Genomic DNA, 48555 nt, shown 5'->3' with positions numbered 1-48555 from the left:
ATAGTCGGCTGTCTTCGACGCCGGTGTTTATCCTCACAACGTCTGATCATCCAGATGATATCGTTAACGCCCATAATTTCAATGTGGCCGGCTATTGTCGCACTTGATCATCCAGCTTGGCGGCGGGTGGCACTTTGCCACTCGTTTGATAGGCGGCATGGGCCAAAGTTTGGGATATCTCGCAGCGCCCGAAGATTAGTTTATTAGGAACATTTCATCATGTTCCTAATCGTCTGTTTTGCATTGCAGTTGACAAGTTGTTTAGCATGTTTGACATGATGTCTTCATGAGTATGGTTCGATTGGACAGAATAGATATTGCGTTGCTGGCGCACCTCGCCAAAAATGGGCGGGTAAGCAAAAGTGAGCTGGCACGTCGCCTTGACCTGCGCCCAACTGCATGCTGGGATCGTATGCAAAGGTTGGAAAAAGCCGGAGTGATAACTGGCTACCGAACAGAATTTGCACTTCGCGCCATTGGCCCAAATGTCACGGTTTTTGTGATGATCGAGCTTGGTGAGCATAAGGCTCAGAATTTCGACCGATTTGAACGAGAAATTGCGCGTCACGACGAAATTACCGGCTGTTGGGCACTCGGAGGGGGCTATGATTATCTGTTGCAGGTCATCACCCGCGATATCGATAGCTATCAAGAAATGATTGATGTCGTTTTAGAGCAGCGTGCAGGTGTGTCACGATACTTCAGCTACATTGTGACAAAATCCATTAAGAACGGACCGCCCCCTTTCGACGTGCTCTCGCAAATCTAAAGTCTGCGCCGACGATAATTCGGCTTGAGCCACAAACTTCGAGCAACTTTAATATTTGCGACGGAGTGCAATGTGTCTGCTAGAATCAATGACCTGAGCCCCTAGTTCCCTCCAGCTTTGCGTGGAGTTCTTGGGGTTGATTCTCTTGCCCCCAACCTTGGAACACCTGGGTCCAGAGATTTCCGGCTTAGATCAGTTTGGTGGGCTGGTATCTTGCCGATCAATCGGCCGCAGGTGCCCCGCTTTACGTGAATGTCGAAGGTTCCTTGCTGACACGCCCCGTGTTACAAATAGATCTAATATCTGGCAATCTACTGCGGGCATCAGGGTCTCTATGCACTGCTTACGAAACAGAGAACGGGTTGCCCCATTCTCTGTTCAGATAGACCTTGTGGGTGCGATGTAAAGCTACCCTATCGCCAATCTTAGAAGCCCAAGACCAACGAAACTCCGAAAGTATTGTCAGTCGATTTCAGACCTACAGTTGGATCTGTGTTGTAGTCTGTGCGGTAGCTCACTCGGGTAGACAAGTTATTTGAAAGCTTGAAGTTCATGCCAGCGTCGTTTGAGACGATGGTGTTCGTTTTCGATCCAAGGACGTCAGTATCGTTTGTAAACGACACGGTATCTGTGAACGCATAGAAGTAGCGTGAGGATACGATAAAGCCGACTTCTGTATCGGATACGTCAGTCGAATCCTTAAAGTAACGTGCGCCGGGACCTGCTTGAACACGCCATGTGTGGTTCGGTTGGTTTATGGCGCGGTAACCAGGGCCAAAACCGAGGAACGCATCAGTTTCTGAACCAGGCAGGATTGTACCAGCGTCGTCGGCAAGTATGCCGTCATACTGGAAGCGGCCAAGCGCAAACATATAGAATTCTGGTGTGAAGTAACGGCTGGCTTCATACGTACCAAAAAACTTTTCTTCGTACTTTGCGCCATTTGCTTCGCCGTATTCAATCGCGAAACCAGCAAGGTGGTTCCAGTCGCCCACGCCGTAAGTCAAGCGGCCTGCGCCAGCCAACTCTACGTTGTCAGCGTTGCCCGATGTGCCGGAAGCCGACAAAGCAAACGAACCACGCCAGCCTTGCGCAACACCATTTACACCAAAGCGCTCAGCGTCTTCACCGCGACGCTGGTCACGTTCAACTTCAGTTGTGATGTCGTCGATCTGGTCGTTCAGACCGGTAATACCTGTGATTGTGTTTTGTGCGTATACAGGCCCAGCAACGATCAATGCCAATGCGGATACAGTGGCGAATTTTACGAGATTTTTCATAGGACAATCCTCTTCGAAAGAAGTGATCCGAACCGTCAATGGCCCGAAAGCATCTCTGCTGACACTGGGTTTATCGAACCTAGATGCATGAGGAAAATTCAGATTATTTATAGGTAAAGCGATAATTACTCGTTTGTAATTGAGGCGTGGAGTACAGGATCGTAGTCTTCCATGATTTTTAATTCATCCACTAAGGATTCCTGATTTTTTTCAGCTATTTGCACAACGGCTTTCAACGTGACGCGCGCCAACTGCGCCAAGTCGTCATCCAGATCATCGCGCCAAACCACCCAAGATGGGTAGGGAAACCGTGGCGCGTCGGCCACAATGTAGAGCTTATTTGCGTTCAAATAGCGCCTGACCGACCGCGCAGGCAGAAATGCAGCTGCGTGGCGGTTGACGATATACTCCATTGTAAGAGCGCCCAAGGCCATTGATCTGCCGGAATCGGTAAGGTGCGGAAGTGCTGTTGCAAGGGCATGGGTGAACTCGGGACCCCAATCGACTGCCACATAATCAGTAAGTGTTTCTAGCGTTGCGCCAGAATAGGACGCTACAAGGATCAGTTCATCATCCAGAGCAGGTTCCACGATCAACCCAGGCCGCAGCTGTGGTGTATAAAGGAGTGCGGCCTGTACCACGCCTTCGACTAGAAAACGGGTAATACGGTCAGCCGTGCCCATTTCAGCATGGACACTCAGTTCGGGCATTTCAGCCTGAAGAGCATCGAGCCAATGGAAGCCAAGCCCAGGCCAAAGAGAATATTGCGCCCCGAGACTAAGAGCTCTCGTATACCCATGTGGGATGGCAATTTGCTGGCGGGCTTCTTCCCAAATCTTCAAAAGACTTAGGGCATAACGTTCAAAAAGAACGCCTTCAGGTGTTAGCACCGCACCAGCTTTGGACCGGGTAAACAGTTGGTGCCCGAGACTGTCCTCAAGGCGCTGAATGCGCAAGCTGATGGCGGATTGCGTTACAAATAAGCGATCACGGGCCGCGACGAACGATCCAGTGTTGGCCACCTCTATGAACGTCTTGATCAGGGTAATGTCCATAAACCTATCCATAAGAGTAATGCGCTTAAGCTATCATTCATATTTGTTATTTGAATATTTCGGAACCCTTATGTTGGTTTCAGCACAGGGAGCATGCTTGTTCTCATGGTTGCGCGCTACTGGGCGCGGGTATCGCACGTCAATTTTCTAAAGTTAGCTTTAGTGAGTGTGTGTTTCGCGAACAGAGAATCTGTCTGGATGTGTACGGATCAAAATGATTGAAGGTTAACAATTATTCAGAATTTTCCACATGAATTTCAGTAGATTATATGTTTTATTAGAATCTGGTATACTAGAATCCAAATTGATGTAATGATGCGCCTTAGCAAGGATCGACGTTGATGACATCGCGAGAATTGAGTGCGTTTGCTGTTGTATGGCGATCCAAGCGGAGGAATGTATGAGACCACTTGGGAGGATACTATGACTATTTTGAATTCGGCTACGGCTATTTTAAAGGGCGCAACAATTGTTTGCGCATTCGCAGCGTCAACTACATTTGCACAAGCGCAAGACGTCACATTGCGCGGCGCAAGCATGTTCGATGAGAACCACGCCTACACAAAAACACTGCGTGCGTTTGAGACGATTTTGGCGGAAAAGTATGACGGCAATGTTTCGTTTGACCTGAACTTGAACGGCGAACTGGGTGACGAATCCGACTTTCTGACGTTCTTGCAGCAAGGTGTTGCGATCGACTACGCGGTTATGGCCCCGTCCAACATGGCGAGCTTTGCCCCGTCTGTGCCGCTCATGGATATGCCGTTTTTGTTCCGCGATCTGGAGCATTGGGAAGCGGTTCTGTCGAGTGACGTTCTTAAGCCACTCGAAGAAGAACTGCTCGAAAAAGCCGATATCGTTGTGATCGGCTATGCAGGGGGCGGGGTGCGCAACCTGTTGTCTAGCGCTGCGATCAACAATCTCGACGAGCTTGCAGGTCACAAAATGCGCGTGATGGGCGCGCCAATTCAAGCGCAAATTTTCTCGGCACTGACGGCAGCTCCATCTGCGATTGCCTATAACGAAGTCTACAACGCTATCCAAACTGGCGTTATCGCAGGCTTTGAAAACGAAGCTGCATCGATCCAAAATCTGAAGTTCTACGAAGTTGCGCCTTATTTGACGCTGACACGTCACTCGATCACAGTGCGTCCATTTGTGATGAGCGGAAAATCATTCCGCAAATTGCCTGAAGATTTGCAAGCTGCTGTGATGGCTGCGGGCGCTGAAGCGGGTAAAATCGGTCGAGATATCGAGTCCAGCGAAGATGGCATGAAGTTGCAAGAAATGGTCGACGCAGGTCAAGTTATGACAAATGAGTTTGAGGGCCGTGACCAGCTTCTTGAAATGGTGATCCCAGTGCAAGATGCTTACGCTGCAGACCTCGGCGCGGCTGAACTTTTGGCTGCAATTCGCGCGAAATAATCAAAATTAAATACTGGCATCCCAGCAGATTTTCTCTGTCTGGGGTGCCATCATGACAAGCCCTGCAATTGGGCATCGGGGGACAAATGGTCGGGTTGTTTTTAGAAAAGTTTTGCCAATTTTTGCGTATTGCGCTTGGTACATTGGTTGCCGCTCTGGCAATCCCTGTCGCGATGCAAGTGATCGCACGCTACACTGGTATCATCCCCGTCTACCTTTGGACCGAAGAGCTTGCCACATTCCTTTTTGTCTGGGTTGTGATGATCGGCGCGATGATTGCGGTTTGGGAGGGCACCCATTTTGATGTACGCGTCATCCCTGATGCAAAGCGTCCGTTGATGATTTTGTTTCAAAACGGCATCGTACTGGTTTTTACCTTTGCATTCTCACTCATGTTTATCTGGTATGGCATTGAATATGCCAAGTTCGGCGCAATGCAGAGCTCTGTCATGATGCGTGCTAACTTATTGATAACACATATTTCAATCTCGATCTGTGGTGTTGTTTGGGCCGCATTCTCTGGCTACCGTATTTTCGAGGCCATAACAATTTACCGCGCATCCCGGAGTATCCCTACATGATCGTTTCAACTGGTCTCGCCTGTGCCATTCTGGTCGGCCTCTTTTTGGTGTTGGTTCTAATTCGCGTGCCTGTCGCATTCGCTTTGGGGATCTCAACAGTGCCATTGGTTCTTTTGGATATCCGCCTGACACCATTCATCGTGATTGACCGGATGTTCCAATCCTACAACTCCTTTATTTTACTCGCAGTCCCGTTCTTTTTGTTGGCCGCAAACCTGATGAATTCCGGCAAGATTACCGATAAACTCATCGAGTTGTCTCGCGTGCTCACAGGTTGGATGCCTGGCGGGCTCGGCCATGTAAACGTTGCTGTATCCATGCTCTTTGCAGGCATTTCTGGATCAAGCACCGCGGATGCTGCTGGCTGTGGCAAAATCCTGATTCCCGCAATGGTCAAAGAAGGCTACGATAGACGTTTTGCCATCGCGATCACTGCGTGCTCGTCGGTCATGGGGGTCATTATCCCACCAAGCATTCTGATGGTTGTCTGGGGCGGCGTGATGCAAGTTTCCGTCGGCGCGCTTTTCCTTGCCGGCGCAATCCCCGGACTGATGATTGGCTTAGCGTTGATGGGCACTGTTTATGGGTATGCCAAGGTCTACAATTACCCGACCGCAGGGCGCCCCAACTTGGCCGAATTTGTGAGGGCTTTCAAAGGCGCGATCCTTGCTCTTTTGACCCCCGTTCTTGTGATCGGTGGTATCGTCGGCGGGATCGTGACCCCAACAGAGAGCGCTATTATTGCCGCAGGTTACGCCCTGTTCCTTGGGATGTTTGTCTATAAAACCGTCACTGTCCGTGATTTGGGTGTCATCTTTTACGACACAGGTCGCTTCGCCTCAATCTCGCTTTTTGCCATTGGCACAGCCTCGGCTTTTGGATGGATGCTCGCGTTTTTCCACGTTCCGCAGCTTATCGTCGACTTCATGACAGGCCTTGAATTTGGTCCTTTTGGGACGGCAATCGTTATCGCAGCACTCTTTTTGTTCTTCGGTCTTTTCATCGATGCGATCCCGACAATCATCATCCTAGGCACTGTCTTGTTGCCCGTGGCAACGGCTGCGGATATTCACCCCGTCGTCTTTGCAATCATCGGTATTGTGTCATTGGCTTTTGGTCTCGTGACGCCGCCATACGGCTTATGTTTACTGATCTCGGCGTCGATTGGTGGGATGAACGTTGTCCAAGTTATGCGTGACGTTGTCATCATCCTTTTCCCGATGCTTGTGATCTTGTTGTTGATTATTGTTTTCCCCGAAATCGTGCTTTGGCTTCCGAAAGAACTTATGCCGAATAGTTTCAATTGACCCTAGCCATAGCTCTTGGCCAAATTTCTTCACCCATTAGGTCAGGCTGAGCTTAATGATCTGATGTTGGTTAAGGCACATTTCAGATTGTTGATTTTGATCATGGTGGCCACGATCCGCGTGTTGATCAACAGGTCGCACACATATGAACGACTTCCGAGAGCATGCCGGAAATCATTTGCGAAACAGCAGATGGTACATACATTGGGTCCATGTGTGCCACACCCATTCGGCCTTTGCGCCACCAATGGAAGAATTTACCAATGGTCGTGAGTTTGTAGCGAGGTGTATGCTTGTCCCAAGGCAAAAGTCGACCGGTGGGCGACAAATCCTTGGCCGAACCTCAAAAATTGGTCAGCGGGATATTCGACGGCTGCATATCACAGGTGCAATGGCCGTGATCCGTTGGGGCATCCGGAAAGGGCTTGAGGCATGGCTTGCCAAGATATTGGCATGCAAGCCGCGTATGTTGGTGGCTACCGCATTCGCAAATACGCTGGCTCGGACAGTTTGGGCCTTAACCACGAAGAAAGAGGATTACAGAATTACACCGTTGGCTGCATAAGCGCAGGACCATGCGTCGGAATAATCTAGGATGTGAGAAGGGCGAAAGAGAGTAAGGAACAATGGTCAAATGACGGGGGCGGGAAAATCAGATAAAAGCCAGAGGCCATGTGCCCGCGTCAACGATTTGGACCTGACCCATGGACACCATACAGGCCAGCCGTGTGTAAAAACTGCAGCGAAAGGCCGGACACACGACTGCACCTGATCACATGCTCCCGAACCTTCTAAAAACTGCTAGCATTAAACGGGGCACCCACACGTGGCTTCTATAACCTGCGCCGCTACTCAGCACTGGACTGAAAAAGCCCTGTCGCTTTCGAAAAGGAAGCCAGCATAAACGAGTTGGGTGACTGGAAAGTTATGAAGCAAGTTCCATGTCGCTACCCCCACCGACCGACGTAGGTGTCCTGACTTGATTTTCATCTGTATGGGATGTCACGAATTGAGAAACAATCGATTTGAGAGCTGAGGCTTCTTGCGTGAGGGAATGGCTTGCTGCGGTTGTCTCTTCAAACATAGCTGCGTTTTGTTGTGTCGCTTGGTCGAGATCGGCCACCGACAGATTTATTTCGGAAATACCAGCAGATTGTTCTTTTGCGGAAGTTTCAATTTCGGACATATGGTTGGCAATTTTTGAGACGTCGCCGACAATTGACTTAAGAGCCTCTCCTGTTTGGTCGACAAGTGACACGCCTCGTTTCACTTCCGATCCGGAGTCTGAAATTAATTGATTAATTTCGTGGGCCGCTTCAGATGATCTTTGTGCCAGCGCTCTCACTTCCGACGCCACGACAGCAAAGCCTCGACCTGCTTCGCCAGCGCGAGCCGCCTCGACCCCTGCATTCAATGCAAGCAGATTGGTTTGAAATGCGATATCATCGATAACACTGATAATTTTGGAAATTTTAGAAGACGATTCCGAAATTGCGTCCATGGCTGATATGGCGTCTTTGACCACTAAGTTTGTTGATTCCGCGTTGGTTCGCGCTGTCATAACTGTTTGGTTTGCTAAGGATGCCCCGTCAGCGGCAGACTGAACTGACACTGTAAGTTGGGTGAGTGCGGCAGCAGATTCAGCCAGTGTTGATGCCGTACGCTCTGTTCGAACAGATAAATCGTCTGCGGCATGTGATATTTCGGATGAACTTGAGTGGATGGCTTGCGAGGTATCAGAAAGTTTTGAAACGACCTCCTCTAGAGATTTAACCGCAGCATTAAAGTCATTGCGTAGTTGCTCGTAGCCTTCTGGAAACTCTTTATCGATTGTTTTGCTGATGTCTCCGAGGGCCAATCTACGCAATCCCTCGGCTAGAGCATCAACAATTTCTGTTTGCTCTTTATGGCGTGCGGCACGATCTTTTTCTGCGGCATCACGGCTCTTTTGTTTTTCAAGTTCTGCGGCAGCTTCGCGTTCTTGCTCTCGCGCAGCAGTTTGGCGTTCACGTTCTTGTTCTGCTGCTTCGCGCTCTTTGCGCTGCGTTTCCAATTCTATTTCTTCTTGACGTGCCTTCTTTGCGCGCTCAACTGCTTCAACTTCCATGGCCTCTTTTTCTAATAGGTTATTGCGGAACACACGCAGTGCGGCCATGAGTTGTGCAATCTCACCATATTTTCCGCCAGCCTTTTTCAATTCAGACATGTCCCCATTGGCAAGCTGTTCGGTGCTCTGGGTGACTATGCTCAACGGTCTCATGATAGTCAGAAATGTCATGAGAGGGGCGGCAATGAGGATCAAAATAGCAATGAGACCAATCGATTTCATTGTTGTTGAGGCCGCTCGCGCATCAGATGTCACAATTTCACCAGCACGGGAAATTGCATCGAAGCTTTCATTGGAAATTGTCAAAATTTCATTTGATAGCTCTAGCAGTGCAGAAATCATGTTGAGTGTTGTGTCATGTGACTGCATTTGTGCCTCAAGCCCAGTGCGTCGTGTGTCGAGCAAACCGTTTTGTGGGTCGACGGATTTTAAAATTGTTAAAATTTTACCTGCGGTCTCTTCGGGAATAATTTCCAGTTTTGCTTCGATAACGGCGCGATCACTGTTCAGCTCGAATTGCAGGGCTTCAATGTAGCCTTTGTTCACCGATGTGGCGCCTTGCAATAGTTTGATTGAGGCGGCCTTAAGCGATGTATTGAGTGCATCGATGCTACGAATTTCAGTGATACGTTCGTCGAGCAAGCTTTTGATGACCAGTTCGTTTGCGAGAGCCGCACTGTCGCCTTTTGCGGTGAGTGCATTCTGCTCTTGTAAAAACAGATCAGAAAAGCTTGTGGTCAACTTGGAGTGTGTGTCTAGGATGCTTTGGCGGGCCTGTTGACGGTCGAATGGTGTCATCGTGTTTAAAGATGACAAAAGAAGTCTGTAGCTGGAAAGTTCGGCACGAATTTGGGCAAGCTCTTGTGTTTGAAGAGTTTGTTCTATCATTTTTTCGAACGTATCGAGTGCATCTTGATTGCGGTTTTTGATGTCAGCGTCTTGCGTCGAATCTTTGGTTGCGATGAGTGCGAGAGAGAGGCCTGTGGCATAGTCTGATTGCGCTTTAAGGGCATAGCTTGCCGTGACAGATCCCAAATCAGTTTTAATCAATTCATCGACCGTTGTTTTCGCGGAACTCATAGCGTCATTGCCTGCAAGAAGTAGCCGGAATGCGGCCTCGTCATTGAGGGTTTCCAAATCATTACTAACGTCATGTGAAATTCTGTTGAGCTCAATAAGAAGATGCCGAGTTCTGGCTGCTGACGTCAGTTGAAGAGTGCGCTGTTGTACGAGCGTATCGATGTCGACAGAGAGCTTATCGATATTGCTACGCAAATTGGGATGTTTTTGAACGCCTAGTGAACTGGCTGCACTTTTCAAATCTGCCGCGGCTTGTTTGAGGTTTTCGGCTTGTGCTGGCAGTCCAAGTAAAGACTCGGACTCGATCACTATATTGGTTTTATCTTTGAGGATCGCAACTGAGTTGGCAATTCTGGAAGCTGTTTCCAAAGGCGGAACGTTTTCGTTTACTAGGTTTTCAACTTCGTCAGTGATGCCACTGATGAGGGAGCTGGCGACAAGGATCGCAGCAGCTGTGGTGCCCCCGAGTGCGAGCATTATCACAACGATTTTGACGGCCACTGAGCCAATCACTCTGCCAAACAGATTTTTCATTTGTTCTCCTCATACCACATGCGTTGAGCTTTTGCGAAGTTTGACAGGCATGCGATTACCAATTGTTCAAGACGCTTCGTTGATCAAAGTCGCCGAAACCAAAGAAAAAAGAGTTTACAGAGATGTTTTTCTTATATCGTTTTGTTTTTAAAGTGATTTATATGAATTTTTGGAATGAAAGACTGCGTGCCGCAACGCAAACTTACTGTTTTAACCGTGCCGTGATTCTTGATTCGCACGTTTGTGTCGGCCCAAAATGCACACTTTAGGCGTTGTATAGAATCCTGCTGCGGTTCCTTGCGCTGGAGGCATGGCTAGGCATATGCACTAAAAGCGCACCAAGATGTCTGTCTTGAGATACGCATCAATGGAATCGTCTTTTGTTTATTGAGTGTATATTTTCTGTGCGGTGACGCTGGATTTGAAGGCGAGTCACTTTCAATATCGCTCATTAACGCATCGTATTCATGCAAAATGATGAAAAAGTAGACATAAATCTGCAATATGGGCTGCGTAGGCCGCGTGACACCACCTAGCAGTGTTCAAAAAACGTCAACACGCCAAAACTACCCAAGCAGATTAAGTGGTATCTGGGACGGTGCCATGAGGTTTGCGGGGAATGTGCGGTGATGGCCAGACTTGCAGGTCGCCACCACCACACGAATGCAACTGATTAACGCTGCTAGGGGAATGTACGCGTTTCAAGCCTTAAATGGAAGACTTCCAGGGCGCTCGCCAATTTTGCGAGCCGAGACCGCATGCCTACAGCATCCAAAAAGGATGATGGACTTGACACTAAATTTCAAAGCTACATTGGCTTCTGCCCTTTTCGCGACAACTGCTATGGCATCGGGCGCATTGGCGGCTGACTGTACGACAAAAGTGGGTGTTTTGCACTCTTTGTCCGGCTCCATGGCAATCTCTGAAACAACACTTAAAGACGTTATGTTGATGCTTATCGACGAACAAAATGCCAAAGGCGGCGTTCTAGGGTGTGAACTTGAAGCTGTGGTGGTTGACCCTGCTTCTGATTGGCCACTCTTTGCAGAAAAAGCGCGTGAACTTTTGACCGTGCACGACGTTGACGTGATGTTCGGCAACTGGACATCCGTGTCACGCAAATCTGTTTTGCCAGTGATCGAAGAGTTGAACGGCTTGTTGTTCTACCCTGTTCAATATGAGGGCGAAGAGTCATCGAAAAACGTCTTCTACACAGGCGCTGCACCAAACCAGCAAGCTATTCCTGCGACTGACTATTTCCTCGACGAGCTTGGTGTTGAAAAATTCGCACTGCTCGGTACAGACTATGTCTACCCACGCACAACAAACAACATCCTTGAGTCTTATCTCAAAGACAAAGGCATCGCGGCTGAAGACATCTTTGTAAACTACACACCATTTGGTCACTCTGACTGGTCCAAAATCGTCGCAGACGTTGTGGCACTTGGCGCTGATGGCAAAAAAGTTGGCGTTATCTCAACAATCAACGGTGATGCAAACATCGGCTTCTACAAAGAATTGGCATCCGCAGGCATCTCTGCTGACGACATTCCTGTTGTTGCTTTCTCAGTGGGCGAAGAAGAACTTTCAGGCCTAGATACATCCAACCTTGTGGGTCACTTGGCCGCTTGGAACTACTTCCAATCAGCTGAATCCGAGCTTAACGATGAATTCATCGCAGCGTGGAAAACACGCATGGGCGAAGAGCGCGTCACAAACGACCCAATGGAAGCACACTACATCGGCTTCAACATGTGGGTGAACGCTGCCGAAGCTGCCGGCACAACTGATGTCGATGCAGTGCGCACAGCAATGTACGGCCAAGAATTCCCGAACTTGACAGGCGGCACAGCGGTGATGGGTGTTAACCACCACCTTGCGAAACCTGTCCTGATCGGCGAAATCCAAGCTGACGGTCAATTCGACATCATCTCACAAACAACCGAAGTGCCAGGCGATGCATGGACAGACTTCTTGCCTGAATCTGCGGTTCTTATGTCCGATTGGAAAGATCTCGGATGTGGCATGTACAACACTGAAACCAAAACATGTGTTCAGTTGAAATCTAACTACTAAGCCTCGGCTCACCAAACACACTTACATAGGGCGGCGCTTTTGCCGCCCTTTTCTCTCATAAAAAGTTCACCCTATGATCCGTTTTCTCTCAGTTGTCTTCATGCTGATCATGACGCTTGGTCTTGCTGCTCAGGCGCAGGATGCGAACATCCAAGATGTCTTGCAAGAGCACCGCGAAGCTATCGAAAAATCGTCACGCAAAACCATTGCGCCCGCCATTGACGCCATCGCGGCCTCTGGTCTGCCCTCTGCGCAAACTGTTTTGCAAAAATGGCAATCCAAAGATATGTGGCAACGCAAATCGGATGGCCAATTTTTCTATGCTGAGAAAGTGGATTCAAAGACTTACACAATTTTTGCCTTTGAAGGCGGCACACCTCTGGGTGACATCGCCAAAGCTGACTTAGACCAATTGAAACCCAATTCAGGCATTCGCGCTATGATCGGTGCTGCATTGGTACAGTTCCAGTTGAACGACCCCGACCCAGTGCGCAGACAAGAAGCGATTTTGGCCATTCAGCGTGATGGCGAAGCGTCGCATTTGGCCCCCTTGCGCGCATCGATTGCGTCAGAGGCCGATCCCGACATCAAAGCCCTCAAAGAGGTCACCGAGCGCCTTTTGACCATTTCCTACGACACAGATGATGCGGCGCGTGTGACCGCGATCCAAGGTTTCAATGGCGCCCTATCGCTTGAGGCCCGCGCGGCCTTGAATCCCGTTCTCAGTACGAAAATAACCCTCAAAGACAGCTTGCCTGAAACAGCCAACATCAAACGCAAAATCATTGCAGGTTCTGATGCTTTGTCCGTGTCTGATGCCTTTGACATGTTGGTTGCCTCGGGTGTTACCCAAGCACAACCCACCGTGTCTGAACGCAAAGACGCTCTGGCCGCAAACATTGTGGATGGCAAAGTCGGTGGTGTTGCCGTGGCCGATTTGAACACTCAAGATGCTCGTGACCGCGCCTATCAAACGCTGGCCGAAGCAGGCACCGTACCCGCATGGGACGCAGGGTTTTCTGAGGCCGATGCAGTGAAATCCGCAGCCTTTGTCGAGGTGTACGACGAGTCATCGAAAGCCGTCACAGATGCAGCTGAAGCCACGCTTAAAACCATTGACCGGGCTGTGGGTCTTAACCAAACATTGGATCTTGCCCTTGATGGTTTGTCGCTGGCTTCGATCTATTTTCTCGCTGCAATTGGTCTGGCCATCACCTTTGGCGTGATGGGCGTGATCAACATGGCGCATGGTGAATTCATCATGATGGGGGCCTACACGGGCTACGTCGTGCAGCAGATCATTCCTGATTACACCCTATCCATAATCGTCGCTATTCCTGCCGCTTTTATGGTGACTTTTGCCGCGGGTGTGGCGATGGAGCGCTTGATCATTCGGTGGTTGTATAATCGTCCTTTAGAAACACTTTTGGCCTCTTTCGGGGTCGCTATCGCTTTGCAACAAATCGCCAAAAACATCTTTGGCACGCAGGCCCGCCCACTGACATCTCCGGCTTGGCTCGATGGCGCTCTGGTGTTCAATGATGTGCTGGCGATTTCATATATCCGCATCGCAATTTTCGTCCTCGCAGGCATTTTCCTAGCTGTGTTTTTGTTCATCATGAAGAAAACCCGCCTTGGTCTTGAAACCCGCGCTGTGACGCAAAATCCGAGAATGGCAGCCTCTATGGGCATCAATCCTGATCGCGTGAATATGCTCACTTTTGGGCTTGGTTCTGGGATCGCGGGCATCGCTGGCGTGGCCATCGGACTTTACGCTAAAGTGACGTCCGAGATGGGCGCAGATTATATCGTGCAGTCGTTTATGACCGTTGTTGTCGGCGGTGTCGGCAATATTTGGGGCACGCTTTTGGGCGCGCTGGGCATCGGTTTCCTTCAAAAAGGCATCGAATGGCTGAACCCGTCCAACACCTTGGCGGCGCAAACTTACATGATCGTCTTTATCATCATTTTCATTCAGTTCCGGCCCAAGGGTATCATCGCCCTCAAAGGTCGCGCGGCGGGAGATTGATCACATGAAAAACTCATTCTTTATGAAAAACCCGTCATTGTTGGTGTTCCTCGGCCTCTTGGCTCTGTTCACTCTTGGCGTCACGTTGATGTCCGAAGCCTACGGATCAGGACTGGTTTCAACGTCTTTCGTCAAAACGCTCGGCAAGACGCTTTGTCTGGCTCTGGTCGCCATCGCGATGGATTTGGTTTGGGGCTACACAGGCATTCTATCGCTCGGTCACTTCGCATTTTTCGGCGTGGGTGGTTACATGATTGGTATGTGGCTGATGTATGCGCGCACCGAAATTATCGTTGTGAATTCAATGGCCTCAGCGCCGATCCCCCCCACAGCGTCCGAGTTATCAGATGCGATTGGGTCACAGATATTCGGTGTTGTCGGGTCTTCAGATTTTCCCGCGATTTGGATGTTTGCAGACAGTCTTGTGCTGCAATTGTTTATGGTCGTCTTGGTCCCAGGCCTCGTGGCATTGGTCTTTGGCTGGCTTGCTTTTCGCTCGCGCGTCACTGGCGTTTACTTGTCGATCTTGACCCAAGCCATGACGCTCGCACTTTCTTTGTACCTCTTCCAAAACGACAGCGGTTTGCGCGGCAATAACGGTCTATCAGGCCTGCAAAACTTGCCCGGTGCTGACAATATTCCGCAAAGCGTCATATCGATCTGGTTCCTTTGGGGGTCTGCGTTGGCGCTGGCGCTCACCTATATCGCAACGTCCTTTGTCGTCTCTGGCAAGTTCGGTTCGGTCATTCGTGGTATCCGCGATGACGAAGCACGCGTGCGGTTTTTGGGCTATTCTGTTGAGGGCTACAAACTGTTTGTCTTCGTTCTCACCGCGATCATGGCTGCCATCGGTGGCGCGCTTTATTATCCGCAAGCTGGTATCATCAACCCTGCTGAAATCGCGCCTATTGCCTCGATTTATCTGGCCGTTTGGGTCGCGATTGGCGGACGTGGCCGCATCTATGGTGCTGTCATTGGCGCTGTTGTTGTCTCGCTCGTGTCTACATGGTTCACGGGCGGGCAGGCGCCCAATATCAACCTTGGGTTTTACGTCGTGAAATGGGTTGATTGGTGGCAGGTTCTGCTGGGACTGTCCTTTGTTTTGGTTACTTTGTTTGCCCCCAAAGGCATTGGTGGCTTGGTCGACCTATTTACAGGGCGTTTGGCCCCCAGCCGCAAGGGCGCGCCGCTTGGCCCCGATGCAGGGTCTTTGCGTGAAGAGGAGGCTGAAAAATGAGCCAGCTTTTAGAAGTCTCAGGAATTTCGGTGTCTTTTGACGGATTTAAAGCCATCAACAATCTGTCGTTCTCAATCGGGCACGCCGAAATGCGCGCCATCATTGGGCCAAACGGTGCAGGAAAAACCACCTTTATGGACATCGTCACAGGCAAGACCAAGCCCGATGAAGGCTCAGTGCTGTGGGGGGATCTGTCACGCAATTTGATCGGCATGAACGAGGCCAAAATTGCGCGCATCGGCATTGGCCGCAAGTTTCAACGCCCGACAGTGTTCGAAGATCAATCCGTCTTTGACAATCTGATGATCGCTGTGCGCAATGACCGTTCACCTTTGGCTGTGTTGTTCTTTCGCCCCAAGACCAAAGACAATGACAAGGTTCATGAGTTGGCCTCAACTATCGGCCTGTCCCAAGAACTGATGCGCAAGTCAGGCGAGCTGTCTCATGGTCAAAAACAATGGTTGGAAATCGGCATGCTGTTGGCGCAAGACCCTAAACTTTTGCTGGTCGATGAGCCCGCAGCAGGCATGACATTGGGCGAGCGCGAACACACCACCGACATATTGAAAGAAGCGGCCAAAACCCGCGCAGTTGTGGTGATTGAACACGACATGGAATTTATTCGTCGTTTGGATTGCAAAGTCACTGTGCTGCACGAAGGGTCTGTTTTGGCCGAAGGCGCGCTGGATCACGTTACAAAAAACCAAGACGTCATTGACGTTTATTTGGGGAGATAACCTATGCTCGATGTTCAAAACCTATCGCTGCATTATGGTGGCTCGCAAATTTTGCATGACGTGGCTTTGACGGCCGAGGCAGGCAAGGTCACCTGTGTCATGGGGACCAATGGCGTTGGTAAAACATCCCTGCTCAAAGCGATCTGTGGTGCGCATCCGCGCTCTAGCGGCACCATGATGCTGGACGGTGAAGACGTTGGTCGCGCCAATTCTGATGTGCTTGCGAAAAAGGGCGTGGGCGTGGTGCCACAAGGGCGGATGATTTTCCCGCTTTTGACGGTGAAAGAAAACCTAGAGACGGGCTTTGCCTGCCTGCCGAAATCCGAACATCACATCCCCGATGAGGTGTTTGAATTGTTCCCCATTCTCAAAGATTTCTTGCACCGTCGTGGTGGCGATTTGTCTGGTGGACAACAGCAACAATTGGCCATCGCGCGTGCGTTGATCATCAAGCCGAAGCTCTTGTTGCTTGATGAGCCGACTGAGGGCATTCAACCCAACATCATCCAACAAATCGGGCGCGTCATTGCTTTGCTACGTGATCGCGGCGACATGGCGATTGTGCTTGTTGAGCAGTATTTTGAATTCGCTTATGACCTAGCGGATCAGTTGGTGTTCATGGAACGCGGGCGCGTGACATCCACCCATGACAAAGCCGACATCACCAAAGAAGAGGCCGCCAAAGTCTTTCGCATCGCGTAGCTTTCGCCCTTATATTTAAGATTTATCACCCACGCATTTGCCTGTTTTACGCAAGCTATGAGTGCATGCGTAAGATGGTTCTATCAACACTAAAGCACCCTCAGATTACACCTTTGCGTCTCGTAGATTCGCCTGGGTGTCTGGGGGTGTTTTGTTTAATGCATTGAAAAATATAAATAATTAATCACTTTAATGTTTGGCTTCACAAGTCTCTTTACAAAAATAATAAAGTAATACTTAATAGCGATATAGAATTTTTGGGAGGAAATTATGAACATTAAATCAACACTTTTGGCGAGCGCAATTGCGCTAATGCCTTTCGCGGCTGCGGCCAGTGATCTGACCATCGGGTTTTCGCAAATCGGATCTGAATCCGGTTGGCGCGCTGCTGAAACAACCGTCACAAAACAAGAAGTCGCGGCCCGCGGCATCCAGTTGAAATTCGCTGATGCGCAGCAAAAGCAAGAAAACCAAATCTCGGCTTTGCGGTCGTTTATCGCGCAAGGCGTTGATGCGATTTTGATTGCTCCTGTTGTGGCCACAGGTTGGGACGAAGTGCTCGAAGAAGCACAAGACGCGGACATTCCCGTCATATTGCTCGACCGCACCGTGGATGCGCCTGACGATCTGTACCTGACCGCTGTCACCTCTGATTTGGTGCACGAAGGTTCAGTTGCTGGCCAATGGTTGGTCGATGATATGGCCGGCGCAGATTGCCGGATTGTTGAACTGCAAGGCACCACAGGATCGTCACCTGCAATTGATCGCAAAACCGGTTTTGAGAATGCGATCTCTGGTCATGACAACTTAGAAATCGTGCGTTCGCAAACGGGTGATTTCACGCGGTCGCAAGGCAAAGTCGTAATGGAAAGCTTTCTGAAAGCTGAAGGCGGCGACAACATCTGTGCTCTGTATGCGCACAACGATGACATGGCTGTTGGTGCGATCCAAGCCATCAAAGAGGCTGGTTTGAAACCTGGCACGGACATCAAAATCGTAGCCATCGACGCTGTTCCTGATGCGCACCTTGCGATTGCGAACAGTGAAATGAATGCCACGATTGAACTGACACCAAACATGGCCGGACCTGCACTAGATGCGCTCGCGGCCTATCTTGCTGACGGGACTGTTCCACCAAAATGGATCCAAACAGAATCGCGTTTGTACACCGCTGCCGATGACAATCAGGCGATCTATGAGGTCAAAAAAGGTCTCGGCTACTAAAGCCTAACCTTTACACAGACCCGTTCATCGCATTGCATTGACTGGACCCGCGCCTGTTTTCGCGCGGGTCCAGTCGACACATTGCGACGGCAAGGATAATATCATGACCAACGACAGTCTGCCCATGTTGCACGCAACGGGCATTTCGAAATTTTTCCCCGGCACGATCGCGCTTGATGATGTGGATTTGACCCTACACCGTGGCGAAATCCACGCGCTTCTTGGTGAAAATGGTGCCGGAAAATCGACGCTGATCAAGTGCCTTACAGGGGTTTATCGCCGTGATGGCGGCGCGATCATGCTGGATGGTCAAACTGTTGATCCGACGTCCACCAATCACAGCCAAAGTCTTGGGATCGGCACGGTTTACCAAGAAGTGAACTTGCTGCCAAACTTGACTGTCGCTGAAAATCTTTACCTTGGCCGCCAACCTATGCGCGGCCCGTTTGTTGCGCGGCGCGCTATGAATGAGGCGGCGCGTACGTCCCTCAAAGGGTTCGGGATCGACATTGATCCGGCCCAACCGTTGTCCACGTATTCGGTCGCTGTGCAGCAAGTTGTTGCCATTGCACGCGCTGTCGAAATGTCTGGTAAAGTACTGATTTTAGACGAGCCAACGGCCAGTCTCGACCTTGATGAGGTCAAATTGTTGTTCTCGGTTATTCGCCAATTGAAAAGCCGCGGGATCGCCATTGTGTTCATCACGCATTTCTTGGATCAAGTGTTTGACCTGTGCGATCGCGCGACCGTTTTGCGCAATGGTCAGGTTGTTGGCTCTCGCGTTTTAAAAGATGTGTCACAACGCGATATCGTTACATTGATGCTGGGGCGTCAGCTTGACACAGCGCCCAGTGCTGCGAAATCTGCTGCCGTTGGTGCGCCGCTTTTACAGATCGAAAGCCTAGGCAAAAGCGGTATGTTAGACCCGTTTTCCCTAACAATCCGCAAAGGCGAAGTCGTTGGTTTGGCTGGGCTTTTGGGTTCTGGCCGCACGGAAACCTCCAAGCTGGTCTTTGGGGCGGTGCGCGCCGACAGCGGCACAATGAAGCTGAACGGCAAAGACATTTCGGTCACGTCCCCGCGCGATGCCGTGGCGCATGGGTTTGCCTTGTGTCCTGAGGATCGCAAAACAGAAGGCATCATTGGCGATCTGAGTGTGCGCGACAATATCGTATTGGCGCTACAGGCACGGCAAGGATGGCTGCGACCAATTCCACGTCGCAAGGTCGATGAAATAGCCGAACATTATGTGCGCACGCTGGACATTCGTTTGGCCAATTTGGATGTGCCAATCCGTCTTTTGTCAGGTGGTAATCAACAAAAAGCGCTGTTGGCACGGTGGCTTGCGACGGACCCAGATGTCTTGATCTTAGACGAGCCAACACGGGGCATCGACATCGGTGCTCATGCTGAAATCATCGCGCTGATCGGGCGATTACAACAAGATGGCATGGCGCTTTTGGTCGCCTCATCCGAGATGGAAGAACTCGTCGCCTATGCCAATCGCGTGATCGTTTTGCGTGACCGCAAACAAGTCGGCGAACTGGTCGGCGCAGACATTACATCGGTCAATATCATCAAAGCGATTGCCGCTGAAACACGTCACGAGGCCCTTCAATGACCCGTTCCCCTTTTCTCAAACGCATCACGCCGCAGTTGATTATTTTGGCGATTGTTCTTTTGCTGAATGTGCTGGTTTTGCCAGACTTTTTCACAGTTAAATTCCAAAATGGTCGCCTGTTTGGCAACATCATCGATGTGCTGAACCGTGGTGCGCCAACCGCGCTTTTGTGTGTTGGCATGACATTGGTGATTGCCACCAAAGGCATCGATTTGTCCGTCGGGGCCGTGATGGCCATTGCTGGCGCGACCGCCGCGTCGCTTGTGGTCGAGGGACAACATTGGACCACGGCCGTCATGGGCGCGTTGGCTGTTGGGGCACTTTGCGGCGCTTGGAACGGCATCTTGGTTGCATTCTTGCGCATTCAGCCGATCGTTGCGACCTTGGTTTTGATGGTCGCGGGGCGCGGCATTGCACAGTTGATCACAGAAGGCACGATCCTGACGTTTTTAGACCAAGGTTTGATCCATTTGGGTGCTGGCACCGTGCTTGGCATACCCACACCGATTTTAATTTGGCTCAGCTTGGGCAGCTTTGCAGCCTTTCTGGTACGCCGTACTGCATTGGGATTGCTGATTGAATCGATTGGCATCAACGAAGCATCGTCTCGCCTCGCGGGGATCAATTCACGCGTCTTACTGTTGTGCGTTTATGTCGTGTCAGGCATCGGCGCGGCAGTGGCGGGGGTGATTGTCACCGCTGATATTCAGGGCGCAGATGCCAACAATGCGGGCCTGTGGTTGGAACTTGATGCCATCCTTGCCGTGGTCATTGGCGGCAATTCATTGTTGGGCGGCAAGTTTTCCATCGTCGCGTCTTTGCTGGGCGCAATGATCATCCAATCGGTCAATTCCGTCATCTTGCTGTCGGGCATGCCGCCAGAGTTTAATTTGGTGATCAAAGCCTTATTGATCTTAGCCATTTTGGTGATCCAATCCCCCAAAGTGAGCCATATAATTTATATCCTGCGGGCCTCGACGCCACCTGCCAAAGTGGATCGCCCAAACCCTGCAAAGGAACTTAAACGATGATCCGATCAACCCATCTTCCGCTCATCGTCACACTGCTGACCTTTGTGTTGGCTTATGCGCTGTGCGCGTCGCAATATCCCACGATGCTGTCTTGGCGTGTTGTGGCCAACTTACTGACAGATAACGCCTTTCTCGGGATTGTCGCGGTTGGCATGACTTTTGTCATTCTCTCTGGCGGTATTGATCTGTCTGTCGGTTCTGTCATCGCATTCACCGGCGTATTTTTGGCCGTGATCTTGCGCGATACATCCTTGCATCCGCTGACTGCTTTTGCGTTGGTGTTGGTGATCACCACGGCCTTTGGAGCTGCGATGGGGGCAACGATCCATTACTTGGATATGCCCGCCTTTATCGTCACGTTGGCGGGTATGTTTTTGGCGCGGGGGGCCGCATATGTGCTATCGACCGACTCCGTATCTATCACCCACGAATTCTATGACGTGTTACAATCGATGTATTGGAAAACGGCCAGCGGAGGGCGTTTTCGACTGATCGGGTTTGTGATGGTTTTGACGTTTATCGTTGGGGCTTTGGTCGCTCACCGCACCCGCTTTGGGCAAAATGTTTATGCCTTGGGGGGCGGAGCAGGGGCCGCGCGATTGATGGGGGTGCCTGTCGCCTCGACCACAATCGGGATTTATGCGGTCTCGGGCGGGCTTGCTGGGCTTTCAGGGATCGTGTTTTCCCTTTATACGTCAGCAGGCTATTCGTTGGCGACTGTCGGTGTTGAACTGGATGCCATTGCGGCGGTGGTGATCGGTGGCACGTTGTTGACCGGAGGCTATGGTTTTGTCGCAGGGTCATTTTTCGGTATACTGATCATGGGGCTGATCCAGACCTATATTGTTTTTGACGGCACCCTTTCAAGCTGGTGGACTAAGATTGTCATCGGTGGGTTGCTCTTCGCGTTTATACTTTTGCAAAAGGGGCTGACTTGGGCATCGACGGCACGCAAAAAGGCGGCGACTGGCTTCATCGCGCAATCATGAATTTCGTCCATTCTGGGCCGCGGGGCGATAAGGCGTCGAACCATACAATGTTCGTCGTTGAACAGCTTGGCCGTGCCATTGTGTCTGGTGAATATCCAGCGCACACAATGATCCCGCTGGACCCTGATATCTGCGAGATGTTTGGCGTGTCGCGTACAGTGGTGCGCGAGGCCAAGAAAACGCTGATCGCCAAAGGGCTGATCCAATCCAAGGCCAAGGTGGGCACGCATGTGCGATCTTCCGACGATTGGAGCATGTTCGATGAAGACGTGCTGTTGTGGCATGCTGCGCAGAAAAACCCGACACAGTTCTACGAAGAGCTGTTTGAAATTCGCTTGATTTTTGAACCTGCTGCGGCGGCCAAAGCAGCGACGCTGGCAAATTCCGTAGACAGCGCACGATTGACCGAGCTGTGCCAAGACATGGCCACTGCGACAGATCGCGCGACCTTTGCCATCGCGGATTACGAGTTTCACAAACACATTTTGAAATTATCAGGCAATCGGTTTTTGCATTCTTTGGGCGACATGGTACAAACCGCGTTGTATTCCATGTTTATGACAGAGGCCAACGACGCCTTTCCCGATAGCAAATCTGACGTCGCTCTGAAGCATCAAAAAATCGCAATGGCCATCGCGTCTGGCGAAGCCGTGAAGGCGCGCAACGCCATGACCGATGTGATCAGTGACAGTTTCGCCAGAACGCGTTTGCGCACGGGATCTGTATAAAATCAGACCCTACTTTGACCCAGACAGCGGACGCAGGTTCATGTGGCGGTTGACGTCTTTGTACAGCAGATAGCGGAATTTTCCGGGACCGCCCGCATAACAGGCTTGCGGGCAAAAGGCGCGCAGCCACATATAGTCACCAGCTTCGACTTCGACCCAATCACTGTTCAGCCTGTAAACCGCTTTGCCTTCAAGCACATAAAGCCCGTGTTCCATCACATGGGTTTCAAGGAACGGGATCAAACCTCCCGGTTCAAACGTCACGATTGTGACGTGCATGTCATGGCGTAAATCGTTGGGGTCGACAAAGCGTGTCGTCGCCCATTTGCCATCCGTATCTGGCATCACGGTGGGCGCGATGTCTTTTTCATTTGCGATGATCACTTCGGGATGCGCCAATCCGGGCACCGCTTCATAGGCTTTTCGAATCCAATGGAACCGCAGCATGTCGTCTGAGGCGTTGCGCAGGGTCCAATTGGTCGCGGGTGGCAAAAACGCATAGCCGCCAGCGTCCAGCACGTGCGCTGTGCCGTCGATGGTCAGCGTGGCTTGCCCTTCAACGACAAACAGCACGCCCTCTGCGCCCGCGTCTTGTTCGGGCTTGTCAGAGCCGCCGCCGGGGGTCACTTCCATAATGTACTGCGAAAAGGTTTCCGAAAATCCACTCATCGGACGCGCGATCACCCAAAGGCGCGTGTCGTCCCAAAAGGGCAAGAAACTGGTCACGATATCGCGCATGGTCCCTTTGGGGATCACGGCGTAAGAATCCGTAAATACGGCACGATCCGTCAAGAGTTGCTCTTGCCCAGGGTGCCCGCCAGTGGGGGCAAAATACTTTGGTGACATGCGCGTTCCTCGTGCTTGTGGCTTGGCATCAACTATAAGACGTGCCGTCGCACTGACCAGCCCAGATTGCAAAGCAGCACCTTTCGCAATAATTTGAAAGCACTGGTTATCTGGTCCTGATAACACATCAAATCCTAGACCACTTACATCGTAGGTTTTAGATTTTAAAAGGGGCTTGGGGCATCTCTACCATATATCAACCGAAGATCGGGATATATGGTAGCGGAGGAGGGACTTGAACCCCCGACACGCGGATTATGATTCCGCTGCTCTAACCAACTGAGCTACTCCGCCGAAGTGCCGCGTAAGTAGTCCGTCACATTGGCAGGGTCAAGAGAGAATCGGAGACTTTTACCGCTCGGCCCGCATTTCTTTTTTTGTGTCGTGGTTTGGGCTGCGAACCAGTGGTACAGGCGGATGCTGGGCGATGCTTTGACCGCCGTTTGAATGGGCTCCAATGGCAAACAGCGCCCCAACCGATGGGGGCGCTGTTGTGAGGGTCGTACAAAAGGGATGCTTGCCCAATCCCGCCCAGCCGCGCAGTGCCCGACAGAGAGCTGACACATAGCTGACAGATGCCATACACAAAACCGACGAGGCGCATACGCTGTTTTTGGCACAGGTTTAGGCGCGGAAATTGCCCCGAAAACTGGCGATAAAGGCCGCGTGATTTAGGGGCGTGAAAACGTCCAGCGGGTGGTCTGTTGATAGGTGTCCTCGGGGCGCAAAACGCAGGATGGAAAGCCCTTTTGATTGGGGGCATCTGGCCAGCGCTGGGCCTCTAAAGCGACACCACAAAATGCGCCATAGGGCGCGCCGGTGTGACCAATGAAATCGCCAGAAGATATCGGCGCTGCATCAAAAACTTGCAGGCCAATTTCGGTGGTTTCAAGTGTAAGAGATACGCCGCTTTTGCCCGTCAATGTGGCGGCGGTTTTGAGCGCCCCCTCATCGCCGTCTAAGCAGAAATTGTGATCGATGCGTTGGCCATCAGACAGACCGATTTTTGCCCCTGCACGCAAGTCAAATCCTGTGCATTCAACCGGTTCCACACCTGTCGGAATGCTCAGCGCATCGATGGGCGTATAGCTATTGGCAGGCACGGTCAGAACATGTCCCGAGATAGAGCGGGTCCCATCCAAATTCCAATAGGAATGATTGGCGATATTGATCAAAGTTGGCGCATCTGTTGTGGCCGAAATTTCAAGCGTCAATTGAGCTGGCGCAGTGATTGTAAAGCGCGCGGTGATCGTACGATTGCCCGGATAACCGCCTTTGCCGTCTGGCAGATCAAGCACAAGCGTCGCACTGTTTGTGGTTTGATCCGTGATGCGCCAGACGTCGGCGTGCATGCCATCTGGTCCGCCATGCAGCGATGTTGTGCCTTCGTTTTCTTGTAACTTCAGCACCTTACCGTCAAGAAGCGCTTCTGATTTGGACAGGCGATTGGCGACAGGGCCAACCAAGGCACCATAGTATTTGAGCGTGCCGTCATAGGCCTGCGCATCATCGCTGCCCAAAGTTAGGCTATAGGGCACATCTTTCAAACGCACGTCTTGCAACACCGCGCCGCGCGTCAAAATGGTCGCCGTTAAATCGCCAGCCGTCAGTGTGATTGCTTCGATCGGCTGTCCGTTTTGGGTGGTGCCAAAGGGGTGTTTCATAGGATGACCTGATGTTCACGTTGGCCTTTGGCAACGTTTTCTACGGCAAATACATGCCCGTGCAGATCGCTTTTTTCGAGCGCCTCAGGGGGCAAGTTTTGTTGTGCTGTGGTCACGAACAGGGTCGTGCCATCTGGCCCACCAAATGCGGGGCAAGAGCTTTGCAATCCGCCAACGTCAACGTAGCGTTGCAGTGTGCCGTCTGGGGCATAACAAGCGACGCGGTAGCTGCCCCATTGCGCGTTCCACAGGTTGCCCTCCGCATCGACAACTGATCCGTCTGGATGGTTGGCACCTTTGATAAACAGCTCTGCTTTGCCCTCGGGCCAGCCGTCTTGATCAAGCGCAATACGCATGATTTTATCGGTCACCGTGTCACAGTAATAGGCGTGTTTGCCATCGGGCGAAAAGCAGATCGAATTGGTGATGGTGACGTTGTCCACCAGCTTGCGCAGGGTGCCATCGTAGTAGCGATAAATCGCGCCCGCTTTGGGTTCTGCGTTCTTGCCCATCGTGCCGATCCAAAACCCACCATAGGGATCAGCACGCCCATCGTTTGACCGCGTCAGATCATTGTCCGCTTCAAGCGAACAGACGAATTCTGTGTCGCCGGTTTCGATGTCAAATTTAGACAAAGAGGTCTCGGATGCCATAAGCAATGTGTCGTGATCGACCCAACCTGCGGCAGAGACATGTTCATCAAACTGCCAAGTGATCTGTTCGTCGTCTACTTTGGTGTGCAAGCACATGCCAATGATATCGAACCAAAACAATTGGTTGCGCGTTGGATGCCACAAAGGGCCTTCGCCCAATGCGCATTTTGTCTCGCTGTAAACGGTATAAGTCATGCTGTGGCCTGATCATAGGCTTGAACCATCTCACGCGCACGGGCTGAGACGTCTTTCGCGGTGAAACCCGGTGCATAAAGCGCCGATCCCATGCCAAAGCCAGCGGCACCAGCATCGAGCCAAGCCTTGAAATCTGTCGGTCCAACACCGCCAACGGCAAACACTGGAACCTGTGGAGGCAGTACAGCTTTGACGGCTTTAAACCCATCCAAACCAAGCTTGAATGCAGGGAAGATCTTTAGTCCATCTGCGCCAGCTTTGATCGCTGAGAACATTTCTGTTGGCGTTAAAACACCCGGAAAAGATTGCATGCCATGTGCCTTGGTCGCTGCAATGATTTCGGGGTCTGCATTTGGGGATACGACCAATGCGCCACCTGCCGCTTTCACCTGCGCGACATCTGACAATGTCAAAACTGTACCCGCTCCAATCAGGGCGTCGTCGCCAAAAGCAGTCGCCATGGCGCGGATGCTGTCAAAGGGGTGGGGTGAGTTCAAAGGCACTTCGATCCGATCGATGCCAGCGTCAATCAAGGCGCCAGCAATGTCGGTGGCTTCGGCTGGGGTTACTCCGCGAAGAATGGCAATAAGAGGGCGACTCATAGGTTACTCCAAAATGCTAGCGCGGGCAGATTTGAGGCCCGCGAGTGTCATGTCTGTAGGGTTGGTGCGTTGGGCGATGATGCCCTGTGTTTTGAGGGCCGAAGCGTAGAGATCGGTCAATCCGTCGTCGCCGATCAATGCCACCATTTGGCCCAGCCAATAGGGTTTTGCGGCTGCCAGTTCAGCGCCAATCAAAAGCCCTGACAGTCGCGCCTTGGCCGCACCGCCATCTAACCCCTTGAGCAGGTCTTCGGCGCGCAAGGTGAACAGTTTGGATGCAAGTTTTTCAGGGCGCGATAGGGTGTCGGCCAGGGCATCGTCAAAGGCTGTGTCATCCCAGGTGCCATCCCGCAAGCTGTGTTTGAGAACGCTGTGCTTGGACAAAAGCGCAAACATTTCGCCTGTCATAAAGCTTTGAAATGAGACAACTTCACCCGCGCTGACATGGGCCCATTTTGTATGGGTACCGGGCAGGCAAATGATGCCATCGAATTTTGGGAACTGTGCTTGAAATCCTGCGATCTGGGTTTCTTCACCGCGCATCACGTCGGCTGGCGTGCTTTGTGACAGCCCTGGGACAATCTGCACATCAAGTCGTGGGTCTTGGGTGGGGGCTTTGGTCAAAGTTGCGCTGATGGGCAAGCTGGGCACTTTGGCGTAAAGCGCCTCGATCCAGCCTTGACGCGCACCGACCATACCGCAAGCGATGATTTGCATGGGTGCGTTGGCTGAGCTGCCCTTGATCCAAGGTTCGATCAGTTCCAAAAGGGCGGCTTCAAATTCGCTGGGGGCGAGCGTGCCCATACCTTTTGTGGACTGTGCTGTGTCAAGTGTCGCACCCTGTGCGTCGATGGCCCATGCGCGCAAAGAGGAAGTGCCCCAGTCAACAGCAATCCAGTCGGTGTTCATTGGAGGTCTCCTAATAGCGATCTAAATAAGTCGTACTTTTTGCAAATATGTTATTACCAACTGCCGTCTACGATGCAATGGCAAGTTGCGCAGAGGTGCAAAAGCAGGAAGATTTTGTGTGATTTGGTGGTGTCACCTTTCTGTTTGCGCTTTGCTTTGGGGCGCGTCAATTGCCACATTGCGGGATGTGTCTTTCGTGCCCATATATAGTCTTGTGCTGTGAGGTGCTTTTGGGCCCTAAAGTGCGGTGAACTCAAATACGGCGAAGAGGTGAATTCAATGCAAAACGTTCGAATGGGTGTTGAGGGAATGAGCTGTGCGTCATGTGTGGGGCGTGTTGAAAAAGCACTTTTGGCGCTAAATGGCGTCGTGACAGCACAGGTCAATTTGGCCACCCAGACAGCCGAGGTGCACTTTGATGCGCCCGCCACTGTGCCCAAAATTTCCGATGTTCTAACGCGCGCAGGCTATCCCGCGCAGGTTGAAACGTTGATGTTTGATGTCAGCGATATGAGTTGCGCGTCTTGCACGGGGCGCATTGAACGTGCGCTTTTGGAGCACCCAGAAGTGCTGCGTGCTGCGGCCAATTTGGCGGCGCAAACCGTGCAGGTGACTTTGATTTCAGGGCAGCTTTCCCCGCGGGATGTGGCGGATATTATCACTGGCACAGGCTATCCGGCAACGTTATCAGACGGTGGCACGCATGAAGATCGCAGGGCGAATGAAGCCCAGCATCTTAAGCGGCAGATGCTTATTGCATTGGCTTTGACGCTGCCAATTTTTCTCATCGAAATGGGGGGGCATCTTGTGCCACCGTTTCACCATTGGTTTGCCGCACGCGTACCTGTTGGTCTGTGGCACTTGATCCAATTTGCTTTGACATCCGCTGTCTTACTCGGCCCCGCGCGGTTGTTTTTCACCAAAGGCGTGCCTGCGCTTTTGCATGCCGCACCTGATATGAATTCACTTGTCGCGCTTGGGGCAGGGGCTGCTTTTGCCTATTCCAGCGTGGTCACATTCGTGCCTGACCTGCTGCCTGCGTCAGCGCAGTTCGTGTATTTTGAAGCTGCTTGTATGATTGCTACTCTCATCCTTTTGGGGCGGTATTTTGAAGCGCGTGCTAAAGGGCGTACAGGCGAAGCGATCCGCCATTTGGTTGGACTTGCCGCAAAATCGGCACGGGTTGAGCAAGGCGATACTTTAATTGAATTGCCCATCGACGCCTTGAACGAGGGCGATATTATTCATGCCCGCCCCGGTGAAAAAATCGCAGTGGATGGCATCGTTTTAAGTGGCGAAAGCTATGTCGATGAAAGCATGATGACGGGCGAACCCGTGCCCGTGATGAAAGCCAAAGATGCGCTTGTTCGCGCTGGCACGGTGAATGGTGCTGCCGCTTTGGTGTACCGCGCTGAAAGTGTTGGCAGCGACACTCAGTTGGCGCAGATCATTCGCATGGTTGAAGCCGCGCAAGGGGCGAAATTACCAATCCAGTCTTTGGTGGACCGCATCACGCAATACTTTGTGCCGGCTGTGATGGCGATTGCTGCGATCACTGTGGCGGTGTGGGCGATATGGGGGCCTGACCCTGTGCTGCAACACGCGCTGGTCGCTGGGGTTTGTGTGCTCATTATTGCCTGCCCTTGTGCTATGGGGCTGGCGACCCCGACGTCCATTATGGTGGGCACTGGACGTGCTGCGGAGCTTGGTGTGCTGTTTCGCAAAGGTGATGCTTTGCAGGCTTTGCGCGGCGTGCGTGTTGTTGCATTTGATAAAACGGGCACGTTGACCGAGGGGCGTCCTGAGGTGACGGACTTCATGGTTTTACACGGCGATGCCGCAACGCTTTTGCCGCTGGCCGCGGCTGTTGAAGCCCATTCTGAGCATCCGCTTGCGCGCGCGATTGAGCGCGCCGCAAAGGCCGAATATGGCGTGTTACCGAATGTGGATACAGTGACGCCTTTAACCGGTTTGGGGATAAAGGCCGAGAGTGGTGCGCAGCACATTTTGATCGGCAATATGGGCCTAATGACCGGTGAGGGCGTTGACGTTTCAGGTTTTGAAGCACCTGTGCAGGCTTTGGCTGCGCGCGGGATAACACCTGTTTTGATGGCTGTGAATGGCGTGCCCGCTTTGGTGCTTGGTATTTCTGACCAGGTTCGAGGTAACTCTGCACAAACCGTCAAGGCACTTCAGGCGCGCGGCATAAAGGTCGCCATGATTTCAGGTGACACGCAAGAGGCCGCAAGCACGGTTGCACATGCGCTGGGCATTGATATCGTGCGAGCTCAGGTGTTGCCCGCAGATAAGGCGCAGGCGCTCAAGTCGCTGCGTGAAACCTATGGCTCCGTGGCCTTTGTCGGGGATGGCATCAATGATGCGCCCGCACTCGCCGAGGCCGATGTCGGTCTTGCTGTTGGCTCTGGAACAGATATTGCGATTGAAAGTGCTGACATTGTTTTGGTGGCGGGCGATCCGCATGCGGTTTTGACCGCGTTGCAGCTCAGCGAAGCTGTGATGCGCAATATCAAGCAAAACTTATTTTGGGCGTTCTCGTACAATGCAATTCTTATCCCCGTGGCTGCAGGGGCGCTGTATCCGACTTTTGGAGTGTTGTTGTCTCCGATGCTCGGGGCAGGAGCTATGGCGCTCAGTTCTATTTTCGTACTTGCAAATGCATTGAGATTGCGCCGGTTTTCAAGCGTCGTTTCTAATGATTAGGTTGTCAATTGGGCTGGCCACATCTTGTTGCTAGATGTGGCGGTTGGGACCATATCTGCTGTTTTTTCCGGAAAATTGCGGCTATTTAGTGGTGAAATAGGGCATTTTTGTGGCAGTTTGGCTATTTTGACTCTAGTCACAGATTCGAATTGCGTATAGTTCATTTGCCAGCAGTTAACGACAAAAAAGCGGACCAAAAAAGATGTCCGCAGTTTTTTTTAGGGTAGGTTAGTATTATGTTTAACATTCAATTTTCTCTCCGCGATTCATTTGGCAATACCGAGCAGGGCACTCTTTCTTTTTCCGACAAGACCGATAGAATTTCTATGATCGGCGTGCAGGACGTATCATTAAATACATCCTCTGCAGCGATCGATAATTACACACGCAATGGCAATGATTTGATCGTCAAATTAACTGACGGCAATATACTTGTTCTTGAGGGATATTTCGCCGAAGGTGACAAAGATTTATTGTTGTCTGAGCGTGGAATGATGACACATGTTGAATTGGACGTGATGGGAGATGGCGAATTGATCGCCACATACTCTGACGTTGATTTGACAGGCAAGTGGAGCGAATACGACCAGCTTGTTTTCTTGGACCTTGAGCGCGTTGAGCCCGTTGTGGCTCCGCTTGCACCAGCACTTTTGGGGCTTGGAGGCGGCGCCGGCGCGGCTGCGGCCGCTGCGGGTGTGGTTGGCCTTGGTATGTTGGACGGTGGAGAGGGCGGCGGCAATAGCCCCGATACGACAGCACCCGATGTGGCGGCTACCGGTGGTGTCGAAAGCGCCGGAGATATGGTCAATGGTGACGATTACAACGATGGCACGGTGACAGTGGTCGGTACGACTGAACCAGGTTCAACTGTCGAAGTTACGATTGATGATGTCACGGTCGTTGCCGTTGTTGACGACACTGGGGCGTGGGTCGCTGACTTTGACAGCTCTTTGCTGGAAGAGGGGGAGTACAGCACAGATGTCACGATTGTCGCAACGGATGGGGCCGGAAACAGCACGACTGTGATCGATCAACTTGTTGTCGATACAGAAGCTGAAAACCTGACGTTTTCTACAGTCGAAGGCGATGATGTTGTTAACATCGAAGAAGCCAGCGATGGTCTGACAATTTCGGGTACCTCAGAAGCTGGCGCGACTGTGAGTGTTACGCTCGAAGGTCAGGTGGTCGAAACCACAGTGGGCGCAGATGGCACGTGGACTGTGTCTTTCGATGCCGATGCTTTGCCGGCTGGAACTTACGACACCATTGTGCATGCGACGGTGACAGACGCAGCAGGCAATGCGGCGACTTACATGCATGATGTACACGTTGATCTTGAAAACTCTTTGACAATCAGCACTGGCACAGTTGGGGGCGATGGCGCAGTCAACAGTGTTGAACTTGCATCTGACGTGGCTATCACGGGAACGGGCGAAGCGGGCTCAACTGTTGTTGTAACAGTTGAGGGCGTATCGCGGACTGTGACGGTCGCGGATGACGGTTCATGGACTGCTACTTATGAGGCGGGCACGTTGCCTAGCGGCACATACGATGCCACTGTTGCGGCTGTTGCGACGGATGCGGCGGGCAATGTCGTGTCGTCTTCGGGCACATTCCACATTGATACCGAAGCTGGTGTTGCAATTGATGCAGGGCATTCTGGCGGGGATGAAATCGTCAACCTGTCTGAAAGCGGCGCGCCACTGGCCTTTACTGGAACTGCCGATGCGGGATCTACAGTTGTTGTGACGCTAGGGTCATCGACTTTGACCACGGTCGCGGGCACTGATGGCACATGGTCTGTGGTCTACCCTGCAGGCACGCTGGCTGCGGGTGAATATGACACGACCCTGACAGCTGTCGCGACAGACGAATATGGCAACACTGCCACATCAATTACATCGGTGACCGTTGACACAGTTGCGGGCACGGTTGCTTTGTCGGCCACTCCGATCGAGGGCGACAATGTGATCAACGCTGTCGAAGCGTCTGATGGCGTTTGGGTGACAGGAACTGCAACACCGGGCATTGATGTCGAGGTGACTTTGGGTGGGGTGTCTCACACTGTTCAATCTTCATCTGCCGGTACATTTTCTGTGCTCTTTGCTGCGTCCGAAGTGACGCCCGGTGATTACGATTCCACCGTCACCGCAACAATTACTGATACTGCGGGCAACACCATGAGCGTCAACGCGGGTGTGCAGGTCGATACATTCGTAGACAACTTTGCAACGACGTCGTCTATCGGTGGCGCAGACATGGTGATGAACTCTGCGGAAACTGCCGATGGTTTGACGCTTTCTGGTACTGTCGAGCCGTATTCATCGGTGCGTGTGTCTATTGGTGGTGCAAGCTACACAGGGGCTGCAGGCAGCGATGGCACGTGGAGCATCGATGTGCCCAGTGGTGCGTTGCCGCGCGGTGAGGGCACTGCAAATATTGTTGTGTCTTCCACAGACCCCGCAGGCAACACAGCGACCCTGAATGAAACTGTGACCTACGATACATTGGTCAACGAGTTGTCCATGGACAGCAATGTTGGCGGAGACGGCGTTTTCAATGCCACGGAAATGAATACCTCTGGCGTGGTCTTGACCGGTGACGTCGAAGCTGGATCAACCGTGTTTGTCACCGTCGAAGGTGTGACGCACGAAGCGACCGTTGATGCGGCTGGCAACTGGTCTGTGACCTATGCGCCAGGTGAATTGCCTGACGGTGAATATTCCGCATCCGTTTCTATCACTGCGACAGATGCTGCGGGCAACACCGCGACTGAAACTGCAAGCTTTGATATTGATACCTTTGGCGAAGCGCCAATGATCGAAGGGTACTTCCGCTCCGTTGAGGGCATCAGTTCTGTCGCGGTTCAAGAAAGTTCAGACACGCTTTCTGTCTTTGCTGTCAGTGAAGATGGTCAAGCCACTCAGGTCGCCGTGGATTCAGAAGTCGATCTTGGGGCCAACACATTGTTGTCCTTTGGCTCTGATGTGCCAAATGGTTCTCAGATTGTTGTGTCTTCCGAAGACGCTGCAGGAAATACTTCTGGTACGCTGTTCGTGCTCGACACAGGGTCGTCACGCCCTGCTGGTGTTTACTTTGATGTGGACATCGATAACGCGGGACTGAGCGATTTTGACCTTGGGGCAATTGATCTGCAATTCGTCAACGGGGGAGAGTTGACGTTGAACAATGCCGACCTTGATCGTTTGACAGGCGACGATGGCACACTCACAGTGCACGGGGGCGGCGATGATCGCGTCGTTCTCACAGATGCCGCAGAATTTGATGGCAAAACCGAAGTCGATGGCCAAGCCTATGATATCTACACGTTGGGCGATGATGCTGTGTTGCTTGTGGATGAAAATATCGAAGTTGTACTTCCTTAAACCTACTCACTGTGGCGGCGGAGACGCCCTCGCTTAACAAGAAAAAGGGTGAGGTAGAAGGTGAAAAGAGCAGGGCTTATACGGGGCAGTTTGATTGGCGTGGCCGCACTTTTGTGCGGCTGCGGCAACGGCGTGCTTGGTATGTCCAAACTGTCCGATGTCAAACCCGTTGCTTTTATGCGCGGTTTGGCCGGCGGAAACGACGACACTGCGTCTAACACTTATGATCAACAGCCCAACTTAGCGCATGCCAACCAAGATGCGTCTTCGGATATCATCGATGGTCTCTTGGCGCGGCGTTCGGTTTTGTCCCCTGCGTCTCCCTATGCACCTGTGGCGAAAACGATGTTGACGACGTCATCTGGTTTGGCGCAAGCCGAATTGCGTGCATCTAAAATGCGCTCTGTGGCACGGTCAAAAAACTGGCTTCCAACCATTGGCCCATCCATCACGCTCAGTTCGTTGGGAGAGTTGGCTGCAGGTCTGATCGTCGAGCAAGTGCTCTATGACAATGGCAAACGTAAAGCCGAGCGCGCCTTTGCTGCTGCCGATGTCGAAGTCTCTGCCGTTGCTTTGTCGCAAGATATGAACGACCGGCTGCACACAGGTTTGACCCTTTATATCACTGCCGCCGAAGCTCATGAAAAAGCGGGTATGGCCGCGCGTGGTCTTGGCCGGATGCAAGAATTCAATCGTATTGTATCTGTGCGTGTCTCGGGCGGGCTTTCCAGCCTTTCCGATCAACGTGTCGTGCAGGCCAAACTGACAGACATGGACCAAGAAGCATCGACACACCGCGAGGCTGAACGTGCCGCTTTGTCAGAATTTAACGTTATGACGGGCGGCCATGCGGCGACCCCACTGACCCAAGCCTATGCAATCCCTGTCCCCCCTGCACAATTGGCACCGCTTGAGGTGTTGCGCGCACAGGCCGAAGCAAAACGGTCGGTGGCTGAATCAAAAGCTGCGCGGGCGGGGCTTTTGCCCAGCCTGAGTGTTGGTGGCATCTTGGGGCAAAAGAACAGCGCCAGTGCCGATATCGGCGGCACTGCGAACCTTGGATTGGGCACAAGCGCGGACATCGAAGCGCTCAAAGCACAAGAGCGCGCCGCAGCCGCGCGCGTTGCTTTGGCCAAAGAAACCGCCGCCCGTAAATCTGCGCGCCTGCAAAACGAATTGACTGCCTTGCTGCGCCAAGAACGAGATGCCGTCAATTTGGTCCAGCAAACGCGCACCAACTTTCGTCTGTTCCAAGAGCAGTTTGAAGGTGGGCAAAAAACGGTCATGGACGTTGTTGGCGTATACGAGCAAATGGTGCGCAGCGAGTTGAAGCATATTGATCTCAAATACGAAATTACACTGACGCAGCTTGAAATGGCGCGCAATGCGGGTGCTTTGGCAGATGGGGCGGATATTTGAGCCTTTTGCCCAAACTCACCTTCACCGCCACTGCGCCAGAGACACCAAAAGATGTCTCGAACGAAACAAAGCCGCCGCGCGATAAGAAAATTGGCCCGCTCACTATTCATTTTGGCGGCATGGGAAAGCGCAAATCTGGCGCAGATGATGATCTTTCTGCCAGCCAAGAAAACGTGACAAAAGCGGCATCGCCCCCCACACCCAAGCCGCGGGCCAAGATTGCGTTACCGAAATCTTTGATTCACGCGGCCTCTGCAAAACCTAATCACCCCCCCGAGCTTGAAGACCCTAAAGCGGCTTTAAAAAAAGCGGCAGCGGCGGCAGTCCGTCGAGGGGTTGAGGAGGCTGCGAAACTGGCATCCTCTGCACCAAAGCGTGAAACCATGACACCGCCAGTCACGCCCAAAATACCAAATCCTAAGCCAATTCCAGAAGCCAGTCCAAAGGCTGAGGCGCCGCGCGCGCCAGATCGTCCACCGCCCAGTGTCGCCGCCCCCAAGCAACCTGCCTTGGCCAACCCTGTGCAAAAGACAAACGCTCTGCCCCTGCGTGCCGAAACGGCTAAAATGCCCTCGCCAGATCAGGCAGACGTGACCAAACAAGTGCGCCGCGCTGAATTGGTCGCGACCTATGCATCGCGGTTGGGTGTGACGTCTATGGTGTCAGATATCGTCGAAAGCTTTGCAGATGCGCAAGGCGAAGACGTAAGTGTTGAAGCTCTTGCGCGTGGGCTTGAAGCCTGTGGACTAAGCGCCGAAGTCACAGTCTTGGCCAGCCTGACGCCAAAAGCGTGGCCTGCGCTTGCCAAAATGACCTCTGGGCATGTGATCCTAGTGTTGTCACAAAAAGGCGATGTGATAACGGTTTTTGATCGCAGTACGCCGGACCAAACCGCCGAAGTGCCAGTTTACGAATTCGCGCCGTTCTTTTCGGGGACCGTTGTCCGGGCCAACAAATCATTGGCTTCGCTGACAAAATCTTATGCACCTGCCGCGATAACCGAACATTGGTTTTGGGGTCAGTTCGGGGCCTTTCGCCGTCAAATCGGCGAGATCGCCCTTGGGTCTTTGGTGGCCAATCTTTTGGCCGTCGCTGTCGCTTTGTTTTCGCTTCAGGTTTATGATCGCGTGATCCCACATAAGTCAGAGTCTACTTTATGGGTGTTGGCCTTGGGCGCTGTTTTGGCGGTTGGCCTTGAGGCCGTCATAAAGCTGGCGCGCTCGCGCCTTATGGACGGGGCTGGGCGTCAAATCGAAATCCGCGTGCAATCCATGTTGATGGAGCGTTTGCTTGGAATGCGCTCTGATGCGCGGCCAACGTCGCCCTCTGGATTGTTTTCCGCGATGCGTGAATTTTCGTCTGTACGCGAATTCTTTACGGCCTCAACCATTGGCACTGTCGCTGATATTCCGTTTATTTTCTTGTTCTTTGCTCTGGTGGCGACCATCGCTGGCCCTGTGGTTTGGGTGCTGGTTTTCGGCGCGTTTATCATGGTTGTACCCGGATATTTTTTCCAAAAGAAAATGATGCGGCTCACGGTGGAATCCCAAGGGGCGTCAGCCAAAGCATCGCGGCTTTTGCATGAGGCCGTGTTTGAACTTGATACAATCAAAACCCAACGCGGCGAAGAACGCGTGCGTCGGATTTGGGATGAACTTAATGTACTTGGAGCTGCCAAATCGTCTGAGCAGCGCAAGCTTGCGGGCTTTTTGACGTTTTGGAGCCAAGGCATCCAGCAAATCACCTATTTGTCGGCAGTTGTTTTGGGCACGTATTTGGTCTTTGCGGGCGAGTTCACGGTGGGCACGATTATTGCCACAGGTATTTTGACCTCACGCACCTTGGCGCCTTTGACACAGCTGTCTGGCACAATGGCACGGTGGAGCAATGTGAAAACTGCGCTTGCAGGTCTCGATGCGATTGCGCTTGCGCCGCAAGATGCCAACGAAGATCGCACTTTCTTGCGCCGTAAAACCATCAAGGGTGACTTTGCCTTGCGCGAATTGCAGTTTCGCTACGATGACGAAGGTGCGCCAACGCTTGATATTGCGGCGCTTGATATCAAAGCAGGGCAAAAGATTGCAGTGCTTGGGGCCAATGGTTCGGGCAAGTCGTCGATGCTGAAAGTGTTGGCGGGTCTGTATGCGCCCGCACAAGGTCGATTGCTTTTAGATGGTGCCGAGATGAGCCAAATCGATCCACGCGATATCCGTCGTAACGTGGGATATTTGGGGCAAGATGTGCGTTTGTTTGCGGGGTCTTTGCGCGATAATTTGAATTTGGGTGGCCTTGAACGCGATGATGATCGCTTGCTCAAAGCGCTTGATTTTTCGGGTCTTGGCCCATTTGTGCGGGGTCATCATCGTGGTCTTGATTTGGAAATTCGCGATGGTGGCGAAGGCCTATCTGTGGGGCAGCGTCAATCTATCGGCTGGGCGCGTTTGTGGCTGCAAGACCCGCGCGTGTGTTTGTTGGACGAACCGACGGCTTCGCTGGATCAATCACTTGAAACCGGTCTGGTGGCACGCTTGGGCGTCTGGCTTGAAGGGCGTACAGCCTTAATCGCGACGCACCGTATGCCCATTGTCGGGCTCACGGATCGGACTATGGTACTCAAAGACGGACGTCTTGTTGTGGATGGGCCACGTGATCAGGTTTTGGCGCATCTGTCGAAATCTAACGATGGGCCCGGTTGATGTCAGGGCTGGAAAATCTTCTCGACAAAGATATGGACCGCCCCGGTTGGATCATCCGCATTTCAGCACTCGTTATTGTCGTTTTCATTTTATGGGCCTCTATCGCATCCGTTGATGAGATCGTGCGTGCAGACGGCGAGATGATTTCTTCGTCGCGACCGCAAATCATTCAAAACCTTGAAGGTGGCATCTTGTCTTCACTCTTGGTCAGTGAAGGCGATGTGGTGGAGCAAGGCGATGTTTTGGCGACGCTGAGCGGCACAGAATTTCGCACCTCGGTGGAGGATTTACAAGAAAAGCTTGATGCGCTTGAAGTGCGCAAGCTGCGGCTTGAGGCTGAGTTGGCAGATCAAGATTCCTTTGAGGTACCTGACAATTTGGCCGCGCGTGTCACAGATGTTGTGGCCTCTGAACGTGCGCTTTTAAAAGCCCGCACCGCAGATTATCTTGCGCGGTCTGAGGGGGCTTTAAATGTGCTCAAACAGGTCGAAGCAGAACTATCTTTGATGGAAGATATGCTGTCGCGCAATGTTGTGGCCTTGATCGAAGTGACCCGCACACGCAAAGCACATTCTGACGCGCAGCTTAAATACAACGAGATCGTGACCCAAGCCAACTTGAATGAGGCTGAAGAGTTTTCAGAAGCGTTGCAAGATATAGCTTCGGTGAAACAAGCATTGACCTTGGCCGAGGATCAGTTGGATCGCACCGTCATCACATCGCCTATGCGCGGCATTGTGAATGAGTTGAGTTTGACGACAATCGGTGGAGTCGTACGTCCGGGTGAAGAGATCGTGCAGATCATTCCCATTGACGAAGAATTGTTTGTCGAGGCACGCGTGCGTCCAGAAGACATTGCTCATGTCGAGCCAGGGCAGGCCGCGACGATCAAACTTACCGCTTACGATTACACGATTTATGGCACGCTGTCGGGCAAGGTCAAAGTCCTGTCCGCAGATACGTTCAAAGACGAGCGCGACCCCAATGCGCCGCCATATTACCGCGTGACGGCATCGGTGGATTTGGACAGTCTGACAAAGCGCCAATCCGAAATAGAAATCCGTCCCGGCATGCGGGCCCAGGTCGAATTGCACACAGGCTCAAAGACCTTTTTGAAATACTTGCTTAAACCGTTGTATAAATCACGTGAAGCCTTTCGCGAACCCTAAACGCGGGTTAAGCTTACGCCTATGACAGACTCTATTCACCTAGAAACGCCCATGCCTGTTCGAGATGCCGCGACACTTATTTTCCTGCGTCAACAGGGGGATGAGCGGCGTGTGCTTATGGGGCAACGCGGGCGGTCAGCCGTGTTTATGCCGGGAAAATTTGTGTTTCCTGGTGGTGGCGTTGATCCGCAAGACTATGAGATGGATACCTTGAAATCTGCGGGGGACACCTGTTTGCGGCGGCTTGAATATGAAGCGTCATCTGATCTCGCTATGGCCGTATTGGCCGCAGCCCGACGTGAAGTTTTAGAAGAAACGGGACTGGCGCTGCAAGAGACCGCTCAGATGCATTTCATCTTTCGTGCGGTTACGCCGCCCAAACGCACACGGCGTTTCGATGCGCGTTTTTTGGTCTGCGATGCAAATAAAATTGAAGGAAATCCAGACGACTTTTCCCGCGCAGAAGACGAATTATCGCATCTGCAGTGGGTGAGTTTGGACAGGGCTATGTTGCTAGATTTACCTTTTGTCACGCGCATCGTTTTGGGCGAAGTGCAAGCCATGAGCGCGCAGATCAGCGCGCCTGAGGCGGTGCCGTTTTACGATCACCGTGGCCCGATCGGGCGCATTCGGTCAATCCGCTAAGGTGCGATTGTTAAGGTCTGGCTGCAGCCTGCTGTGACGTTTCATTTCCATGACCAAATCTTCGAATGTTGTGATGCCTTTGGCCTCAGCCATTTTCAGCATCTTCAAAAACGCTTGTGCTGTTGCAATCGTATCGCCAAGCGCTGTGTGGCGTTGATCGGGTGGAATATTGATGCCTAGGCGTGTGCAAATCTCATCCAAACTGTGCGGTTGGCTTTGGCCGAATACCACGGCAGATAGCAGCACTGTGTCTATGACGGGGTGATCAAATTGCGCCCCAATACGGCTCGCATGTCTGTGCAAAAACGCCATATCAAACGGCGCGTTATGCGCGACCAAAACGGCCCCTCGTGCAAAACTATGCAAGGCGCGCCCAACCACGTCGATGGTCGGATGCTCGCGCACCATCTCGTTGGTGATGTGATGAATTTTGGTCGCGGCTTTGGGGATATGTCGCTCTGGATCGACGAGTGCATCCAGTGTTTCACCGCGCACAACTTTGCCGTTCACAATTCTAACGGCGGCCACTTGGCAAATTTCATCACCCGCGTTCGGAAAAAGCCCAGTGGTTTCGGTGTCAAAGACCACGTAGGTCAAATCACTGAGCGCAGTGGATAGATGTGTGTCTTGGGATGGTTTCGCCAACAAATCAAAGTCATAGGTCGCACCGCGTCGGTTCTGTTGGGCGCTGATCGCAGCATGAGCTATGGGCAGTTTAAGCACACGACGGGTTCCGCGGCCAGCTTCGGGCCACATGTCGGTGTCTATGTCGTTCAACACTTTGCGCCATGACGCCTGTGGGTGATCTGTGTCGATAGGTTCGCTCAGCCAAGCGTCCAGCCGGTCCACATATAAAGCTTCGCCTGACCATCCCAATGCGATCATCACGCCTGTGTCTTCGGGGGTGATCAGCATGGAAAGAGCTTTGGCGCCATCTTGCGACAGACGCGTGGCGGTGTGGGTTAAAAGTGAGATCAATGGATCAGGGTCGACATTCAAATAAACGGGATCGTTCTGGCTTGCCATAAGCGTGATCCCTACATCTTTGAGGCGCGCCACAACGGCATCACATATGTTTTCCCCGGACACTTGAATGACTGTCTGTGTTCTCAAAGCATTGAGGTGTTTGTACTCTTCAAACACCTCAGCGGCTTTGATTGCCGTTGTGTTCAAAAGCTCTTGTTGGGCCGCGTTTAACTTTGGGATTGCCTGCTCAGAGCCGACGTGTTCGCGCGCATTTTGAACGGTTTGCAGCGTTGCCCCTAAATCAGCCAACAGTCTGATGGCTTGCGTGCCAAGCGTACTGTGGGCATTGCGTCGCTGTTGATCTGGTGCGGTGTCATCAAGGGTTAAAACATAGGCTGGGCGATCTTGTTTGCTTTGCGGAGCATGCGCCAAACGCATCCGAGCCGACAGAATTTGTGTGCCGTCTTGCACCATAACTGTCAAAGGGATCACATGGCCTATGCCGCCATCGCCTGCGCACAAACGTGCATAGGCAGATATAAGGGGGGCAGGTGTTAGAATGTCGAAAATGCTGTGACCCAATCCGAGTTTTTTGTCTGAGACATATAAGTCCGACCCACATAAATCTGTCGCAGCGCCGTTATAAAACGCGATCTTGTGGCTGCCTGAGACAAGCAAGATACCGAACGGAATTTCGGCAGCGAGAGCGGCAAGTTTTTCATTGGTTTCAATCAACTCAGCGGTTTCATGTGCAACTGTTTTGGCCAACAAACGTCGTGTCTGGACGAGTTGATTGGTCACAGTTTGTGCTGCCAAAGACAGATCGCCTAGATACCGCGCTGAATGGTCAGTTTTTGTGTTTGGGTGATCTGATTGTGCTCGCGCCAGTAAGGTGCCTGATAGCGTTTGGATCGGCTTAGCGACATGTTCATCAAACAAAATCCAAACCCAAACGGTGGCGCCCAATACGCCAAACACTGCAATGATCCCCGCGAAAATAAAACCATCGAGGGCCTCCGCGATGCCAAGTTTACGGTAACCCAACCAAAGACCAAGATTGATGGCCAAGATCGTGGAACCCGCCAAGAATGCGAAAAACAAAAACATGCGCAGGCGCAAGGACCAGCGTTCAATTTGCATGCGTAACCTCCGCAATGCTGGTGCTCACAGCATCTAAAAACGTGGCTGGTATGATTGGGGTGGTGAGCAGAAGGTTGGCTCCCAACGCCAAGCTTTTGCGTCGTATAATATCACGCGTGTCGTGCGCGATCATCACGATGGGCAACGCTTCAAATTCTGGCTCACTGCGCAAACGCTGGCAGACTTCATAACCGGACATCTCAGACAAATCCGTTTCCAAAATAATTAAATCGGGGTTCAACGCGCGTATATGCGCCAGCGCTTGCGGGCCAGACGCGGTACATATTACCTGATATCCATTTTGAACCAAGATCAGTTCAAGAGCGGCACTCAAGGCCTCATCTGCGCTCGCGATGAGAATATGAGCTGCGGTGTGCATGGTTTTATGTCCTCGTGTGGTGGGGCTTTGGTTTAAGCTATTGCCCCATTTAGTCAGATCGTAGCGTGTCACAGGCGGCGCGCAAGACGGGATCGTCTGCGCCTACGGCCAGCCAATCTGCAGATTGAAGTGTGACTTTTATGTCTTCACCATGGCCCGCAAATAAATCTGCGCGGCGGTTCAACAGACAGTCTAAAGCCACGGGCACGACCGCACCATCTTGCCAGCGTGACAGTAGGTACATATCGGTGACAACGGTGCCATCAAAGTCTTTGGTTTTTGCGCCATCCAAAGCGATCAATCGCGTGGTGACTGGGGCTAAATATGTCCATGGTCGCCACACTTGCTTTTGTTCAATTGCACGCGCAACAACTGCATCTGGTCCCAAGGCAGCCATCGAGCGGGCAGCCCATGAATATTCGCTCCAGATTGTGAATGCGAACATGGCAAGACCTGCGGCGGCTGGCATTGCAAAGCGCGGCAGAGCGCCGCGCGTGAATTTTTGCAGCAGCAAAACAAGTCCCGCAGCTCCAGCACCCAAAGACAATGTGGCGATAAATTCAAATAGCATATAGCATCTTTCTAAACCCGCGCCGCATGTGCGCTGAGAGAGGATTGCATAGTCCGAACGATAACAAAAGCATCGCGCAAGTGTGAGCGTTCAAAAGCGGGCAAGGATGACGGGCTTAAGTAATTGTCGGGCGGCACATCTTTGCGCACTTGGCGCGCTTGGTGTTCCAATCGTACGGTGGCGATGGTGTCGTAGGCCGCCAAAAGATCACCTCCACCAGATTTTGAAACGATACCAAATTCAATGGCCGCCTCAATGCGAGCACGGGTGTTTACGGGCAAAAGCCGTCCTTGCAAGGCATACACACGACCAAGATCCACCACAGGCACAACACCAGCATGTTTCATGTCTATATGGTTGCGATGCTCACCCGATTTGATCGTGGCAAGCCCGCGCAATAATCCCAAAGGTGGGGCATGTTTCAGCGCGTTTGCCATCATATGAGCGATAAAGATTGAATTGTCTTTGGCCGCAATCAACGCAGTTTCCTGCAAAGATTGAAACAGGGTTTCATTACCCGAAATCACACGCAGATCGAACATGACCGAAGCAAGCATTTGCGCTTGCGTGTCTGGTTTGGCAATCCATGTTGAAAAATCATTCTGCCATAGATCAAGCGTTTGGCACCATCGCGGGTTCATCGCCATCATATCGCCGGGACAATAAACATACCCGCAAGTGTTCAACCCATCGCATACAAATTTGGCCATGGCGTGGAAATATACCATGTCTTGCGCGCTGGCGGACGGGGCGATGATCAGGCAGTTGTCTTGGTCTGATACGCCGGTTTGTTCACGTCTACCTTGGCTGCCACAGGCGGCCCAAGCATAGGGCACGGGGGCTGCACCGTTTTGGGTTTCAAACAGGGTGATCAGTTTACGTGTGACAATATCCGTAATGTCGGTAATTTTGCGTGTGACCACTTCATGGGCCAAATGTGCACCAACAAGCTGCATTAAAAATTGTGGCAACCGCGCTGTGATACGCGCCATTTGCGTAATGGTTTCAGCATTCGATAAATCAAAAATCATCTGCGTTTGCGATGATCCAAAGAATCCAGTGATATCGGTTTGGGTGATCATGCCGACAATTTGCCCTGCATCGACAATGGGTAGGTGGCCAATTTTTGCCTCAAGCATTTTATGAATTACATCGCTTCCAAGCGCTGTCGGAGGCAGTGAAATCGGATTTTTCGTCATAATGGTTGACACGGAATCCGTGCTGTTACGCCCTTCGGCCAGTACTTTGTTGGTCATGTCGCGGACCGTGACCAGCCCAAGCAATGCGCCGTCTTGTGTGACCGCAACAGACGATACTTTCGCATCGCGCATCATCGTTGCGCAGTCTTTAATCGGCAATGTGGGCGCGCATGTGATGGGGTCGCGTGCCATCAAGTCGCTGACGTGCTGGGTCATTAAGCTTGCGGCAGCAGCAGGGCGGGCTTGGCCGCGTTTGAAATAGCGTGCAAATTCAACATTGCGTTCAATTTCGGCTTTAAACACGGCAGAGGATAGAACCAAAACCACCACATCACTCGCGGCAATGGCGGTGGTGGCAGCACGTCCTGTACGCAGCAAACCACGTTCGCCGAAATGATTGTGCTTTTGCAGAAACGACACCTGCGCGCCGTTTATATCTATGATTTCTACTGTGCCTTCTTTGATCAAATATAGCCCATCGAGCCAGTCGTCATAGGCATAGATCGTCTCGCCTTGGCGAAACGTCTTGCGGGAAAACTGAGCAGCGAGTTGGTGCAATCTGTCGCTTGGCAAAACGTCATAAGGGTGTGCCGATTGCAAAAAAGAGATAACAGGGTTTTCTGCGTGCTCCATCGTCTGGCTCCCTAAAATGAGTTGATTGACGGGTTTAAAAGGCAAAAGTGCGCAGCCTCAAGGCAGCACACCCTAAAGAGTGGTTTAGGCCCGCCACGACAGCGGGCCCAAGTTTATTTAGTGATCGACAGCTTCGCCTGCACCGCGTGGAATTCGGATGCTTTCGACCAGCTCTTGGATCTCTACAGGTGGTTCATCTGTTGCACGAGACACTGCAAAGGCCACGATAAAGTTGATCATCGCACCGACTGCGCCAAAGGACGTTGACTTGATCGACAAGAGCAATGGCTCTGCGTCCGTGAACGAATTGGTGCCAGGAACAAAGAACCAACCTTTGTGCAAGAAGATGTAAAGCAATGTCGTGATAAGGCCTGCAAGCATACCCGCAACTGCGCCTTTGTTGTTGATGCGTTTCGAAAAGATACCCATCATCAAAGCTGGGAAAATCGAAGACGCCGCAAGACCAAAGGCCAAAGCAACAGTTTGCGCCGCAAATCCTGGAGGGTTCAGTCCAAGGTATGTGGCAACAGCAATCGCAACACCCATAGAAATCCGAGCCGCCAAGAGTTCGTTTTTCTCGGAAATACCCGGATTGATTTGCGCCTTGATTAAGTCATGCGCCACAGCTGATGAAATCGCCATAAGCAGCCCCGCCGCCGTAGACAAAGCCGCAGCCAGCCCGCCTGCCGCCACCAACGCGATCACCCAACCTGGAAGATCTGCGATCTCGGGGTTGGCCAACGTGATGATATCGCGGTTCACAACCAGTTCGTTTTCATCACCATTGAGGTACTGAATATTGCCGTCACCGTTTTTGTCTTCAAATTGCAAAAGACCGGTTTTTTCCCAGTTGACCATCCAATCTGGGCGCGCGTCATAAGCCACAGGCGTGGATGCAACGCCGTCAGGATAAACAGTGTTGATCAAGTTCAAGCGCGCCATGGCACCAACAGCAGGGGCCGTCAGGTACAACAATGCGATGAACACCAAAGCCCACCCCGCAGAAGACCGCGCGTCTGCAACAGTTGGAACTGTGAAGAAGCGCACAATCACATGTGGTAAACCTGCTGTACCGATCATCAAAGATACGGTGAACAGGAACATGTTGAGCGTTGTGTCATGTTGTTCGGTGTAGGATTGGAAACCCAAGTCAGACAAAAGACCCTCAAGTGTTTCCAGCAAAGGTTGACCAGTGGATGTCGCATCTGAGAATAGACCCAAAGCAGGGATTGGATTACCTGTTAGATGCAGCGATATAAAGATCGCTGGGATCGTGTAGGCGATGATCAAGACAACGTATTGGGCAACTTGTGTGTAGGTGATGCCCTTCATGCCGCCAAGCACGGCGTACATGAAAACAATTGCCGCACCGATGAACAAGCCTGTTGAATTGGACACTTCTAAGAAACGTGAAAACGCCACGCCAACGCCGGTCATCTGCCCGATCACGTATGTCACAGAGGCGGTGATCAAGCAGATCACAGCAACCGTGCGCGCTGTTTGGCTGTAAAATCGATCTCCGATGAATTCAGGCACGGTGAACTTGCCAAATTTGCGCAAATATGGCGCAAGCAGCATGGCGAGCAACACATAGCCGCCGGTCCAACCCATCAAGTAGGCAGAGGTGTCGTAGCCCCCGAAAGAGATGATCCCAGCCATTGAGATGAACGACGCGGCAGACATCCAGTCCGCGCCTGTCGCCATGCCGTTGAGCACAGGGTGAACACCACGGCCAGCCGCGTAGAATTCCGCAGTTGTTCCCGCACGGGCCCAAATTGCGATGCCGATGTAGAGCGCAAAAGTCGCGCCCACAAAGAGCAGGTTAAGTGTAAACTGATCCATAATCCTGCTCCTATTCCTCGACGCCGTGTTCGCGGTCGAGTTTGTTCATGCGCCATGCGTAGGTGAAAATCAGTACCAGAAACACAAGAATGGAACCTTGTTGCGCAAACCAAAACCCAAGGTCTGTGCCGCCGATTTTGATGCCTGATAAAAGCGGGCGCAGCAAAATGCCAAACCCGAATGAACACACGAACCAGATCACAAGGCTGATGCCGATGATGCGTAGGTTCGCTGACCAATATGCGTTGTGTTGTGACTTGTCCGCCATTGCGGGGCCTCCCTTTACGTCCCTGATCTCACCACGGCTTTTGTGCCGATTGCCAGATCGATTTCACGAACCCCGCGCAGTGCGGCATCCGCCTCCTAAGTCGTGCCGCGTTTGCTGCCGACCTTAAATGCGCCGCCCACATGTGCGGGCGACGTATGCCTTATGCGCCGACCGATGCCTTGACGTGATAAATCGAATTACTGATCAATTCTTCGACAACGGCTGGTTCGGCGAGAGTTGAGATGTCGCCCATCGTGCTTGTGTCGTTTTCGGCGATTTTTCTTAGGATGCGGCGCATGATTTTGCCGGATCTGGTTTTGGGCAAGCCTGGGGCCCATTGGATGAAGTCAGGTTTGGCGATGGGGCCGATTTCTGTGCGGACCCATTTTTCCAATTCCTTTTTCAAGTCGTCAGACGGGGTTTGATCGTTCATCAATGTGACATAGGCGTAGATGCCTTGGCCTTTGATTTCATGAGGAAAACCGACGACTGCGGCTTCGGCCACGGCGGCGTGAGCGACCAGTGCACTTTCGACTTCGGCGGTGCCCATGCGGTGGCCTGAGACGTTGATCACATCGTCCACGCGACCGGTGATCCAGTAGTATCCATCGGCATCGCGGCGACAGCCATCGCCCGAGAAATAGTAGCCTTTGTACTGTTGGAAATAGGTCTCTTGGAACCGCTCATGATCGCCCCAGATGGTGCGCATTTGACCGGGCCATGAGTCCTTGAGACACAGCACACCTTCGGCTTCAACCGAGGTGATTTCTTCGCCTGTTGTTGGGTCCAAAATCACAGGTTGCACGCCAAAGAATGGCAACGTGGCAGAGCCCGGTTTGGTGGGCACAGCGCCGGGCAGGGGTGCCAAAAGGTGCCCGCCTGTTTCAGTCTGCCACCACGTGTCGACGATCGGCGCTTTGCCTTTGCCGACCACATCGTTGTACCAATTCCACGCTTCGGGATTGATCGGTTCGCCCACGGTGCCCAGCACTTTGATGTCGGACAGATCGTACTTTTCGACAAAGTCATTGCCATGCGCCATCAACGCGCGCAAAGCCGTCGGCGCGGTGTAGAATTGGTTCACTTTGTGCTTTTCGCACACGGCCCAGAACCGGCCAGCGTCGGGGTATGTCGGCACGCCTTCGAACATCACTGTCGTGGCGCCGTTGGCCAGTGGACCGTAGACAATATAGCTGTGGCCCGTGACCCAGCCGACATCTGCGGTGCACCAAAACACATCGCCATCGTGGTAGTCGAACACGTATTTGTGGGTCATAGCCGCATAAGCCAAATAGCCGCCAGACGTGTGTACCACGCCTTTGGGTTTGCCTGTCGAGCCAGATGTGTAGAGCACAAACAGCGGGTCTTCGGCGCTCATCGGGCGGGGCGGGCAGTCAGGTGAAGCGTGTTGCATCAGATATTTGACGTCGACATCGCGACCATCGATCCAAGTGATTTGATCGCCGGTGTGTTTGACCACAAGGCAGCGCACTTTGTCAGAGCAATGCAGCAAAGCTGCGTCAGCGTTGGATTTAAGCGCTGTTTTGCGCCCGCCACGCGGGGCAGAGTCGGCGGTGATCACCACTTTGGCACCACTGTCGTTGATGCGGTTGGCAAGCGCATCAGGGGAAAATCCAGCAAAAACAATGGAATGGATCGCGCCAATGCGGGCGCAGGCGAGCATGGCATAGGCGGCTTCGGGGATCATCGGCAGATAAATCACCACGCGATCACCGCGCATCACCCCTTGGGACAAAAGCACATTGGCAAAGCGATTTACCTTTTCCGATAGCTCTTTATAGGTGATGTGCTGCGCGTCAGCATTGGGATCATCAGGTTCGAAAATGATCGCAGTTTGCAAAGCACGGGTCGGTAAATGGCGGTCGATACAGTTGGCTGAGACGTTCAAAACGCCGTCCGCATACCATTTGATATCGACTTTTCCGAACTCGAAACTGGTTTGTTTGACTTGGGTGAAGGGTTTGATCCAATCCAAAATCTTACCCTGCTCGCCCCAAAACGCATCAGGATCAGACACAGACGCCGCATACATCGCATCATAGCCCGCGCGATCAATATGAGCCGAGGCCGTAAATGCCTCATCCGGTGAATAGGTCGTGTCGGTCATGGTGTTCCTCCC

35 protein-coding genes, 1 tRNA gene and 1 pseudogene are annotated in these 48555 nt (G+C 52.2%); 21 read left to right on the top strand and 16 right to left on the bottom strand.

What is annotated here, in order from left to right; all coding sequences use genetic code 11:
- Positions 1–286: 286 nt before the first annotated feature.
- On the top strand, positions 287–769 hold the full coding sequence (locus BM025_RS17730; protein ID WP_085850726.1) for an Lrp/AsnC family transcriptional regulator: 483 nt from the start codon (positions 287–289) through the stop codon (positions 767–769).
- Positions 770–1194: 425 nt separating this feature from the next.
- Here BM025_RS17730 and BM025_RS17725 read toward each other — a convergent pair whose 3' ends face one another.
- Together BM025_RS17725 and BM025_RS17720 are read right to left on the bottom strand one after the other, a co-directional pair.
- Positions 1195–2049 (bottom strand): DUF481 domain-containing protein, encoded by an 855-nt coding sequence (locus tag BM025_RS17725; RefSeq protein ID WP_085850727.1) that lies wholly within the window; start codon positions 2047–2049, stop codon positions 1195–1197.
- Between the two features lie 125 nt (positions 2050–2174).
- Positions 2175–3104 carry a LysR family transcriptional regulator gene (locus BM025_RS17720; protein ID WP_085850728.1) on the bottom strand — a complete coding sequence of 310 codons (930 nt, stop codon included), beginning with the start codon at positions 3102–3104 and terminating at the stop codon, positions 2175–2177.
- A gap of 423 nt (positions 3105–3527) precedes the next feature.
- On the opposite strand from BM025_RS17720, the gene BM025_RS17715 reads away from it, so the two are divergent.
- The 4 genes and pseudogenes from BM025_RS17715 to BM025_RS17700 all read left to right on the top strand — a co-directional run.
- Positions 3528–4529 (top strand): TRAP transporter substrate-binding protein, encoded by a 1002-nt coding sequence (locus BM025_RS17715; RefSeq protein WP_085850729.1) that lies wholly within the window; start codon positions 3528–3530, stop codon positions 4527–4529.
- A gap of 86 nt (positions 4530–4615) precedes the next feature.
- Entirely contained in the window at positions 4616–5110 is a 495-nt protein-coding gene (locus tag BM025_RS17710) for a TRAP transporter small permease (RefSeq protein WP_085850730.1), read from the top strand.
- A complete protein-coding gene (locus BM025_RS17705; protein ID WP_085850731.1) occupies positions 5107–6417 on the top strand; it encodes a TRAP transporter large permease in 1311 nt (436 codons plus the stop codon). Before BM025_RS17710 ends, BM025_RS17705 begins: the two co-directional genes overlap by 4 nt.
- A gap of 235 nt (positions 6418–6652) precedes the next feature.
- Positions 6653–6982 (top strand): annotated as a pseudogene (locus BM025_RS17700) (transposase); the annotation flags it as partial.
- Positions 6983–7342: 360 nt separating this feature from the next.
- Here the strand turns inward: BM025_RS17700 and BM025_RS17695 are convergent.
- Positions 7343–10138 (bottom strand): methyl-accepting chemotaxis protein, encoded by a 2796-nt coding sequence (locus tag BM025_RS17695; RefSeq protein WP_244515897.1) that lies wholly within the window; start codon positions 10136–10138, stop codon positions 7343–7345.
- Between the two features lie 843 nt (positions 10139–10981).
- Between BM025_RS17695 and urtA the strand changes: the two genes are divergently transcribed.
- From urtA to BM025_RS17645, 10 genes are all read left to right on the top strand, one after another.
- The gene (urtA, locus tag BM025_RS17690; RefSeq protein ID WP_370738068.1) at positions 10982–12214 is read left to right on the top strand and encodes an urea ABC transporter substrate-binding protein; all 1233 of its coding nucleotides are present in this window, start codon (positions 10982–10984) and stop codon (positions 12212–12214) included.
- 73 nt (positions 12215–12287) lie between these two features.
- Positions 12288–14243 carry an urea ABC transporter permease subunit UrtB gene (urtB, locus tag BM025_RS17685; protein WP_085850734.1) on the top strand — a complete coding sequence of 652 codons (1956 nt, stop codon included), beginning with the start codon at positions 12288–12290 and terminating at the stop codon, positions 14241–14243.
- A 4-nt stretch (positions 14244–14247) separates the two neighbouring features.
- Positions 14248–15480: an urea ABC transporter permease subunit UrtC gene (gene urtC, locus BM025_RS17680; protein ID WP_085850735.1), complete on the top strand. Its 1233-nt coding sequence runs from the start codon at positions 14248–14250 to the stop codon at positions 15478–15480.
- Entirely contained in the window at positions 15477–16217 is a 741-nt protein-coding gene (gene urtD / locus BM025_RS17675; RefSeq protein ID WP_085850736.1) for an urea ABC transporter ATP-binding protein UrtD, read from the top strand. Before urtC ends, urtD begins: the two co-directional genes overlap by 4 nt.
- Before the next feature lie 3 nt (positions 16218–16220).
- Positions 16221–16919 carry an urea ABC transporter ATP-binding subunit UrtE gene (gene urtE, locus BM025_RS17670; RefSeq protein ID WP_085850737.1) on the top strand — a complete coding sequence of 233 codons (699 nt, stop codon included), beginning with the start codon at positions 16221–16223 and terminating at the stop codon, positions 16917–16919.
- 270 nt (positions 16920–17189) lie between these two features.
- A complete protein-coding gene (ytfQ, locus tag BM025_RS17665) occupies positions 17190–18143 on the top strand; it encodes a galactofuranose ABC transporter, galactofuranose-binding protein YtfQ (RefSeq protein ID WP_085850738.1) in 954 nt (317 codons plus the stop codon).
- Positions 18144–18246: 103 nt separating this feature from the next.
- Complete coding sequence (locus BM025_RS17660) at positions 18247–19764, top strand: sugar ABC transporter ATP-binding protein (protein WP_085850739.1); 1518 nt, start codon at positions 18247–18249, stop codon at positions 19762–19764.
- The gene (locus BM025_RS17655) at positions 19761–20795 is read left to right on the top strand and encodes an ABC transporter permease (protein WP_085850740.1); all 1035 of its coding nucleotides are present in this window, start codon (positions 19761–19763) and stop codon (positions 20793–20795) included. The genes BM025_RS17660 and BM025_RS17655 overlap by 4 nt, the downstream gene beginning before the upstream one ends.
- A complete protein-coding gene (gene yjfF / locus BM025_RS17650; protein WP_211753594.1) occupies positions 20792–21784 on the top strand; it encodes a galactofuranose ABC transporter, permease protein YjfF in 993 nt (330 codons plus the stop codon). The genes BM025_RS17655 and yjfF overlap by 4 nt, the downstream gene beginning before the upstream one ends.
- Complete coding sequence (locus BM025_RS17645; protein ID WP_244515896.1) at positions 21730–22512, top strand: FadR/GntR family transcriptional regulator; 783 nt, start codon at positions 21730–21732, stop codon at positions 22510–22512. Before yjfF ends, BM025_RS17645 begins: the two co-directional genes overlap by 55 nt.
- Before the next feature lie 9 nt (positions 22513–22521).
- On the opposite strand, the gene BM025_RS17640 is transcribed toward BM025_RS17645, so the two are convergent.
- The 6 genes from BM025_RS17640 to BM025_RS17610 form a co-directional block, all read right to left on the bottom strand.
- On the bottom strand, positions 22522–23358 hold the full coding sequence (locus tag BM025_RS17640) for a bifunctional allantoicase/(S)-ureidoglycine aminohydrolase (RefSeq protein WP_085850762.1): 837 nt from the start codon (positions 23356–23358) through the stop codon (positions 22522–22524).
- A 217-nt stretch (positions 23359–23575) separates the two neighbouring features.
- Positions 23576–23652 (bottom strand) — tRNA-Met (locus BM025_RS17635).
- Between the two features lie 377 nt (positions 23653–24029).
- Entirely contained in the window at positions 24030–25022 is a 993-nt protein-coding gene (locus BM025_RS17625; protein ID WP_085850742.1) for an aldose epimerase family protein, read from the bottom strand.
- Positions 25019–25870 (bottom strand): SMP-30/gluconolactonase/LRE family protein, encoded by an 852-nt coding sequence (locus BM025_RS17620; RefSeq protein WP_085850743.1) that lies wholly within the window; start codon positions 25868–25870, stop codon positions 25019–25021. Before BM025_RS17620 ends, BM025_RS17625 begins: the two co-directional genes overlap by 4 nt.
- The gene (locus BM025_RS17615; protein ID WP_085850744.1) at positions 25867–26472 is read right to left on the bottom strand and encodes a 2-dehydro-3-deoxy-6-phosphogalactonate aldolase; all 606 of its coding nucleotides are present in this window, start codon (positions 26470–26472) and stop codon (positions 25867–25869) included. Before BM025_RS17615 ends, BM025_RS17620 begins: the two co-directional genes overlap by 4 nt.
- A gap of 3 nt (positions 26473–26475) precedes the next feature.
- Entirely contained in the window at positions 26476–27381 is a 906-nt protein-coding gene (locus BM025_RS17610; protein WP_085850747.1) for a 2-dehydro-3-deoxygalactonokinase, read from the bottom strand.
- 279 nt (positions 27382–27660) lie between these two features.
- Between BM025_RS17610 and BM025_RS17605 the strand changes: the two genes are divergently transcribed.
- The 6 genes from BM025_RS17605 (at position 27661) to BM025_RS17580 (ending at position 39417) form a co-directional block, all read left to right on the top strand.
- Entirely contained in the window at positions 27661–30102 is a 2442-nt protein-coding gene (locus BM025_RS17605; RefSeq protein WP_085850748.1) for a heavy metal translocating P-type ATPase, read from the top strand.
- Between the two features lie 236 nt (positions 30103–30338).
- Positions 30339–33488 (top strand): Ig-like domain-containing protein, encoded by a 3150-nt coding sequence (locus BM025_RS17600; protein WP_085850749.1) that lies wholly within the window; start codon positions 30339–30341, stop codon positions 33486–33488.
- Positions 33489–33548: 60 nt separating this feature from the next.
- Positions 33549–34907, top strand: a complete 1359-nt coding sequence (locus BM025_RS17595; RefSeq protein ID WP_139204594.1) for a TolC family protein — start codon at positions 33549–33551, stop codon at positions 34905–34907.
- Between the two features lie 383 nt (positions 34908–35290).
- Positions 35291–37603, top strand: coding sequence for an ATP-binding cassette domain-containing protein (locus tag BM025_RS17590; protein ID WP_090875463.1), 2313 nt, complete (start codon positions 35291–35293; stop codon positions 37601–37603).
- Entirely contained in the window at positions 37603–38772 is a 1170-nt protein-coding gene (locus tag BM025_RS17585; RefSeq protein WP_085850751.1) for an HlyD family type I secretion periplasmic adaptor subunit, read from the top strand. Before BM025_RS17590 ends, BM025_RS17585 begins: the two co-directional genes overlap by 1 nt.
- Before the next feature lie 21 nt (positions 38773–38793).
- Positions 38794–39417: an NUDIX hydrolase gene (locus tag BM025_RS17580; protein ID WP_090875461.1), complete on the top strand. Its 624-nt coding sequence runs from the start codon at positions 38794–38796 to the stop codon at positions 39415–39417.
- Here BM025_RS17580 and BM025_RS17575 read toward each other — a convergent pair.
- The 7 genes from BM025_RS17575 to acs form a co-directional block, all read right to left on the bottom strand.
- The gene (locus BM025_RS17575) at positions 39406–41523 is read right to left on the bottom strand and encodes a 3'-5' exonuclease (protein WP_085850753.1); all 2118 of its coding nucleotides are present in this window, start codon (positions 41521–41523) and stop codon (positions 39406–39408) included. The genes BM025_RS17580 and BM025_RS17575 overlap by 12 nt on opposite strands.
- Positions 41513–41902 (bottom strand): response regulator, encoded by a 390-nt coding sequence (locus BM025_RS17570; RefSeq protein WP_085850754.1) that lies wholly within the window; start codon positions 41900–41902, stop codon positions 41513–41515. Before BM025_RS17570 ends, BM025_RS17575 begins: the two co-directional genes overlap by 11 nt.
- Before the next feature lie 49 nt (positions 41903–41951).
- Positions 41952–42473: a hypothetical protein gene (locus tag BM025_RS17565; RefSeq protein WP_085850755.1), complete on the bottom strand. Its 522-nt coding sequence runs from the start codon at positions 42471–42473 to the stop codon at positions 41952–41954.
- A gap of 11 nt (positions 42474–42484) precedes the next feature.
- Positions 42485–44305 carry a DUF294 nucleotidyltransferase-like domain-containing protein gene (locus tag BM025_RS17560; RefSeq protein ID WP_085850756.1) on the bottom strand — a complete coding sequence of 607 codons (1821 nt, stop codon included), beginning with the start codon at positions 44303–44305 and terminating at the stop codon, positions 42485–42487.
- Between the two features lie 117 nt (positions 44306–44422).
- Positions 44423–46147, bottom strand: a complete 1725-nt coding sequence (locus BM025_RS17555; protein WP_085850757.1) for a sodium:solute symporter family protein — start codon at positions 46145–46147, stop codon at positions 44423–44425.
- A 10-nt stretch (positions 46148–46157) separates the two neighbouring features.
- A complete protein-coding gene (locus BM025_RS17550; RefSeq protein WP_085850758.1) occupies positions 46158–46415 on the bottom strand; it encodes a DUF4212 domain-containing protein in 258 nt (85 codons plus the stop codon).
- Between the two features lie 160 nt (positions 46416–46575).
- A complete protein-coding gene (gene acs / locus BM025_RS17545; protein WP_090875459.1) occupies positions 46576–48543 on the bottom strand; it encodes an acetate--CoA ligase in 1968 nt (655 codons plus the stop codon).
- Between the last annotated feature and the right edge of the window lie 12 nt (positions 48544–48555).

Source organism: Pacificibacter marinus (assembly GCF_900109555.1).
Lineage (GTDB): Bacteria > Pseudomonadota > Alphaproteobacteria > Rhodobacterales > Rhodobacteraceae > Celeribacter > Celeribacter marinus_C.
The sequence above is the reverse complement of the archived record's forward strand: the minus strand, read 5'-3'. Positions and strand labels throughout refer to the sequence as shown.

Bases quoted from the DNA above. Each gene is read 5' to 3' on its own strand.
- BM025_RS17730 (WP_085850726.1), top strand. From the start codon at position 287: ATGAGTATGGTTCGATTGGACAGAATAGATATTGCGTTGCTGGCGCAC.
- BM025_RS17725 (WP_085850727.1), bottom strand. From the start codon at position 2,049: ATGAAAAATCTCGTAAAATTCGCCACTGTATCCGCATTGGCATTGATC.
- BM025_RS17720 (WP_085850728.1), bottom strand. From the start codon at position 3,104: ATGGACATTACCCTGATCAAGACGTTCATAGAGGTGGCCAACACTGGA.
- BM025_RS17715 (WP_085850729.1), top strand. From the start codon at position 3,528: ATGACTATTTTGAATTCGGCTACGGCTATTTTAAAGGGCGCAACAATT.
- BM025_RS17710 (WP_085850730.1), top strand. From the start codon at position 4,616: ATGGTCGGGTTGTTTTTAGAAAAGTTTTGCCAATTTTTGCGTATTGCG.
- BM025_RS17705 (WP_085850731.1), top strand. From the start codon at position 5,107: ATGATCGTTTCAACTGGTCTCGCCTGTGCCATTCTGGTCGGCCTCTTT.
- BM025_RS17695 (WP_244515897.1), bottom strand. From the start codon at position 10,138: ATGAAAAATCTGTTTGGCAGAGTGATTGGCTCAGTGGCCGTCAAAATC.
- urtA (WP_370738068.1), top strand. From the start codon at position 10,982: ATGGCATCGGGCGCATTGGCGGCTGACTGTACGACAAAAGTGGGTGTT.
- urtB (WP_085850734.1), top strand. From the start codon at position 12,288: ATGATCCGTTTTCTCTCAGTTGTCTTCATGCTGATCATGACGCTTGGT.
- urtC (WP_085850735.1), top strand. From the start codon at position 14,248: ATGAAAAACTCATTCTTTATGAAAAACCCGTCATTGTTGGTGTTCCTC.
- urtD (WP_085850736.1), top strand. From the start codon at position 15,477: ATGAGCCAGCTTTTAGAAGTCTCAGGAATTTCGGTGTCTTTTGACGGA.
- urtE (WP_085850737.1), top strand. From the start codon at position 16,221: ATGCTCGATGTTCAAAACCTATCGCTGCATTATGGTGGCTCGCAAATT.
- ytfQ (WP_085850738.1), top strand. From the start codon at position 17,190: ATGAACATTAAATCAACACTTTTGGCGAGCGCAATTGCGCTAATGCCT.
- BM025_RS17660 (WP_085850739.1), top strand. From the start codon at position 18,247: ATGACCAACGACAGTCTGCCCATGTTGCACGCAACGGGCATTTCGAAA.
- BM025_RS17655 (WP_085850740.1), top strand. From the start codon at position 19,761: ATGACCCGTTCCCCTTTTCTCAAACGCATCACGCCGCAGTTGATTATT.
- yjfF (WP_211753594.1), top strand. From the start codon at position 20,792: ATGATCCGATCAACCCATCTTCCGCTCATCGTCACACTGCTGACCTTT.
- BM025_RS17640 (WP_085850762.1), bottom strand. From the start codon at position 23,358: ATGTCACCAAAGTATTTTGCCCCCACTGGCGGGCACCCTGGGCAAGAG.
- BM025_RS17625 (WP_085850742.1), bottom strand. From the start codon at position 25,022: ATGAAACACCCCTTTGGCACCACCCAAAACGGACAGCCGATCGAAGCA.
- BM025_RS17620 (WP_085850743.1), bottom strand. From the start codon at position 25,870: ATGACTTATACCGTTTACAGCGAGACAAAATGCGCATTGGGCGAAGGC.
- BM025_RS17615 (WP_085850744.1), bottom strand. From the start codon at position 26,472: ATGAGTCGCCCTCTTATTGCCATTCTTCGCGGAGTAACCCCAGCCGAA.
- BM025_RS17610 (WP_085850747.1), bottom strand. From the start codon at position 27,381: ATGAACACCGACTGGATTGCTGTTGACTGGGGCACTTCCTCTTTGCGC.
- BM025_RS17605 (WP_085850748.1), top strand. From the start codon at position 27,661: ATGCAAAACGTTCGAATGGGTGTTGAGGGAATGAGCTGTGCGTCATGT.
- BM025_RS17600 (WP_085850749.1), top strand. From the start codon at position 30,339: ATGTTTAACATTCAATTTTCTCTCCGCGATTCATTTGGCAATACCGAG.
- BM025_RS17590 (WP_090875463.1), top strand. From the start codon at position 35,291: ATGACACCGCCAGTCACGCCCAAAATACCAAATCCTAAGCCAATTCCA.
- BM025_RS17585 (WP_085850751.1), top strand. From the start codon at position 37,603: ATGTCAGGGCTGGAAAATCTTCTCGACAAAGATATGGACCGCCCCGGT.
- BM025_RS17580 (WP_090875461.1), top strand. From the start codon at position 38,794: ATGACAGACTCTATTCACCTAGAAACGCCCATGCCTGTTCGAGATGCC.
- BM025_RS17575 (WP_085850753.1), bottom strand. From the start codon at position 41,523: ATGCAAATTGAACGCTGGTCCTTGCGCCTGCGCATGTTTTTGTTTTTC.
- BM025_RS17570 (WP_085850754.1), bottom strand. From the start codon at position 41,902: ATGCACACCGCAGCTCATATTCTCATCGCGAGCGCAGATGAGGCCTTG.
- BM025_RS17565 (WP_085850755.1), bottom strand. From the start codon at position 42,473: ATGCTATTTGAATTTATCGCCACATTGTCTTTGGGTGCTGGAGCTGCG.
- BM025_RS17560 (WP_085850756.1), bottom strand. From the start codon at position 44,305: ATGGAGCACGCAGAAAACCCTGTTATCTCTTTTTTGCAATCGGCACAC.
- BM025_RS17555 (WP_085850757.1), bottom strand. From the start codon at position 46,147: ATGGATCAGTTTACACTTAACCTGCTCTTTGTGGGCGCGACTTTTGCG.
- BM025_RS17550 (WP_085850758.1), bottom strand. From the start codon at position 46,415: ATGGCGGACAAGTCACAACACAACGCATATTGGTCAGCGAACCTACGC.
- acs (WP_090875459.1), bottom strand. From the start codon at position 48,543: ATGACCGACACGACCTATTCACCGGATGAGGCATTTACGGCCTCGGCT.